The organism is Rhodopseudomonas parapalustris (genome assembly GCF_053772255.1).
This window is the reverse complement of sequence record NZ_JAMKBZ010000022.1, coordinates 1-57,671: the sequence shown is the minus strand read 5'-3', so window position 1 is coordinate 57,671 and position 57,671 is coordinate 1. Positions and strand designations below refer to the sequence as shown.

Annotated in this window: 44 protein-coding genes (1 of these 44 running past the window's edge); 28 read left to right on the top strand and 16 right to left on the bottom strand. The window is 65.0% G+C overall.

The features are described from left to right. The 8 genes from M9H71_RS18175 to M9H71_RS18140 form a co-directional block, all read left to right on the top strand. A protein-coding gene (locus M9H71_RS18175; RefSeq protein WP_455406349.1) for a circularly permuted type 2 ATP-grasp protein crosses the window boundary here: on the top strand, positions 1–1,735 show its 3' portion. Its footprint begins 767 nt before the window's first position; only the last 1,735 of its 2,502 coding nucleotides appear in the window; its start codon lies beyond the left edge, outside the window; it ends in the stop codon at positions 1,733–1,735. Continuing rightward, complete coding sequence (locus M9H71_RS18170) at positions 1,732–2,610, top strand: transglutaminase family protein (RefSeq protein ID WP_455406348.1); 879 nt, start codon at positions 1,732–1,734, stop codon at positions 2,608–2,610. Before M9H71_RS18175 ends, M9H71_RS18170 begins: the two co-directional genes overlap by 4 nt. A gap of 213 nt (positions 2,611–2,823) precedes the next feature. Then, the gene (locus M9H71_RS18165) at positions 2,824–3,279 is read left to right on the top strand and encodes a cache domain-containing protein (RefSeq protein ID WP_455406347.1); all 456 of its coding nucleotides are present in this window, start codon (positions 2,824–2,826) and stop codon (positions 3,277–3,279) included. Positions 3,280–3,332: 53 nt separating this feature from the next. Next, on the top strand, positions 3,333–5,036 hold the full coding sequence (locus M9H71_RS18160; RefSeq protein WP_455406346.1) for a methyl-accepting chemotaxis protein: 1,704 nt from the start codon (positions 3,333–3,335) through the stop codon (positions 5,034–5,036). 62 nt (positions 5,037–5,098) lie between these two features. After that, complete coding sequence (locus tag M9H71_RS18155; protein ID WP_455406345.1) at positions 5,099–6,481, top strand: ethanolamine ammonia-lyase subunit EutB; 1,383 nt, start codon at positions 5,099–5,101, stop codon at positions 6,479–6,481. Positions 6,482–6,710: 229 nt separating this feature from the next. Next, positions 6,711–8,297: a B12-binding domain-containing radical SAM protein gene (locus tag M9H71_RS18150; RefSeq protein ID WP_455406344.1), complete on the top strand. Its 1,587-nt coding sequence runs from the start codon at positions 6,711–6,713 to the stop codon at positions 8,295–8,297. A gap of 7 nt (positions 8,298–8,304) precedes the next feature. Continuing rightward, on the top strand, positions 8,305–9,069 hold the full coding sequence (gene eutC, locus M9H71_RS18145) for an ethanolamine ammonia-lyase subunit EutC (protein WP_455406343.1): 765 nt from the start codon (positions 8,305–8,307) through the stop codon (positions 9,067–9,069). 207 nt (positions 9,070–9,276) lie between these two features. Next, positions 9,277–11,649, top strand: a complete 2,373-nt coding sequence (locus M9H71_RS18140) for an efflux RND transporter permease subunit (RefSeq protein ID WP_455406342.1) — start codon at positions 9,277–9,279, stop codon at positions 11,647–11,649. Positions 11,650–11,726: 77 nt separating this feature from the next. On the opposite strand, the gene M9H71_RS18135 is transcribed toward M9H71_RS18140, so the two are convergent. Further along, positions 11,727–12,230: a hypothetical protein gene (locus M9H71_RS18135; RefSeq protein ID WP_455406341.1), complete on the bottom strand. Its 504-nt coding sequence runs from the start codon at positions 12,228–12,230 to the stop codon at positions 11,727–11,729. Positions 12,231–12,613: 383 nt separating this feature from the next. On the opposite strand from M9H71_RS18135, the gene M9H71_RS18130 reads away from it, so the two are divergent. From M9H71_RS18130 to M9H71_RS18100, 7 genes are all read left to right on the top strand, one after another. Next, positions 12,614–12,853: a hypothetical protein gene (locus M9H71_RS18130; protein WP_455406340.1), complete on the top strand. Its 240-nt coding sequence runs from the start codon at positions 12,614–12,616 to the stop codon at positions 12,851–12,853. Between the two features lie 212 nt (positions 12,854–13,065). Next, positions 13,066–13,944: a squalene synthase HpnC gene (gene hpnC / locus M9H71_RS18125; protein WP_455406339.1), complete on the top strand. Its 879-nt coding sequence runs from the start codon at positions 13,066–13,068 to the stop codon at positions 13,942–13,944. Then, the gene (gene hpnD / locus M9H71_RS18120) at positions 13,941–14,780 is read left to right on the top strand and encodes a presqualene diphosphate synthase HpnD (protein ID WP_455406338.1); all 840 of its coding nucleotides are present in this window, start codon (positions 13,941–13,943) and stop codon (positions 14,778–14,780) included. Before hpnC ends, hpnD begins: the two co-directional genes overlap by 4 nt. Next, positions 14,780–16,036, top strand: coding sequence for a hydroxysqualene dehydroxylase HpnE (gene hpnE / locus M9H71_RS18115; protein ID WP_455406337.1), 1,257 nt, complete (start codon positions 14,780–14,782; stop codon positions 16,034–16,036). The genes hpnD and hpnE overlap by 1 nt, the downstream gene beginning before the upstream one ends. Positions 16,037–16,069: 33 nt before the next feature. Next, positions 16,070–18,031, top strand: coding sequence for a squalene--hopene cyclase (shc, locus tag M9H71_RS18110; protein ID WP_455406336.1), 1,962 nt, complete (start codon positions 16,070–16,072; stop codon positions 18,029–18,031). Continuing rightward, the gene (locus tag M9H71_RS18105) at positions 18,028–18,771 is read left to right on the top strand and encodes a phosphorylase (RefSeq protein ID WP_455406335.1); all 744 of its coding nucleotides are present in this window, start codon (positions 18,028–18,030) and stop codon (positions 18,769–18,771) included. Before shc ends, M9H71_RS18105 begins: the two co-directional genes overlap by 4 nt. Positions 18,772–19,115: 344 nt before the next feature. Next, positions 19,116–20,105: a S41 family peptidase gene (locus tag M9H71_RS18100; protein ID WP_455406334.1), complete on the top strand. Its 990-nt coding sequence runs from the start codon at positions 19,116–19,118 to the stop codon at positions 20,103–20,105. An 83-nt stretch (positions 20,106–20,188) separates the two neighbouring features. Here the strand turns inward: M9H71_RS18100 and M9H71_RS18095 are convergent, their stop codons facing one another. Next, entirely contained in the window at positions 20,189–21,112 is a 924-nt protein-coding gene (locus M9H71_RS18095; RefSeq protein WP_455406333.1) for a LysR substrate-binding domain-containing protein, read from the bottom strand. A gap of 158 nt (positions 21,113–21,270) precedes the next feature. On the opposite strand from M9H71_RS18095, the gene phnA reads away from it, so the two are divergent. Together phnA and pstS are read left to right on the top strand one after the other, a co-directional pair. Beyond that, positions 21,271–22,536, top strand: a complete 1,266-nt coding sequence (gene phnA, locus M9H71_RS18090) for a phosphonoacetate hydrolase (RefSeq protein WP_455406332.1) — start codon at positions 21,271–21,273, stop codon at positions 22,534–22,536. Between the two features lie 32 nt (positions 22,537–22,568). Next, positions 22,569–23,573 carry a phosphate ABC transporter substrate-binding protein PstS gene (gene pstS / locus M9H71_RS18085; RefSeq protein ID WP_455406331.1) on the top strand — a complete coding sequence of 335 codons (1,005 nt, stop codon included), beginning with the start codon at positions 22,569–22,571 and terminating at the stop codon, positions 23,571–23,573. A gap of 87 nt (positions 23,574–23,660) precedes the next feature. On the opposite strand, the gene hpnH is transcribed toward pstS, so the two are convergent. Both hpnH and ispH read right to left on the bottom strand, forming a co-directional pair. Next, positions 23,661–24,815: an adenosyl-hopene transferase HpnH gene (hpnH, locus tag M9H71_RS18080; protein WP_455406330.1), complete on the bottom strand. Its 1,155-nt coding sequence runs from the start codon at positions 24,813–24,815 to the stop codon at positions 23,661–23,663. A gap of 40 nt (positions 24,816–24,855) precedes the next feature. Then, entirely contained in the window at positions 24,856–25,800 is a 945-nt protein-coding gene (ispH, locus tag M9H71_RS18075) for a 4-hydroxy-3-methylbut-2-enyl diphosphate reductase (RefSeq protein WP_455406329.1), read from the bottom strand. Between the two features lie 312 nt (positions 25,801–26,112). Here ispH and hpnN point away from each other — a divergent pair, with 312 nt between their 5' ends. The 3 genes from hpnN to M9H71_RS18060 all read left to right on the top strand — a co-directional run bounded on the left by hpnN (position 26,113) and on the right by M9H71_RS18060 (position 31,455). Next, entirely contained in the window at positions 26,113–28,719 is a 2,607-nt protein-coding gene (hpnN, locus tag M9H71_RS18070) for a hopanoid transporter HpnN (protein WP_455406328.1), read from the top strand. A 289-nt stretch (positions 28,720–29,008) separates the two neighbouring features. After that, positions 29,009–30,400: an aminobacteriohopanetriol synthase HpnO gene (gene hpnO / locus M9H71_RS18065; protein WP_455406327.1), complete on the top strand. Its 1,392-nt coding sequence runs from the start codon at positions 29,009–29,011 to the stop codon at positions 30,398–30,400. Between the two features lie 215 nt (positions 30,401–30,615). Beyond that, positions 30,616–31,455: a universal stress protein gene (locus tag M9H71_RS18060; RefSeq protein ID WP_455406326.1), complete on the top strand. Its 840-nt coding sequence runs from the start codon at positions 30,616–30,618 to the stop codon at positions 31,453–31,455. A gap of 296 nt (positions 31,456–31,751) precedes the next feature. Here the strand turns inward: M9H71_RS18060 and M9H71_RS18055 are convergent, their stop codons facing one another. Together M9H71_RS18055 and M9H71_RS18050 are read right to left on the bottom strand one after the other, a co-directional pair. Further along, positions 31,752–31,985: a hypothetical protein gene (locus M9H71_RS18055; protein ID WP_455406325.1), complete on the bottom strand. Its 234-nt coding sequence runs from the start codon at positions 31,983–31,985 to the stop codon at positions 31,752–31,754. Between the two features lie 162 nt (positions 31,986–32,147). After that, complete coding sequence (locus M9H71_RS18050) at positions 32,148–33,767, bottom strand: GMC family oxidoreductase (protein WP_455406324.1); 1,620 nt, start codon at positions 33,765–33,767, stop codon at positions 32,148–32,150. Positions 33,768–33,891: 124 nt separating this feature from the next. Here M9H71_RS18050 and M9H71_RS18045 point away from each other — a divergent pair, with 124 nt between their 5' ends. Further along, entirely contained in the window at positions 33,892–35,064 is a 1,173-nt protein-coding gene (locus M9H71_RS18045; protein WP_455406323.1) for a M20 aminoacylase family protein, read from the top strand. A 140-nt stretch (positions 35,065–35,204) separates the two neighbouring features. Here M9H71_RS18045 and M9H71_RS18040 read toward each other — a convergent pair whose 3' ends face one another. Both M9H71_RS18040 and M9H71_RS18035 read right to left on the bottom strand, forming a co-directional pair. Continuing rightward, positions 35,205–37,322 (bottom strand): carbohydrate porin, encoded by a 2,118-nt coding sequence (locus M9H71_RS18040; protein WP_455406322.1) that lies wholly within the window; start codon positions 37,320–37,322, stop codon positions 35,205–35,207. A 79-nt stretch (positions 37,323–37,401) separates the two neighbouring features. Next, the gene (locus M9H71_RS18035) at positions 37,402–38,370 is read right to left on the bottom strand and encodes a transporter (protein ID WP_455406374.1); all 969 of its coding nucleotides are present in this window, start codon (positions 38,368–38,370) and stop codon (positions 37,402–37,404) included. Between the two features lie 310 nt (positions 38,371–38,680). Between M9H71_RS18035 and M9H71_RS18030 the strand changes: the two genes are divergently transcribed. Further along, positions 38,681–39,181: a YciE/YciF ferroxidase family protein gene (locus tag M9H71_RS18030; RefSeq protein WP_455406321.1), complete on the top strand. Its 501-nt coding sequence runs from the start codon at positions 38,681–38,683 to the stop codon at positions 39,179–39,181. 99 nt (positions 39,182–39,280) lie between these two features. Here the strand turns inward: M9H71_RS18030 and M9H71_RS18025 are convergent, their stop codons facing one another. The 8 genes from M9H71_RS18025 to M9H71_RS17990 form a co-directional block, all read right to left on the bottom strand. Continuing rightward, positions 39,281–40,510, bottom strand: a complete 1,230-nt coding sequence (locus tag M9H71_RS18025) for an ABC transporter substrate-binding protein (RefSeq protein ID WP_455406320.1) — start codon at positions 40,508–40,510, stop codon at positions 39,281–39,283. A 393-nt stretch (positions 40,511–40,903) separates the two neighbouring features. Beyond that, positions 40,904–42,142: an ABC transporter substrate-binding protein gene (locus M9H71_RS18020; RefSeq protein ID WP_455406319.1), complete on the bottom strand. Its 1,239-nt coding sequence runs from the start codon at positions 42,140–42,142 to the stop codon at positions 40,904–40,906. A 171-nt stretch (positions 42,143–42,313) separates the two neighbouring features. Next, a complete protein-coding gene (locus tag M9H71_RS18015; protein WP_455406318.1) occupies positions 42,314–43,543 on the bottom strand; it encodes an ABC transporter substrate-binding protein in 1,230 nt (409 codons plus the stop codon). A gap of 208 nt (positions 43,544–43,751) precedes the next feature. Further along, positions 43,752–44,771: a branched-chain amino acid ABC transporter permease gene (locus M9H71_RS18010; RefSeq protein WP_455406317.1), complete on the bottom strand. Its 1,020-nt coding sequence runs from the start codon at positions 44,769–44,771 to the stop codon at positions 43,752–43,754. 2 nt (positions 44,772–44,773) lie between these two features. Next, positions 44,774–45,652, bottom strand: coding sequence for a branched-chain amino acid ABC transporter permease (locus M9H71_RS18005; protein WP_011159259.1), 879 nt, complete (start codon positions 45,650–45,652; stop codon positions 44,774–44,776). Between the two features lie 11 nt (positions 45,653–45,663). Continuing rightward, the gene (locus M9H71_RS18000; protein WP_455406316.1) at positions 45,664–46,377 is read right to left on the bottom strand and encodes an ABC transporter ATP-binding protein; all 714 of its coding nucleotides are present in this window, start codon (positions 46,375–46,377) and stop codon (positions 45,664–45,666) included. After that, positions 46,374–47,174 (bottom strand): ABC transporter ATP-binding protein, encoded by an 801-nt coding sequence (locus M9H71_RS17995; protein ID WP_455406315.1) that lies wholly within the window; start codon positions 47,172–47,174, stop codon positions 46,374–46,376. The genes M9H71_RS18000 and M9H71_RS17995 overlap by 4 nt, the downstream gene beginning before the upstream one ends. Positions 47,175–47,204: 30 nt before the next feature. Beyond that, entirely contained in the window at positions 47,205–48,071 is an 867-nt protein-coding gene (locus tag M9H71_RS17990) for an IclR family transcriptional regulator (protein ID WP_455406314.1), read from the bottom strand. 132 nt (positions 48,072–48,203) lie between these two features. Here M9H71_RS17990 and M9H71_RS17985 point away from each other — a divergent pair, with 132 nt between their 5' ends. From M9H71_RS17985 to M9H71_RS17960, 6 genes are all read left to right on the top strand, one after another. Then, on the top strand, positions 48,204–50,303 hold the full coding sequence (locus M9H71_RS17985; RefSeq protein ID WP_455406313.1) for a 3-hydroxyacyl-CoA dehydrogenase NAD-binding domain-containing protein: 2,100 nt from the start codon (positions 48,204–48,206) through the stop codon (positions 50,301–50,303). Between the two features lie 164 nt (positions 50,304–50,467). Further along, positions 50,468–52,117, top strand: coding sequence for a dicarboxylate--CoA ligase PimA (gene pimA / locus M9H71_RS17980; RefSeq protein WP_455406312.1), 1,650 nt, complete (start codon positions 50,468–50,470; stop codon positions 52,115–52,117). Between the two features lie 35 nt (positions 52,118–52,152). Beyond that, the gene (locus M9H71_RS17975; RefSeq protein ID WP_455406311.1) at positions 52,153–53,340 is read left to right on the top strand and encodes an acetyl-CoA C-acyltransferase; all 1,188 of its coding nucleotides are present in this window, start codon (positions 52,153–52,155) and stop codon (positions 53,338–53,340) included. Positions 53,341–53,502: 162 nt separating this feature from the next. Further along, positions 53,503–54,693, top strand: coding sequence for a pimeloyl-CoA dehydrogenase large subunit (gene pimC / locus M9H71_RS17970; RefSeq protein WP_455406310.1), 1,191 nt, complete (start codon positions 53,503–53,505; stop codon positions 54,691–54,693). Positions 54,694–54,825: 132 nt separating this feature from the next. Next, on the top strand, positions 54,826–55,968 hold the full coding sequence (pimD, locus tag M9H71_RS17965) for a pimeloyl-CoA dehydrogenase small subunit (protein WP_264074258.1): 1,143 nt from the start codon (positions 54,826–54,828) through the stop codon (positions 55,966–55,968). Positions 55,969–56,280: 312 nt separating this feature from the next. Next, positions 56,281–57,054 carry an SDR family NAD(P)-dependent oxidoreductase gene (locus M9H71_RS17960; protein ID WP_164608140.1) on the top strand — a complete coding sequence of 258 codons (774 nt, stop codon included), beginning with the start codon at positions 56,281–56,283 and terminating at the stop codon, positions 57,052–57,054. The last annotated feature ends 617 nt before the right edge of the window (positions 57,055–57,671 follow it).

The following is a 57,671-nucleotide window of genomic DNA, read 5'->3' as shown; positions in this document are numbered from 1 at the left end:
GCTGGCGCGCTATCTCGGCTTCCTGCTGGTCGAAGGCGAGGATCTCACGGTATCCGACGACCGGTTGCACATCCGCACCGTCGCCGGATTGAAGCGGATCGATGTACTGCTGAGGCGGATCGACGCCAACTCGCTCGATCCGCTCGAGCTGGACGCGTCGTCGCAGCTCGGCGTCGCCGGACTGATCGACGTGATCCGCAAAGGCGGTGCTGTGGTCGCCAACATGCCGGGATCCGGCGTGCTCGAAGCGCGCGCGCTGCTCGGCTTCCTGCCGCCGCTGGCACGCCGGCTGCTCGGCGAAGACCTGAAGATGCCGCATATCGCGACCTGGTGGTGCGGCCAGTCCGCCGCGCGCGAGGAAGTGCTCGACCGGCTCGATGAATTCGTGATCGAGGGTGCCTACGGTCAGAACGTGCCGGGCTTCTCGCATCACGGTCCGGTGCTGCCCGGTGAACTGCCGCCGGTGGTCCGCGATCACTTGCGCGACGCAATCGCGGCGCGCGGGCTCGATTACGTCGCTCAGGAGCAGGTGAGGCTGTCGACCACGCCGGTGTGGGACGACGGCAAGCTGGCGCCGCGGCCGTTCGTGCTGCGCGTGTTCGCCGCCGCCACGGAGCAGGGCTGGGCGGTGATGCCCGGCGGCTTCTGCCGGATCGCCGACCGCCTGGACTCGCGTGCCGTCTCGATGGGGCAGGGCGCCCGCGCCGCCGACGTCTGGGTGGTGTCCGATCATGCGGTTGCGCCGTCGTCGCTGCTGCCGGCTCTCGACAGCGTCCGTATCCGCCGCATCACCGGCGTGCTGCCGAGTCGCGCCGCCGACAATCTGTTTTGGCTCGGCCGCTATCTCGAACGGGCCGAGGCGACGCTGCGGCTGCTGCGCGCGCTCAGCGCGCCGCAGCGCGATCCCGGCAAGGGGCCGCTGCACCATGCCATCGAGAAGATCCAGCGGCTGCTGATCGCCTGGGGCGCGACCTCGCTGGGGCCGCGTGCGCAGACCGCGAAGATCGCCGCCGACGCGCTGCAGAGCCCAGAGGAGTTCGGCTCGGCGCTGTCGCTGATCCGCGCCGCCCAGCGCAACGCCTCGTCGCTGCGCGAGCGGCTGTCGCCGGACGCCTGGCACGTCATCACCCAGATGGAAGCGCGCCTCGCGGTGCCGGTCGAGGGTGAGGAAGCGGTGATCCAGGCCGCCGACATGGCGCTGCAGGAGCTGGCGGGTTTCTCCGGCCTGTCGCACGAGAACATGAATCGCGCCGCAGGCTGGCGCTTCCTGCGGATCGGCCGCCGCGTCGAGCGCGCCGTCAACACCGCACGCTTCGCTCGGCAGCTCTCCTGCGACGGCGCCACCGCCGAAGACCTCGACGTGCTGCTTACGCTGGTGGACTCGCAGATCACTTACCGGTCCCGCTATCTGCTGGCGCCGCTGCTGGCGCCGGTCCGCGATCTAGCCGTGCTCGATCCCTACAATCCGCGCTCGGTGGCGTTCCAGGTCGAGGAGCTGAACGACCACATCGCCAGCCTACCGTCGCTGCACGAAGGCGGATTGATCGAGCGGCCGCAGCGGCTGGCGGTGTCGGCGATGGCAAAACTGACCGCTGCCGAGGCCGAGGCGATCGACGCGTCCTGGCTGTTCGCGCTGGAGCAGGATCTGCTCGGTCTCGCCGAGGCGGTCGGCGCGCACTACTTCCCGCACGGCGCCAGCGCGATGCGCCCGGAAAAGCTGACGGGGCTGGCGTGATCTACGATATTCGCCACGTCACGACCTACTCGTATGGCAGCCAGGTCAGCTTCGCGCGCTGTTCGCTGCGGCTGAGGCCGATCGCCGATGCCGGCCAGTCGCTGATTTCGCATGCGATCGAGATCAAGCCGCGGCCGGCTGTGCGCACCGCGCGTACCGACTTCTTCGGCATCCTGACCGAGAACATCGTAATCGAAACGCCGCACCGGCTGCTGCGGATCGATAGCCGGTCGCGCGTCGAGGTGACGAGGCAGCCGCCGGCGCGCGACGAAGGTAGCCAGCCATGGGAGCCGGTGCGCGATGCCGCGCTCACCAGTCCGAGCCTCCGTGCCTCGTCGCCGGTCGGCTACGTGTTCTCAAGTCCGCTGGTACCGATCCTGCCGACGGTAACTCGCTACGCGGCGCAGAGCTTTTCGCCGGGGCGCGGCATCCTCGCCGGCGCCGCCGAGCTGATGCGCCGGATCCGCACCGAATTCCGCTACGACCCCAAAGCGACGGTCATCTCGACGCCGCTGGCCGAAGTGTTCGAGAAGCGCCACGGCGTCTGCCAGGACTTCGCTCATGTGATGATCGCCGGCCTGCGCGGGCTCGGACTGCCGGCCGCCTATGTCAGCGGTTACTTGCGGACCTATCCGCCCGAAGGGCAGGAGCGGCTGCAGGGCGCCGACGCCACCCACGCCTGGGTTTCGGTATGGTGCGGCAATGAGCTCGGCTGGATCGGGTTCGACCCGACGAACGACCTGTTGGTTGGTACCGACCATATCGTCCTGGCGGTCGGCCGAGATTTTTCGGACGTCTCGCCGGTCGACGGTGTCATCGTCGGCTCGCGCCGGCAGAAGCTCTCGGTGGCGGTCGACGTCATTCCGGTCGAGTAATCGTTCGGACCGTCGCGGCTCGCTCCAAGCGTCCGTTACCGTACCGCTGCCGTGCAAAAATCAGTAGAATTGCCAGTTAGTTATTAGGTCAGTCCGTCGGCTGACTGGTAACAACCCGAGGTAGTCGCTTAACACTACGTTCGCGTTTGAGCGTCAGTGTGGCCGGGCCTTGAAACCCTGAGCCCCTGAGCCCTTCTTAGGAGGAGATCTCCCATGAACAAGAACATCATCGCCATCGTCGCTGCGACCGCGATGGCTTTCGCCGCCGTTCCCGCGAGCGCCGGTGCGAGCAAGGACGACGCGGTCGCAATGGTCAAGAAGGCCGTTGCCGCGATCAAGGCCGATGGCGTCGAAAAGGCGTACGTCGTCATCAGTGATCGCGCCGGCCCGTTCGTCAAGGACGACCTCTACGTCGTCGTCTATCAGCTCGACGGCAAGGTGCTGGCGCATGGTGCCAACGCCAAGTTCGTCGGCAAGGACATGATCGAGGCGCAGGATGTCGACGGCAAGCTGTACGTCAAGGAGCGCGTCGAGCTCGCCGCCAAGCAGCCGTCGTTCTGGCAGGACTACAAGTTCGTCAATCCGGTCAGCAAGAAGGTCGAGCCGAAGGAGATGTATTGCGAGCGGCTCGAGAACACGGCTGTCTGCGCGGGTATCTACAAGATGTGACGTCTCGCGCCGCCATCTTCGAACGCTGTTGAACGGATACCGGGACATTGTTGATGACAAGCTGGATCAAACACATCGGGTTGTCGTGGAAGGTCCAGCTTGCTCCGGCATTCCTCGTCGTGGTGATGATCGCCATCGGCGCGTTCGCGTTGCAGTCGCTGCGTGCCAATCAGCAGAATGTCGACAAGCTGGTCTCCGGCCCGGTCAGATTGTCGGAGCTCGCGGCCGAGCTCAACAACACGGCCTGGACCGCGCACGCCAAACTGTACCGGATGGCTGCGACCGCGGCGAACGAGACCGACGCGGCCAAGCTCGACAAGGTGATCAAGGAAGCGTCCGCCGGCATCGGCCAGATCCCGACCTCGCTCGGCGAGGTCGAGAAGGCGCTCGGCGCCGACGCCGCCAAGCCGGCCTTCGAAAAATTGAAGGCGGCGGTGGCCGCCTATCAGAAACAGGCCAAGAACGCGATCGAAATGGCCGATGGAGACGCCGGCTCGGCGATGCTGTTCATCAAGAGCGCGGAGAAGAGTTTCGGCGAGATCGATCGGCAGATCAGCGATCTGTTGCTGTCGACCGCCGACACGCGCGACCGCGAAATCGCGCAGACCGGGATTGCACTCGATCGCGAGCAGGTGGTGCTCGGCAGCGTCCTCGCCGTGGCGTCGTTGGTCGGTGTGGCGTTCTCGTTTCTGATCGGTCGCGGCATCGCCCGCCCGGTGGTCGCGATGTCCGGGGCGATGCGTGAATTGGCGTCGGGCAATTTCGACGTGCAGTTACCCGGGCTGGAGCGTGGCGACGAGGTCGGCCAGATGGCCCGTGCGGTTGCAGAGTTCAAAGTTCAGGCGGTGGCCAAGGCCGAGCGCGAGCAGGCCGAACGTCAGCGCCAGGACCACGAAGCTGCCGAAGCGAGGCGCGCCGAGCTGCACCAGCTTGCCGACAGCTTCGAGGCCGCGGTCGGCCAGATCGTCGAACAGGTCGGCATCGCCTCGCAGGCCTTGGAAGCCTCCGCCGGTGCGCTCTCCAGGGGCAGCGCCGAGACTCAGCAGCTCGCCACCACAGTGGCCGCAGCCTCGTCCGAGACCTCGCATAATGTGCAGTCGGTGGCGTCCGCCACCGAGGAGATGACCGCCTCGGTCGAGGAGATCAGCCGCCAGGTCAGCGAGTCCCGCAAGATCGCCGACGAGGCGGTGCAGCAGGCCGAACAGACCGACGCCCGGATCGCCAAGCTGGCGCAGGCCGCCAACCGCATCGGCGACGTGACCCAGCTCATCACCACGATCGCAGGTCAGACCAATCTGCTGGCGCTCAACGCCACCATCGAGTCCGCCCGTGCCGGCGAGGCCGGCCGCGGCTTCGCCGTGGTGGCGCAGGAGGTCAAGGCGCTGGCGGAGCAGACCGCCAAGGCGACCGACGAAATCAGCGCGCAGATCGCCGAGATGCAGGCCGCCACCCGCGAGTCGGTGGTCGCCATCAAGGAGATCGGCGGCACCATCGGCAAGATCGCGAACATCGCGTCGACGATCGCGGCGTCGGTCCACGAGCAGGGCGCTGCCACCCAGGAGATCGCCCGCAGCGTGCAGCAGGCGGCGATCGGCACCAACCAGGTTGCAGCCAATATCGGCGACGTCAACCGCGGCGCCGCCGACACCGGGGCCGCGTCGGACGAGGTCCTGACCTCGGCGCAGATGCTGTCGGGTGAAAACAACCGGCTGCGCGCCGAGGTGGCTAAATTTCTCGCAACCGTGCGGGTCGCTTGACGCGCACGGCTTTGCTAGCCTCCGGCCAGCGCTGCGATTGCAGCACCCGTGCCGGGGACGCCATGATCTATCGCCACAGCATCGGCAACGTCTCGTTCGTGTTCGAGGATCTGCGCGACCTGCTCGCCAAGGCAAGTCCGCCGCGGTCAGGTGATCGTCTCGCCGGCATCGCCGCCGAAAGCGCCGAGCAGATGGTCGCGGCGCGAATGGCGCTGGCCGACCTGCCGCTGCGGCAATTCCTGTCCGAAATGGTGATCCCCTACGAGGCCGACGAAGTGACGCGGCTGATCGCCGATCGTCACGACGCGGCGGCGTTCGCGCCGGTGGCCTCGTTCACCGTCGGCGGCTTTCGCGACTGGCTGCTGTCGGATGCGGCCACGCCGGCGGCGCTGGCCGCGCTGGCGCCGGGCCTGACGCCCGAAATGGTCGCCGCGGTGTCAAAATTGATGCGCAACCAGGATCTGATCCTGGCGGCGAAGAAGTGCAGCGTCGTCACACGGTTTCGTAACACCATCGGTCTGCCGGGTCGGATGAGCGTGCGTCTGCAGCCGAACCATCCGTTCGACGATGCCCGCGGCATCACCGCTTCCATTCTCGATGGCCTGCTGCTCGGCGCCGGCGACGCCTGCATCGGCATCAATCCGGCAAGCGACGATCCGGCGGTGCTCGGCCAGTTGGTGCGGCTGCTCGACGATATCATCGGGCGGCTGGCGATCCCGACGCAGGGCTGTGTGCTTACCCACGTCACCACCACCCTGCGTCTGATCGAGCAGGGGGCGCCGGTCGATCTCACGTTCCAGTCGATCGCCGGCACCGAGGCCGCCAATCGCAGCTTCGGCGTCGATCTGGCGCTGCTGGCGGAGGCGCATCAGGCGACACTGACGCAGAAGCGCGGCACGCTCGGCGACAACGTGATGTATTTCGAGACCGGGCAGGGCTCGGCGCTGTCGGCGAACGCGCATCACGGCGTCGATCAACAGACTTGCGAGGCGCGCGCCTATGCGGTGGCTCGCGCATTCTCGCCCCTTCTGGTCAACAGCGTGGTCGGCTTCATCGGCCCGGAATATCTCTACGACGGCAAGCAGATCGTGCGCGCCGGCCTGGAGGATCATTTCTGCGGCAAGCTGCTCGGCCTGCCGCTCGGCGTCGACATCTGCTACACCAACCACGCCGAAGCCGATCAGGACGACATGGACACGCTGCTCACGCTGCTCGCAGCCGCAGGCGTCAATTTCATCATGGGCGTGCCCGGCGCCGACGACGTGATGCTCAACTATCAATCGACGTCGTTTCACGACGCGCTGTACGTCCGCGACCTGCTCGGTCTGAAGCGGGCGCCGGAGTTCGACGACTGGCTGGTCCGCTCCGGTTTTGCCGGCCCCGACCACCGCCCGCTGACGGACGGTGTCCTGCTGCCGGAAATCGCCGCGCGATTGATCGCTTGACCTCGTCGCGCCTCCGAAAAGCCGACAAAGAATCGCTGGCCGCTCCAGGACGGTCGTGATTAGATTGCGCATCGCGGTCGCTATCGGGTGGGATTTTTTGCAGCCGTGGGGGAACCGGTCGCGAGTCGCGCAGTTGAATTGAACTTGCCGTTTTTGGGGCCGGCGGTCGAACCGTGCCGACGATCGCCGCAACCAACACGGGCAGCGTGACGTTCGCGGGGAAAGTTCGATGAAATCCGAATCCGGGCAGACCAGTCGTCGTATTCTGTGTGTCTTCCCGCGCTACACCAAGTCGTTCGGTACGTTCCAGCACTCCTATCCGCTGATGGACGACGTGGCGGCCTTCATGCCGCCGCAGGGACTGCTGCTGATCGCCGCCTATCTGCCGGAGGAGTGGTCTGTCCGCTTCGTCGACGAGAACATTCGTCCCGCCACCGAGGACGATTTCACCTGGGCGGATGCGGTGTTCGTCAGCGGCATGCACATTCAGCGCCCGCAGATGAACGACATCTGCAGCCGCGCCCATGCGTTCGACCTGCCGGTGGCGCTCGGCGGCCCGTCGGTCAGCGCCTGTCCGGACTACTATCCGAATTTCGACTATCTGCACGTCGGCGAGCTGGGCGACGCCACCGATCAATTGATCGCGAAGCTGGCGCACGACGTGACGCGGCCGAAGCGGCAGATCGCGTTCACCACCGAAGACCGCCTCGACATGGCGCTGTTTCCGATTCCCGCCTACGAGCTGGCGGAATGCAGCAAATATCTGCTCGGCAGCATCCAGTATTCGTCGGGTTGCCCGTATCAGTGCGAATTCTGCGACATCCCGGGGCTGTACGGCCGCAACCCGCGGCTGAAGACGCCGGAGCAGATCATCACCGAGCTCGACCGGATGGTCGAATGCGGCATTCGCGGTTCGGTGTATTTCGTCGACGACAATTTCATCGGCAACCGCAAGGCGGCGCTGGAGCTGCTGCCGCATCTGGTCGAGTGGCAGAAGCGCACCGGTTTCGCGCTGCAGCTCGCCTGCGAGGCGACGCTGAACATCGCCAAGCGGCCGGAAATTCTCGAGCTGATGCGCGAGGCGTATTTCTGCACGATCTTCGTCGGCATCGAGACGCCGGATCCGACGGCGCTGAAGGCGATGCACAAGGACCACAACATGATGGTCCCGATCCTGGAAGGCGTCCGCACCATCGGCAGCTACGGCATCGAGGTGGTGTCGGGCATCATCCTCGGGCTCGACACCGACACGCCGCAGACCGGCAACTTCCTGCTGAAGTTCATCGACCAGTCGCAGATCCCGCTGCTCACCATCAATTTGTTGCAGGCGCTGCCGAAGACGCCGCTGTGGGACCGGCTGGAGCGTGAGGGCCGCCTGATTCACGACGAGGCGAGGGATTCCAACGTCGACTTCCTGATGCCCTACGATCAAGTGGTTGCGATGTGGAAGGACTGCATGTCGCACGCCTACCAGCCCGCCGCGCTGCTGGCGCGCTACGACCATCAGATCCGCAACGCCTATGCGCATCGGATCAGGCCGCCGACGACGCCTCAGCGCGCCTCCAAGGCCAACATCAAGCGCGCCATTGTGATGCTGCGCAACATCGTCTGGCAGATCGGCGTCAAGGGCGACTACAGGGCTGCGTTCTGGAAATTCGCGCTGACCCGTCTGCTCCGCGGCGAGTTCGAATTCTTCCTGTCGGTGATGGTGGTGGCGCATCATCTGATCATCTATGCGCGAGAAGCCTCGCACGGCCACGCCAACGCATCGAACTACTCGCTGCGGCTGCGCGAAGTGGCGGTGCCGGCGGAGTAGGACTGCGATGAATTCTCCCGCTCCGCCGCGCTCGCTTGCCGAGCTGCGCCGTCTCACCCCCGCGCGCGTTGCCCTCGGCCGCGCCGGCGCCAGCCTGCCGACCGAGGCGCTGCTGGACTTCACCCTGGCCCATGCCCGCGCCCGCGACGCCGTCCATGCCGCCTTCGACGCCGGGGCGATCTCCGGCGCGCTCGAGGCGCTCGGCTTGCCGGTGCTGCAGGTGGCGAGCCGCGCGGCGGATCGCCGCGACTATCTCGCCCGGCCCGACCTCGGCCGACAGCTCGATCCGGCCGCGTGCGAGACCTTGTCTGGGGCCTCGAAGGGGGGCGATGTCGTGCTCGTGATCGGAGACGGCCTGTCCCCGATTGCGGTGGCGGCTCAGGCTGTCGATGTGGTGCGGCATCTGCTGCCGCGGCTCGCCGCGGCCCGGATCGGCATCGGGGCCGCGGTGGTGGCGACCGGCGCCCGGGTCGCGCTCGGCGACGAGATCGGCGCCGCACTCGGGGCCCGGCTGGCGGTGGTGCTGATTGGTGAGCGGCCCGGCCTGACGGCGCCGGCCAGTCTCGGCGCCTATCTGACCTTCGGGCCGCGGCCCGGCTTGACCGATGCCGACCGCAATTGCGTCTCCAACATCCATGCCGCCGGCATTTCGGCCGAGGAGGCGGCGCACAAGATCGCATGGCTGGCGCGCGAAGGTCTGGCCCGGCAGGTGACCGGCGTCGCCCTCAAGGACGAGAGCGGTGACCCGGTGCGGGAGCTGCCCACGTCTTGATCCCGAGCTCCCGGAAAACTCGCAAGCGGACCGCGAATCTGGTGGATTCGGGTTCCCAGTCTCGATGCCGAAGGGCGGTCGGTCCGAGCCTGCGCACGTGGTGAATTGCTGCATGTCCAGAGACCAGGATGGCGGGCAGTGCGACTGCTGTCGCATTCGTGCCGGGAAGTCTCGCTAGGACGAGCGATCGACAGGACGGATCAGCGCATGCTGGATAAGAACGTGAGCGACACCGAAGTCGCAGAATTGAAGCGACGGCGGGTCAGCATCGCTTTTGGCCTCGAGCGGCTGGGTCTGATCCCGCTGCGCGCACCGGTGCTATCGTGCATCATCCTGCTGGCGTTGATCGTCGGCGCGGTGTTCGGCATCGAGCGGATCAAGATCGACGACTCCCTCAGTCAGCTTTTCCGCTCCGACACCAAGGAGTTCAAGCAGTACGAGGAGGTCACCAAGCGGTTTCCGTCGACCGAGTTCGATGTGCTGATGGTGGTCGAAGGCAAGGACCTGCTGGCGCGCGACAATCTCGAGAAGCTGCGCGACACCGTTACAGACTTGCAATTGATCGACGGCGTGCGCGGCCTGATCTCGCTGTTCTCGGCGCGGCAGGCGCCGGAGCCCGGCAAGCTGCCGGCGGCGCTGTTCCCGCCGGATCTGCCGGAAGGCGAGGCCTACGACCAGTTCATCCAGACGGTGAAGAGCAACGAGATCATCCGCGGCAAGCTGCTGTCGGAAGACGGCACGCTGGCGCTGGTGGTGCTGTCGCTCGATCCCAAGGTGGTGGCGGACACCACCCGGCTGCGCGCCACCATCGGTGAAATGCGCAAGACGATGGACCAGGACCTCGAAGGCTCCGGGCTGACGCGCGAGTTGTCGGGCGTGCCGGTGATGCAGCTCGAGATCCGCAACGCGGTCGAGCGCGACGGACTGATCTACAACGTCGCCGGCATTCTCGCCGGCTGCGTCATCGCGATCCTGTTCTTCCGCAAGATCTCGTTCATGGTCGTGGCGGCGTTTCCGCCGCTGCTGGCGATCCTGCTGGCGCTCGGCGTACTCGGCTGGGCCGGCTTCAGCCTCAACATGTTCCTCAACGTGATGACGCCGCTGATCATGGTGATCAGCTTCTCGGATTCGATGCAGCTCACCTTTGCGGCGCGGGACCGATTGATCGCGGGTGAGGACAAATACACCGCGTTCAAGAATGCAGTCCTGGTGGTCGGGCCGGCTTGCGTGCTGACCCACGCCACCGCCGGCATTTCCTTCATCGCGCTGCAGTTCTCCAATTCGGACCTGATCCGGGCGTTCGGCGAGGCCGGCCTGCTCGCCACCGTGCTGGCGCTGATCGCGGTGCTGACGCTGGTGCCGGTGTTCGGCGTTCTGCTGGTCAGGCACGAGGAGGCGTTCGCCGCCAAGTTCCAGAGCGCCGATCTCGGCGTCAACGCGCTGCGCCGTTTCTGTGCCTTCATCGCGGTGCGGATGGTCGGCCGGCCCGGCCTGTTCAGCCTGCTGGCGGTGCTGGTGGTCGGCGGATTGTCGGTGGTCTACGCCAATCTCGAACCGCGTTATCGTCTGGCCGATCAGGTGCCCGACAAGGAGCAGGCGGTGCAGGCCAGTAGCCGCCTCGACGCCAAGCTGACCGGCGCCAATCCGATCGACGTGCTGATCGAATTTCCCAAGGGCGAGTCGCTGTATTCGCCGCAGACCCTGCAGATCATCGCTCAGGTCCACGCCACGGTGGAAAAGCAGGCCGGTGTCGGCAACGTCTGGTCGCTGGAGACGCTACGCCGCTGGCTCGCCGAGAAGGCGCACACCACCAGCGTCGACACCTTGAAGGAATATGTCGACCTGCTGCCGCCGAATCTGGTGCGGCGCTTCATTGCCGCCGATCAGACTGCGGTCGTCGTCTCCGGCCGCGTGCCCGATCTCGATTCCAGCCAGATCCTTCCCGTGGTCGAAAAGCTCGACCACGCGCTCGACAAGCTGCGCGCCGAGCATCCCGGTTACGAGATCGCGGTCACCGGCCTGTCGGCGATCGCCGCACGCAACAGCGCCGACATGATCTCCAAGCTGAACCACGGTCTCACCATCGAGTTCGCGCTGGTGGCGGTGTTCATCGGCCTGGCGTTCCGGTCGGTGGTCGTGATGCTGGCCTGCATCCTGCCGGGCATCTTCCCGGTGGTGCTGTCCGGCACGATGCTGTGGGTGATGGGGGAGGGGCTGCAATTCGCCAGCGTGGTGGCGCTGACGGTATCTTTCGGTCTCGGCCTGTCGGCCACAATCCACTTCCTCAACCGCTTGCGGCTGGAGAGCCCGCCGGGCGTCAGCGCCGCGCACGCGGTCGAGCGCGCCACCGTGCTGGTCGGGCCGGCGCTGATCCTCACCACCGTGGTGCTGGCCTGCGGTCTCGGCGTTACAGTGTTCTCAGATCTGCCGTCGCTGCGGCTGTTCGGCTGGCTCAGTGCGTTCGCGATGGTGGCGGCGCTGATCGCCGACCTGTTCATCCTGCGCCCGACCGCGATGTGGCTGATCGCCACCGCGCAGCGCCTGCGCGGCGGCCGCCATCGCGCCGGACCGGTGGTGTAGAGCGGCCTGTTCAAATGAAAGCCCCCGGATCGCAAGATCAGGGGGCTTTGTGATTCAGAGCGTCTCTGTGCTTGTCGTCAGCCGCGGGTCATCGAGATGTTGACGCCGCGGATCTCGCCCTTCGAGCTGATCGTCACCGCCTGCTTGTTGCCGCGGGTGGTCAGCGAGATGCTGGCCGCGAAGCCGGCGGCTTCGACGAACACTTCGATGTGGCCGCCGCCGGCCTTGCCCTGCAGGCTGCCGTTGACGTTGCGGCTGGCTTCGCTCCAGTTGCCGGAGATGCGGTCGCCGTTGCTGACGACGTTGCTGGAGAGGTCGAACTTGTAGCTGTCGCTGGCGCAGCGCAGCGTCTGCGCCAGTTCGTTGCCGCCGCCGCCGACCCGATAGGTCGCCTTGCAGCGGATCCGCTCCTTGGTGCCGTCCGACAGGGCCACCGTGCCGCTGCCCGACCACGATCCTTCGAACCCGGCGAACGGCCTTGAGTCTGCGACCGCAGCCGATGCCGACAGCATCATCGCGGCGCCGAGCCCGGCCGCCTTCAACGCATGGATGGAGGAAGTGGTGGAACGAAGCAGGCTCATTCTGGCCATCCTTGGAGTCGCTTGGTGACGACCTCGCGTCACGTCGCTGGTTAGTGTGTTCGCCTCACGGCAGGTTCAAATCAGATAGTGACGCCGCACCCGCACACCAAGGCGCATGCTCGCAATGTTCCGACGCGCCCAGCGCGGAACTATCGCATTTGCATCAAATCGGCAACGCTTCGGCCAAAAACGACAGGTATTCCGCAGCTTTCCGCAAGCTCGCGGAGATGGCGCGTGCGCCGGCACTAATTTGGCCGTATTTGTCTCCTTGATCGACACATCGTACCGTTGTGCCGGTCGAGCGCTCCGCGATCCTTCCAGGCGGCGCCGATGATATGATCGAGAACGGGATTCGACCCCCCAGCCCATATCGAAGGAAGACAATGCAAAAGACCTTGGTTGCGCTCGCGTTGCTGCTCGTTTCGATGACCGCCGGAGCCAATGCCCAGCAACAGCAGCGCAGCGGCACCGAAGCCGAGCAGAAGGCCTGTTCGCGCGACGTGTCGCGTTACTGCCGCTCCGTGATGGAACAGAGCGATCTGGTGATTCTGTCCTGCCTGCAGCAGAATCGCGCGAAGATCAGCAAAGCCTGCAACCAGGTGTTGGTCAGCCACGGCCAGTGAGGCGGTGAGACGGCGTCCGCCGGGCCGTTTGCGGCCCGGTTCGGAGGCCGCGGCGGCGATCCGGGCAAAGCTGCGGCCCGGATACCCTCCGTCAAGATCGTTGGTTTAGCCGGCGATTTCCCTTATATGGCGTCGCGAACGCTGCGCCCGGCCCGGCCGGGTGCAGCCGTTCGCTTTTTTTCGTCACCAAACCAAGTGTTTAGCCAGTGCCGATGACCACCGCGAGCGAGCTTCGATCGGGCAAGACCCACCGGGACGAGAATTTCCCGGTCGCGTCGTGGATCATCCATCCGCGGCACCGCGACCTGATTCTGGCGTTCTACAATTTCGTCCGGACCGCCGACGACATCGCCGATCACGCGATGCTCGATGCTGCCACCAAGCTGGAATATCTCGACCTCCTGGAAGCCGAACTGCTCGGCCGCGGCGAGACCCAGGCCGAGGCGGTGCATCTGCGCCGGGCGCTGGCGGAGCGCGGCATGCCGCCGCGTCATGCGCTCGATCTGCTGATCGCGTTTCGGATGGACGTCACCAAGCTGCGCTACGAGGACTGGGACGAGGTCATTCATTACTGCCGTTATTCGGCGATGCCGGTCGGTCGCTTCATGCTCGACGTCCATGGCGAAAGCACCGCGACCTGGCCGGCTTCCGACGCGCTGTGCGCGGGACTGCAGATCAACAATCACCTGCAGGATTGCGGCAAGGACTATCGCACCCTCAACCGCGTGTATCTGCCGCGCGACGTGCTCGATTCCGTCGGCGCCAAGGTCGAAGACCTCGGCCTGCCGAAGGCGTCGTCGGCGCTGCTCAAATGCCTGCAGGGGCTCGCGACCCGCACCGCCTCGCTGCTCGGCGACGGCCGGCCGCTCGCCGCCGAGATCAAGGATTTCCGGCTCGGCCTCGAAGTGTCGGTGATTCAGGCCTATGCCGACCGCATCGTGCAGATGCTGCAGACCCGCGATCCGCTCAGCGAGCGCGTCCATCTGAAGCCAATCGAGTTCGCCACCGCCAGCTTCGGTGCGATGGGGTCTGAGATCCTCCGCCGCAGCTTCGGAAAGGGACCGGTGTCGCATCCGGCGCCGCGCGCATGACCGTTCACGCCACCCCAGAGCCGGCCGCGCATCAAGGCGTTGCGCTCGGCAGTTCGTTCTACGCCGCGATGCGCATCCTGCCGCGTCCGCAGCGCGAGGCGATGTTCCAGGTCTACAGTTTCTGCCGCTTCGTCGACGACATCGCCGATTCCGATCGGCCGCGCGAGGTGCGCGTCGCCGAGCTGCAGCAATGGCGCGACGACATTGCAGCGCTGTATCGCGGCGCGCCGCCGCCGCGGCTGGCGGACTATCAGGAGTCGCTGCGCAGCTTCGGGCTGAAGCGCGAGGATTTCGAGGCGATCATCGACGGCATGGAAATGGATGTCGACGCCGACATCCGCGCGCCGGATGAAGCGACGCTCGATCTGTATTGCGATCGCGTCGCCAGCGCGGTGGGGCGGCTGTCGGTGCGGATCTTCGGTCTGCCCGAAGCCGACGGCATCGAGCTGTCGCATCATCTCGGCCGCGCGCTGCAGCTCACCAACATCCTGCGCGACATCGACGAGGACGCCGGTATCGGCCGGCTGTATCTGCCGAGCGAACTGCTCCACAAGGCCGGCATCACCGCCACCGATCCGCGCGTGGTCGCGGCGCATCCGGCGCTGCCGAGCGTCTGTGCGCCGCTGGTCGAGCGGGCGCTCGCGCATTTCGCCGCCGCCGACAAGGTGATGAACCGCAATCCGCGCCGGCTGGTGAAGGCTCCCCGCATCATGGGCAAGTACTACTACTCGATCCTGCAGCTTCTGATCGCGCGCGGTTTCGCAGCGCCGCGCGCCGCGGTGAAGCTCGGCAAGGCGTCGAAGATCGCCATCCTGCTGCAATACGCGATCGTGTGATGTCGAAAACAGTTCACGTCATCGGTGCGGGAATCTCCGGTCTTGCGGCCGCGACCCGGCTCGCCCGCGCCGGCCTTATTGTCCACGTCCACGAAGCGATGCAGCAGGCCGGTGGCCGCTGCCGTTCGTATTTCGATGCCCAGACCGGGCTCGTCATCGACAACGGCAATCACCTGCTGCTGTCGGGCAATCACGCCGCCTGCGAGTACGCGCGGACGATCGGCACCGAGGCCGGTCTGGTCGGCCCGGAACGCGCCGAGTTCGACTTCATCGATCTGCCGACCGATGCCCGCTGGCGGCTGAAGCTGGGCGGGGGCAAGCTGCCGCTGTGGCTGTTCGATGCGGGTAGCCGGGTGCCGGACACGTCGATCGGCGATTATATCGGCCTGATGCCGCTATTGTGGGCGCCGACCACCAGGCTGATCGGCGACACCATCAAATGCTCCGGCCCGCTGTACGACCGGCTGGTGGCGCCGTTGCTGCTCGCCGCGCTCAATGTCGATCCGCCGGAAGGCTCTGCCGGGCTCGCCGGCGCGGTGGTGCGCGAGACGCTGCTGGCCGGCGGCAAAGCGTGCCGGCCGCTGATCGCCCGCGACGGCCTATCCGCCGTGCTGGTCGAGCCGGCGGTGGCGCAGCTCGCTGCCAGCGGTCCCGGCGTGCGGTTTGGTCATGAGCTGCGCTCGCTGACCCCGGCCGGCGACCGCGTCGGTGCGCTGCAGTTCGGTGGCGAGGACATCGTCACCCTCGGCCCGGACGATGCGGTGGTGCTGGCGGTGCCGCCGCGCCCGGCTGCCGCGCTGCTGCCCGGGCTCAAGACGCCGCAGGAATACCGCGCCATCGTCAATGCGCATTTCAACTATGCGCCGCCGCCCGGCATGCCGGCCCTGACCGGGGTAATCGGCGGCGCGGTGGAGTGGCTGTTCGCGTTCCCGAACCGGCTGTCGGTGACCATCAGCAACGGCGATCGGCTGGTCGACGCGCCGCGCGAGCAGCTTGCGGCCGAAATCTGGGGCGAAATCTGCAGGATCGCCGGGATCTCGGCCAATCTGCCGCCGTGGCAAATTGTCCGCGAGCGCCGCGCCACATTCGCCGCTACACCGGCGCAGAACGCCTTGCGCCCCGGGCCGGTCACCCAATGGAGAAACCTATATCTCGCAGGCGATTGGACTGATACGGGGTTACCGGCGACCATCGAAGGATCGGTCCGGTCCGGCAACCGTGCCGCGGACCTGGTGCTGGCCGCCGGCCGCGCCTGATCCGGCCCCCACAACGGAGACACAGCAGATAAAATGGATTCCGGCAGCTACAACACCGGTGTCGGGCGCAGCGCGCTCGAAGCTTCGATCGATGCGGCGCGCAGTGCGCTGCTGAACTTTCGTCGCGACGATGGTCATTGGGTGTTCGAACTCGAGGCCGATTGCACCATTCCTGCCGAATACGTGCTGCTGCGGCATTACCTCGGCGAGCCGGTCAATGCCGAGCTCGAAGCCAAGATCGCGGTGTATCTGCGCCGCATCCAGGGCGCCCACGGCGGCTGGCCGCTGGTGCACGACGGCGATTTCGACATGAGCGCTAGCGTGAAGGCCTACTTCGCGCTGAAGATGATCGGCGACAGCATCGACGCGCCGCACATGGTGCGGGCCCGCGAGGCCATCCGCTCGCGCGGCGGCGCGATCCACTCCAACGTCTTCACCCGGTTCATGCTGACGCTGTACGGCGTGACGACGTGGCGCGCCGTTCCGGTGCTGCCGGTCGAGATCATGCTGCTGCCGAGCTGGTCGCCGTTCACGCTGGACAAGGTGTCGTATTGGGCGCGCACCACGATGGTGCCGCTGCTCGTGCTGTGCGCGCTGAAGCCGCGCGCCAAGAATCCCAAGGGCGTCGGCATCGACGAACTGTTCCTGCAGGATCCGAAGACGATCGGGATGCCGGCCAAGGCGCCGCATCAGAACTGGGCGCTGTTCAAGTTGTTCGGGTCGATCGACGCGGTGCTGCGCGTGATCGAGCCGGTGATGCCGAAGCGGCTGCGCCAGCACGCCATCGACAAGGCGCTCGCCTTCATCGAGGAGCGGCTCAATGGCGAAGACGGCCTGGGCGCGATCTTCCCGCCGATGGCTAACACCGTGATGGTGTACGAGGCGCTCGGCTATCCTGAAGATTATCCGCCGCGGGCCATCCAGCGCCGCGGCATCGATCTGCTGCTGGTGGATCGCGGCGACGAAGCCTACTGCCAGCCCTGCGTTTCGCCGGTGTGGGACACTGCGCTCGCCAGCCATGCGCTGCTCGAAACCGACGGCCACGAGGGCGCCAAGTCGGTGCAATCGGCGCTCGACTGGCTGCTCCCGCGCCAGGTGCTCGACGTCAAGGGCGACTGGGCCGTCAAAGCGCCGAACGTGCGCCCCGGCGGTTGGGCGTTCCAGTACAACAACGCCCATTATCCGGACCTCGACGATACCGCGGTGGTGGTGATGGCGCTCGACCGCGCCCGTAAGGACCAGCCGAATCCCGCCTACGACGCGGCGATCGCCCGCGCTCGCGAGTGGATCGAGGGGATGCAGAGCGACGATGGCGGCTGGGGTGCCTTCGACATCAACAACAATGCGTATTATTTGAACAATATCCCGTTCTCGGATCACGGCGCGATGCTCGACCCGCCGACCGAGGACGTCACCGCGCGCTGCGTCTCGATGCTGGCGCAGCTCGGCGAGACCGTTAACAGCAGCCCGGCGATGGCCCGCGCGGTCGGCTATCTGCGCGACACCCAGCTCTCCGAGGGATCCTGGTACGGCCGCTGGGGCATGAATTACATTTACGGCACCTGGTCGGTGCTGTGCGCCCTCAACGCCGCCGGCGTTCCCCACGCCGATCCGATGATCCGCAAGGCGGTCGCCTGGCTGGAGTCGGTCCAGAACCGCGACGGCGGGTGGGGCGAGGATGCCGTGAGCTACCGGTTGGACTATCGTGGCTACGAAAGTGCACCCTCGACCGCCTCACAGACGGCATGGGCTTTGCTTGCTCTGATGGCTGCGGGTGAGGTCGGTCATCCCGCCGTGGCACGGGGCATCGAGTACCTGAAAAGCACACAGACCGAAAAAGGACTGTGGGACGAGCAGCGTTACACGGCGACGGGCTTCCCGCGGGTGTTTTATCTGCGGTATCATGGCTATTCGAAGTTCTTCCCGCTCTGGGCGCTGGCGCGGTATCGGAACTTGCAGGCCACGAACAGCAAGGTGGTAGGGGTCGGGATGTGATTCTGGGGGCAGTGGACGACCAGGCCGCGGCGCATCGTCAAGATCCGCGGCCGGTACTGATTGTGACGGGCCTGATTCAGGAAGCACGTATCGCGGCGGGGCCGGGCCTCACCGTTATCTGCAGCAGCAGTGACCCCAAGCAATTGCGCGCGATCATGGCCGATTTCGACCCTTCGTCGATTCGCGGCGTGATCAGCTTCGGCGTTGCCGGTGGGCTCGATCCCTCGCTCGAGGCAGGTGACATCGTCATCGCCACCGAGGTTGTGGCGGGAGAACGCCGCTGGACGTCGGAAGTTGCACTGACCGACGAATTATTGAAGAGCGCCGGGCTCGGCCGCCATCGCGTGGTGCGCGGCGGGTTGGTCGGCGCGGAGCAGGTGATCGCGGCGCGCGCCGCCAAGGCGGCGCTGCGCTCGGAGACCGGTGCGGCAGCGGTCGACATGGAAAGCCACATCGCCGCCGATTTCGCCGCCGCAGCCGAGTTGCCGTTCGCGGCGCTGCGGGTGATCAGCGATCCGGCCAGCCGCAGCCTGCCTCAGATCGTGTCGACCGCGATCAAGCCGAACGGCGACATCGACCTGCGTAAGGTGCTGCGCGGCATCGCCCGCCACCCGACCTCGATCCGGTCGCTGGTCTCGACCGGCATCGATTTCAACCGGGCGCTGCGGTCCTTGCGCGGCTGTCGGAACTTCGTGCAGGACGCCGTTCTGGGCGGTAGCGGCATTGTCGCCGAGATCTGAGGATCATCACGCGTCGCGGTAGGGCTGCCGCGTCCATGATGTCCGAGGCTGGGGCGCCGCGGCGGCTTGGTCGCGGCGGATAGATTTCTACTTGATTGGGCCTGGATTGCCGGCTCGGCGGCAGGCGACTCTCGCCGCAGCATTTTCCGCTCTATTGCGCCTCTGCAGATTTGAAGAAGCAGTTTGGCGAAATGCCGTGGGGCCGCGGGCGGCTGATCGTAAGTCATCGATTGCGTGGGATCGCGGAGTGGCTTTCGCTTCGATGCCCGAAATCTGGGTCAGCCATAGATTGGCCCAAGAACGGGCCTCCACTTCGATGGAGCTGCTTGCAACCGGAATTTGAGATGCTGTCCCCTCGGTCGTCATTCCTTGTCGCTTGCTTTGCGACAGTTGCTGCGGTCGTGGCGGCTCCCTCCACGACATTTGCCGAGCTGATTCCCGACAAATCGCAAAGCGCGCCGTTGGACCGAGCAACTGTCAGCAGGCTGATCGGCGGCATCACTACCGAGTTGCGGGAAGGTTATGTCTTTCCCGACACGGGTATGCGGGCGGCGGATGCGCTGGAGAAGGCAATGGGCGACGATGCCTATGCCGGCGTAACCGATCCCGCTCAATTCGCACAGACCCTGACCGAACAGCTTAGGGCGATCACCAAGGACAGCCATATGCGGGTGATCTTTGGCTCTCCGTTCCCCAACCAGCCCCCGCCCACTGCGCCCCAGGGGGCAGGTTTCGAGGTGAAACGATTAGACGGGAATATCGGATACATCCGCTTGGCGCGCTTCGTTCCGCCCGAGATCTTCAATCCAGCGGCCGACGAAGCCATGCGCAATCTGTCTGATACCGCAGCGCTCGTCATCGACATGCGGGACAATGGCGGCGGACATCCGGCATCTGTCGCCTACTTGATCAGTTTCTTGCTCGACCCAGGCAAGCGCGTTCATATCAACGATCTGATCTGGCGGAATCGTGGGACTTTGACTTTCAGGACAGAGTCGTTCTGGAGTGCCGCGACGCCGGTGCACTATCTCGGCAAGCCCGTCTATGTCCTGATTGGGCCGAAGACCTATTCGGCGGGGGAAGAGTTTGCCTACGATCTGCAGGCGCTCGAGCGTGCGACGGTGGTCGGCGAGAAAACGCGCGGAGGAGCGAACCCCGGTGGCCTGAAGGACCTCGGTTCTGACCTTTTCGTCGTCGTGCCGACCGGGAGGGCAGAAAACCCGATCACGCACAGCAACTGGGGTGGCGTCGGTGTGCGTCCCGACGTTCAGGCCTCGCTCGAAGCCACTGAGGAAGTTGCCGTCGCTATGGCGAAGGGGCGGTCGGCGCGATAGCCGATGCGTGGCGGCCGTTCAGACCGCCGCCTTCGGTGGTGTCGGCCTCCGGCGGTTTTCGACAACTCCGCCAGAAGCGGAAATCAAATTCCGAATGGTTGCCGGCCCTCGGACGTCACGTTTTTGATCTCGTCCTTGAGCCAATCAACGAACCGGCCGAGATAGCGCGGATCGGCCCGCGACGTCGGGTGAGCGAAGTACTTTTCGCCCTTCACGACCTGATCGGGAAAAGGGCAGACGAGCCGCCATTCCGGTTTTCCGGGAAAGAACTCCTTTGGCGCGACGATCGAGCCGAATCCCTCGCGCACCGCATGCATCGCGACGAACATGTGATCGAAGCGATGGCCGCCTTCGAACAGATGCTCGCGCATGCCTGCCTTCTTCAGCCAGGCCTCCCAGTGTCCCGGTCGCGTGGCTGAGGTGATCAACGGAAACGCGAGAAGGTCCTCCGGTTTCTCGATGGTCTTTTCCTGAACAAGGTCCAGGCTGCAGACGGGTGTCAGATTCTCTTCGAATAATGTCGTCGATGCTCTCGAATGCCCGCCGATCCTTTCGCTGCTGCCCCGCGTGATCAGGAGATCGTGGGATGAGACATCCGGTGTTTGTCCGGTCATGCGCGTGGAGATCCAGACCGCCAGATCGGGATTGGCTTTCTCGAAGCGTTTCAGCCGCGGCATCAGAAAATACATGGCGAATGTCGACGGTGCCTCGACCGCCAGCACCGCCTTGCTGCGCCGGCGCCGGACATAGTGGCAGGCGGCTTCGATGCCGCGGAACGACTGGCTCAATTGCTCCGCCAGAACTCTGCCGTAGGGCGTCAGCGCGACGCTGCGCCCCTCGCGGGTGAAGACCTGCTGTCCCAGCCAGTCCTCCAGCAAGCGCACCTGCTTGCTGACGGCGCCGTGGGTGACTCCGAGCTCTTCGGCGGCCGAACTCAAGCTGTCGCTGCGCGCCGCGACCGCGAACGCCCGAAGCGCGACCAGAGGCAGTTCTCGTTCTTTCACCATGACCTCCGTGTGACCGGCAGAACCTTTCCGTATCGCATTATGACGACTTCTTCTCACACATTTGTGTGCTTTATTCGATCGATTCTCACATTTTGACCGCGTACCACCCGTGTGCATCAGCCGACAGACCATGCGGCATTCAGCACCGGGATGACACCATGACGACCCTTTTCCAATCCGATAGGCCGCGGACTCTGATCGAGGCCAACGGGCGAAGCTACGCCGTGCCGCAAAAGCCCGTCGTCGTGATCTGTCTCGACGGGTTCGATCCCGACTATTTGGAGCAGGGCATTGCGGATGGCGTGTTGCCGACGATCGGCGCGCTCAGGTCATCGGGCTATGTCGGGACGGCGCTCGCCACGGTGCCGACCACCACCAACACCAACAACACCTCGATCGTCACTGGCGTGCCTCCCGCAATCCACGGCATCAACGGCAATTACTATCTCGACGCTGAAACCGGCGAAGAGATCATGGTGACGGACGCGCGGCGACTGCGCTGCGGCACCATTCTCGGGGCAATGAGCCGAGCGGGCGTGCGGAGCGCGGTGGTCACCGCCAAGGACAAGCTGTTGAAGGTGCTGGCCTTTGAGATGGACGGGATCGCGTTCTCCTCCGAACATCCGAACGTCGCCGATCTGACGGCGCTCGGCTTCAAGAGCGGCGAGGAGATGGTGGGCCGCGGCAAGCCGGATCAGTACTCTACCGACCTCTCGCTGTTCGCGCTGGACGCCGGCATCCGGCTAATGGAGACGGCCAAGCCCGAGCTGATGTATCTGTCGACGTCGGACTATGTGCAGCACAAATACCAGCCGGGCGATGCCGAATCGAATGCCTTCCACGCGGCGGTCGACCAGCGCATCGCGCGCCTGATCCAACTCGGCGCGACCGTCGCGCTGACCGCCGATCATGGCATGGCCGACAAGTCGGATGCGGAAGGACGGCCGAACGTCGTCTATCTCGAGGACGCTCTGAACGCGACGTTCGGTGACGGCGTTGCCCGCGTGATCTGTCCGATCGCCGATCCGTTCGTCCGGCATCACGGTGCGCTCGGCGGCTTCGTGCGCGTCCATGTGTTGAAGAACTGCGATATCGCCGCGATGATGACCTATGCGCGGTCGTTGCCCGGCGTGGAGCTCGTGCTCGATCGCGCGACGGTGTGCGAACGCTACCAATTGCCGCCGGACCGCGAGGGCGACTTCGCGGTGTTCAGCGATCGCGGCACGGCGGTCGGCGCGCGGCGTGAAGATCATGACCTCTCGGCCCTCGGCGATCATCGCTTGCGCTCGCATGGCGGGCTTGGCGAACAGCGTGTGCCGTTTGTGCTGTCGCGCCCGCTCGCGCGGGATTACCGGGAGCGCGCCGAAACCGGCGTGTTGCGCAACTACGACATCTTCGACTTCGCCCTGAACGGCGTCGACTAGTCCCGCACGATTACAGCCATAGAGGAATCAATATGCGCGCGATTCGCTTCGCATTGATGGCGCTCGCCATCAGCTCGGCCGGCGTGTCGGCCGGTCGTGCCGAGACGCCGGTGATGGGAACCGGTTCGGCCTTCGCGGCTCCGATCTACATCAAATGGGCAGAACAACTGAAGGCGGCCAAAGGACCGGCGATCAACTATCAACCTTCGGGATCTTCGGTCGGGCAACTCCAGGTGCTCAAAGGCCTGACGGATTTCGGCGCGTCGGACGTTCCGATGGACGACAGCAAGCTCAAAGAGGGAGACATCATGCAGTTTCCCACCGTGGTCGGCGGCTACGCCGTCGTCGTCAATATTCCCGGCGTCTCGGCCGGCAAACTGCGGCTCACCGCGCCTGTGCTCGCCGACATCTTCATGGGCGGCATCAAATCGTGGGACGACGCACGGATCGTCGAGCTCAATCCTGGTCTTGCCTTACCCAAGCTCGCGGTTTCTCTGCTGTATCACGCGGGAGGGTCGGGCGGCACCTACGCGATCTCCCGCTATTTGTCTAAGGCCAGCGCGGCTTGGCGCGACAGAATGGGGATCGGCATGACGCTGAGTTGGCCGGTCGGCGCCGGCGTCAAGGGCAGCTATGGCGCGGCCTCCACGGTGCCGATGACGCCCGGCGGCATCGGTTATGCCGAGCTCTCCTACGTCACCGCCAACAACCTGGCGACTGTGCAATTGGAGAACAAGGCGGGCCGGTTCGTGCTGCCGAACGGACGCAGTTTCGCAGCCGCCGCCGAGAATGGCGATTGGTCGGTACCGAACTATGCGGTCGATCTCACCGACATGCCGGGCGAACACGCCTGGCCGATCGTGACGGCGACCTTCGCGCTGGTGCCGAGAAGTCCGGACAAGCGCACCACGTCAGCTGCCGCCTTGGAGTTATTCAGATGGGCGTTCGCCCATGGCGACGGCACGGCTCGCTCGATGCAGTTCGTTCCGCTGCCGGGCAAGGTCAAGGCCGATATCGTGAAGAACTTCATGAATTGAATGGCCGGTCGTGAACGAAAAAACTCGCCAAACAAAAAAAGCGCGGCCTGCCGGCCGCGCTGTTGATCTGTGAGCCAGTGGTGCGGATCAGGCCGCGGTGGAAGCCCTCTGGCGCTTCTCGGCCTCAGCGGCCTCGTCCTGGCGGATCTGCGTCAAGGTCTTCTGGACCTGCTCGGAGAACACGTACTGGGCCGGGCGCTGCTTCGACATGTCGATCTCCGGCGCCATCGGGCCTGAGGTCTTGATCCCGCGCAGCGCCACCCAGGCGGCCTTCAGCGGATTGTTCAGCGAGGCCATGGCCGCGGTCGGCTCGTAGCCGCAATGCGCCATGCAGTCGGCGCACTTCTCGTACTTGCCGGTGCCGTAGGAGTCCCAGTCGGTGGTCTCCATCAGCTCCTTGAAGGTCTTGGCGTAGCCTTCGCCGAGCAGGTAGCACGGCTTCTGCCAGCCGAAGATGTTGCGCGCCGGCATGCCCCACGGGGTGCATTCGAATTCCTGGTTGCCCGCCAGGAAGTCGAGGAACAGGCTGGAGTGCATCAAGTTCCACTTCTTGCCCTTGCCGCGGGCGAACACCTGCCGGAACACTTCCTTGGTCTTGGTGCGATTCAGGAAGTGGGCCTGGTCGGGCGCGCGCTCATAGGCGTAGCCCGGCGAGATCGACACGCCGACGCCGAGCTCCTCGGTGAAGTCGAGGAAGTCGGCTAGTTCTTCGGCCGGATAGTTGTCGAAGATCGTCGCGTTGACGTTGACGGTGAAGCCGCGTGCCTTGGCCGCCTTGATCGCCGACACCGCGCGGTCGAACACGCCCTTCTGCGACACCGCGCGGTCGTGGTGTTCCTTTAGGCCGTCGAGATGCACCGAGAAGAACAGATAGGGCGAGGGCTCGAACAGATCGAGCTTCTTCTCGAGCAGCAGCGCGTTGGTGCACAGCGACACGAACTTTTTGCGCGCCACCAGGCCGCGCACGATCTCGCCGATCTCCTTGTGGATCAGCGGCTCGCCGCCCGGGATCGCGACCATCGGCGCGCCGCATTCCTCGGCGGCGTCCCAGCACTCTTGCGCGGTCATCCGGCGGTTGAGGATGGCGTCGGGGTAGTCGATCTTGCCGCAGCCGGCGCAGGCCAGATTGCAGCGGAACAGCGGCTCCAGCATCAGTACCAGCGGATAACGCTTCCGCCCCAGCAGCTTCTGCTTCAGCAGGTAGCCGCCGATCACCAGTTCCTTGTGAAACGGTATAGCCATTACGAAATCTTCTCTTTCACGGCACGTCGGTTGGTGCGGATCAGGTGGTCGCCAGTTCCGCGGGCAGAACGAATTCGATGTTTTCCTCCCGGCCGGGCAGAACCGAGACGGTCACCGGAACGATCCGGCGCAGCGCCTCGATCACGTCGTCGACCAGCACTTCCGGCGCCGAGGCGCCAGCGGTGATCCCGACCGCGCGCCTGCCGTCGAGCCATTCCGGGTTCAGCTCGCTGCCGTCGGCGATCAGATAGCTCGGGATGCCGGCTTCGGTGCCGATTTCCCGCAGCCGGTTGGAATTCGAACTATTGTTGGCACCCACCACCAGGATCAGGTCGACCAGCTTGCTCATCTGCCGCACCGCCGATTGCCGGTTTTGCGTGGCATAGCAGATGTCGCGGGTGTCCGGACCTTCGATATCGTGGAATTTCTCCGAAAGTGCGGCGATGATGTCCTTGGTGTCGTCGACGCTCAGCGTGGTCTGGGTGATGTAGGCCACCGGGGTTTCCGGCGGCAGCGTCAGCGCCGCGACGTCGTCGAGGTTCTGCACCAGCAGCACCGGGCCGGGAACCTGGCCCATCGTGCCTTCGACTTCCGGGTGGCCGGCATGGCCAATCAGAATCAGGGTGCGCCCCTTCGAGGTATAGCGCTTGCCCTGGTTGTGGACCTTGGTGACCAGCGGGCAGGTGGCGTTGAGCACCGGCAGGCCACGGGCGGCGGCCTCTTCCTCGATGCTGCGGGCGACGCCGTGGGCGCTGAATACGGTGACCGCATCGGACGGAACTTCCGACAGCTCCTCGACGAAGATCGCACCCTTCGCCTTCAGGCTCTCGACCACGTATTTGTTGTGCACGATCTCGTGCCGCACATAGACCGGCGGGCCGTACTTTTCGAGGGCGCGCTCGACGATCTCGATCGCGCGCACCACGCCGGCACAAAAGCCTCGGGGTTGGGCAAGGAATACTTCGAGGGGGCGGACTTCAGACAAGGGGCACCACGCTCATGATCTTTCGGTCTCCTGGCAGCACGTCGCATTCCCCTAGCATGATCTAGCTGGTATGAGGACACCCGCAACCCCAAGGAGCGCAAGGGACTTATCGGCGTATTGCAACACGCGTTGCAAAACGCCCTTGGCAATCCAGCCTGGTGAGATTACTTCCGCGAACACATCTCCGCCGGCTTGTTTTCGGCCATTTTGTCCAGTCCTTGGTCGCAGAACCATCAGAAACAGTTCGATCGACTCGGAACCCGGCGGAGCGGCCATATTTTATGCCAGCCGGCAGCAATAGAAAGTGTAAATGTGCTGAAGCGTGCCATCGTCTCCATTGTCAAGGCCAGCACCAGGTTTGCGGCCTTTACTGTGCTGATCGGCGTATTTCTCGCGATCGCGGCCGGTTTCTATACTTACCAACATTTCGGGATCAACACCGACATCAACCATTTGATCTCGTCTGATCTCGACTGGCGCAAACGTGATATCGCGTTCGAGAAAGCGTTCGATCAGGAACGGCTGATCCTGGCTGTGGTCGAGGCGCCGACGCCTGAATTCGCCAATGCCGCCGCGGCCCGGCTGACGGCAGAATTATCGAAGAATCACAAGAACTTCGAGTCGGTGAAGCGGCTCGGCGGCGGTCCGTTTTTCGATCGCAACGGGCTGTTGTTCCTGCCCAAGGACGAGGTCGCCAAGGCGACCGGTCAGTTCCAGCAGGCGGTTCCCCTGATCGAGATCATGGCCGGCGACCCGTCGATCCGCGGCCTGACCGCGGCGCTGGAGACCGGTCTGGTCGGCCTCAAGCGGGGCGAATTGACCCTGGATGCCACCGCAAAACCCTTCAACGCCGTCGCTGCGACGGTGGAGGACGTGCTCGGCAAGCAGCCGGCGTTCTTCTCCTGGCGCGCGTTGGTCAATCCGGAACCGCTGACCGACAGCGACAAGCGCGCCTTCATCGAGGTCAAGCCGATCTTGGACTTCAAGGCGCTGGAGCCCGGCAAGGACGCCACCGACGCGATCCGCAAGGCGGCGGTCGACCTGAAGATCGAGCAGGACTTCGGTGCCAGGGTCCGGCTGACCGGGCCGGTTCCGATCGCCAACGAAGAATTTGCCACCGTCAAGGACGGCGCCGTGGTCAACGGCATCGGCACCGTCTTGGTGGTGCTGCTGATCCTGTGGATGGCGCTGCATTCCTCCAAGATCATCTTCGCGGTGGCGACCAATCTGGTGATTGGCCTGTCGATCACCACGGCGGTCGGCCTGATGCTGGTGGATTCGTTGAATCTGTTGTCGATCGCGTTTGCGGTGCTGTTCGTCGGTCTCGGCGTCGATTTCGGCATCCAGTTCAGCGTCCGCTATCGGTCAGAACGCCACAAAACCGGAGATCTGAACAAGGCGCTGATACAGGCCGCGGAGTATTCCGCGGTGCCGCTGTCGCTGGCGGCGATGTCCACCACCGCCGGCTTCCTGTCGTTCCTGCCGACCTCCTACAAGGGTATTTCCGAACTCGGCGAGATCGCCGGCGCCGGTATGGCGATCGCGTTCTTCACCAGCATCACCGTGCTGCCGGCGCTGATCAAGCTGCTGAACCCGGCCGGCGAGAAGGAGCCGCTCGGCTACGCCTTCCTGGCGCCGGTCGATCATTTCCTGGAGAAGCACCGCATCGGCGTCATTGCCGGGACGCTGGGTGTCGCGGTGGCCGGTCTGCCGCTGCTGTATTTCATGCATTTCGACTTCAACCCGATCAATCTGCGCAACCCGAAGGTGGAGTCGATCGCGACCTTCCTGGATCTGCGTAAGGACCCGAATACCGGAGCCAGCGCCGTCAACGTGCTGGCGCCGTCGGAACAGGCGGCGCGCGCGATCGAAGCCAAGCTGGGCAAGCTTCCGGAAGTGTCGCGCACGATCTCGCTCGACACCTTCGTGCCGCCGGACCAGCCGGAGAAGCTGAAGCTGATCCAGGCCGGCGCCAAGGTGCTGGAGCCGGCGCTCAATCCCGAGCAGGTCGATCCGCCGCCGTCCGATCAGGACAATATCGCTTCGCTGAAGAGCTCGGCTCAGGCGCTGATCCGCGCCGCCGGCGAAGGCGGTGGTCCCGGTGCCGACGCCTCCCGCCGGCTCGCCACCGCGCTGGCGAAGCTCGCCGAGGCCGAGCCGACGACTCGCGAAACGGCGCAGGACGTGTTCGTCCGGCCGCTGTTGGTCGACTTCGAGCTGCTCCGCAACATGCTCAAGGCGCAGCCGGTCACCCTGGACAATCTGCCCCCCGACATCGTGTCGTCGTGGAAGACCAAGGATGGCCAGATCCGCGTCGAAGTGCTGCCGAGCGGCGATCCCAACGACAACGCAACCCTGCGCAAGTTCGCCGCGGCGGTGCTGCAGGCAGAGCCGCTGGCGACCGGCGGCCCGGTGTCGATCCTCAAATCGGGCGACACCATCGTCGGCTCGTTCATCCAGGCCGGATTGTGGGCGCTGCTGTCGATCTCGATCCTGCTGTGGATCACCCTGCGGCGGATTACCGACGTGGCGCTGACCTTGATTCCGCTGCTGGTTGCGGGTGCGGTGACGCTGGAGATCTGCGTGCTGATCGACCTGCCGCTGAACTTCGCCAACATCGTCGCGCTGCCGCTGCTGCTCGGCGTCGGCGTCGCGTTCAAGATCTATTACGTGACCGCCTGGCGCGCCGGACGCACCAATCTGCTGCAGTCGGCGTTGACCCGGGCGATCTTCTTCAGCGCCCTGACCACCGCCACGGCGTTCGGCAGTCTGTGGCTGTCCAGCCATCCGGGAACCGCCAGCATGGGCAAGCTCCTGGCGCTGTCGCTGCTGACCACGCTGGGCGCGGTTCTGTTGTTCCAGCCGGCGCTGATGGGCAAGCCGCGCCACATCGACGAGAGCGGCGACACCGATCTGTGAATAGCGCCTTCCGGGGGAGGCGTTCGTCCTCCCGGAAGGCGGTTTCAGAGCACGACATCGCGCCGAGACCCGAGAGCAAAGCCGGATTGCCGCAGGTGAGGTCACAGGGCTGGCGCCGCGTGGGGCGTTGGGACTATACCGGCCTCGGGGCAGGGGGCTTGCTCCATGGGGGCGGCCGCGAGATCGGCCTGTCTCCCGCGCATCACAATTCTGGAAAGAAAACTCGAGTGCGACGTGCCGCCGCCTTTTAGGTGTTGACGGCGGGTCCAACAAGCGACGTATGTAGCCCATGCACCAGCCGAATTTAGACCTCGCCGAGATGTTCGCGGCGCGCGAAGCGCAGCGCAGCTCGATGCACACGCGGCACCTCAACGAGCAGCTCGTCCGCGTCCTCAAGACCATCGGCTACGACGTCGGCTTTCAGAAGGGCATCGGCCAGTATCTCTACGACCGGGACGGCGCCCGCTATCTCGATCTGCTCAGCGGCTTCGGCGTGTTCGCGCTCGGTCGCAACCACCCGGTGGTGCGCAAGGCGCTGCAAAGCGTGCTCGACGCCGACCTGCCCAATCTGGTGCAGCTCGACGTGTCGACGCTGGCCGGCATCCTGGCCGAACGGCTGCTCGAGCAGATGCCGTATCTCGACAAGGTATTCTTCGCCAATTCCGGCGCCGAGAGCGTCGAGGCCGCGATCAAGTTCGCGCGCGGTGCGACCGGGCGTCACGGCATCGTCAATTGCGATCACAGCTATCACGGCCTGACCTACGGCGCGCTGTCGCTCACCGACGATCAGAATTTCCAGGGCGGTTTCGGTCCGCTGCTGCCCGGCGTCACCACGATTCCGTTCAACGATCTCGAAGCGCTGGAGAAGGTGCTGTCGACCCGCGAGGTCGCCGCCTTCATCGTCGAGCCGATCCAGGGCAAGGGCGTCAACATGCCCACCGACGAGTTCCTGCCGGGCGCGGCGGCGCTGTGCAAACGCTACGGCACGCTGTTCGTCGCCGACGAGATCCAGACCGGCATGGGTCGCACCGGCCGCTTCCTGGCGGTCGAGCATTGGAACGTCGAGCCCGACATGGTGCTGCTGTCGAAGGCGCTGTCCGGCGGTCACGTTCCGGTCGGCGCGGTGCTGACGCGCAAGTCGATCTTCGACAAGATCTTCAACCGAATGGACCGCGCCGTGGTGCACGGCTCGACCTTCGCCAAGAACGATCTGGCGATGGCTGCGGGCATCGCTACGCTCGAAGTCCTCAAGGCCGAGAAGCTGGTCGAGGCCGCCGCCAAGCGCGGCGCCGAGCTGCGGCTGGCGCTGACACGGATGGTTCCGGGCTACGAGCTGCTCAAGGAAGTCCGCGGCAAGGGCCTGATGATCGGCGTCGAGTTCGGTCCGCCGAAGTCGCTGCGGCTGAAGGCGTCGTGGACGATGCTGGAGACCGCCAACAAGGGCCTGTTCGTCCAGCTCATCACCGTGCCGTTGTTCAAGGATCACAAGATCCTGACCCAGGTCGCAGGCCACGGCCTGCACACCATCAAGCTGCTGCCGCCGCTGACCATCACTGAAGACGACTGCGCCTGGATCGAACGCTCGTTCGATCAGGTGATCGCCGACAGCCACAAGGTCCCCGGCGCGATCTGGTCCCTCGGAAAGACCCTGGTCGACAACGCGGTGCGCAAGTCGGCATAGTTCGTCGCTCGCGGTGATCGGCCGGGTGTGGTGACGAGCCGAGCGACGCGTCGCGCGTCGCCAGCACTAACTCATCGATCCGAGTGTACGGCCGCGTTCAGACAGAATCCGGATCGCCTGTCGTCTGCGTTGACGTGACGCAACACCGCATCCCCTCGCCGACCTATCTTCGATAGTCGTGCCGGGAGCAACTGGCCTCGATCAGTGGTGAGCGTATGGCCCTCAAGACAATCGTGGTGTTCGTCGATCAGACTCCAGCCAGCGATGCGCGCGTGCGCTACGCCGCAGCGCTGGCGATGCGTCACCAAGCGCATCTAATCGGTCTCTTCATCGTCCCGAATGCGTGGCAGCACGATCGCTCCGACAGCAACATCCAGGGCGGCGCCGCGATCCGCGACATGTTGGAGCGGCACAATCTCATCGAAAGCAACGCGCTGCAGGCCGCGGGCCGCAGCTTCGAAGTGATGGCCGCGCGCGACGATGCTTCGTTCGAGTACCGCGCTGTTCGCGGCAGCGACGTCGGCGAACTCGTGCGGCTGCATTGTCTCCACGCTGACCTCGTCGTCGTCGGTCATCCTTCGGCGGGGCTGCCTGCAGGATGGTCGCCGGAGCAGATGCTGCTCTCGACCGGCGTTCCGGTGCTGATCATTCCGGCGAGCTGGCCAGAGGGGACGATCGCGCGCAACGTTCTGTTCGCTTGGAACGCAAGCCGCGAAGCGCGGCGCGCGATCACCGACTCTCTTCCGGTGCTGCGCGCGGCTGAAAAGGTCTCGGTGGTCGTCGTCGATCCGAACAGCAATCCGGCGCACGGACAAGAGCCCGGCGCCGACATCGCGCACTATCTCAGTCGCCATGGTGTCGTGGCGCGCGTCGAACAACTGCGGTCCAGGGGCGAGCCGATCGCCGAGGTGATCCGCCGTTACGCCGCCGATGACCAGTCCGATCTGATCGTGCTCGGCGCCTACAGCCACTCGCCGAAGCGCGAATTGCTGTTCGGCGGCGTGACCCGCACCTTGCTGAGCAAGGTGACGGTCCCGACGCTGATCTCGCATTGAGGTTTGCTAACGGAGCGGCGTGCCGGGCAAGCCCCTGGTCGGCACGCGGTGAAGCAGGTCGGCGTAAAGATTCCGTAGCTACTTCCGCGCATGCCGTTGGGCGAGCCGCGGCGATCTGGCGGGGATCGTACAACTCTGCCACCGTCGCATCCGACCGTCTGGATCCTTCGGGCGCGATCCGGGAATGCTGTCATCCGCACTAGCCGGCTTTTTGTCTGCGTGCATGGCGTAGATAGCCAGCAGGATTGCAGCAACGGTCGCCATCGCCGGAGCAGCCAGCAAATATAGCACCGTGCTCATCTCAAGCCCTCCAACAGCCTGCGTCCCATTAAATGTAGTGTCAGTCCAAGGCCGATACAACCGCAGGCGATTGCCAAAAACTGGTTCGATGTTACCGCGGGACTGCCTGACAGTAGCGAGAGTGCGGGGCCGATGACGCCGACGGTGATGAAGCTGACGCTGAGATTGTTCAGGAGTGCTGCTGTTAGCTTCAGGCGCTCATTGCGTGCGATGTCTCCCAGTTCTGCCATGTCGTTGCACTCATCTGCTGTTGTTGCAGACGCGGATCGGCAGTTGGTGTGCAGAAAATGGCCGAGGCGACTACAATTAATACGTGGTCAAATCCCAGCTATGCTGGTTTTCCGAGCAGAGCGTGTCAACGCTACTTTTAGTGTCGTCTGGAAGTCCGCCGCTTACTTCCCATCCGCCAAAATCATCTCTGCGCCCTTTTCGGCGATCATTGCGGTCGGGGTGTTGGTGTTGCCGGAGGTGATCGTCGGCATGATCGAGGCGTCGACGACGCGCAAGGCTTCGAGGCCGTGGAAGCGCAGGCGTTCGTCGACCACCGCGAGCGGGTCGTCGACGCGGCCCATCTTGGCGGTGCCGACCGGGTGGAAGATCGTGGTGCCGATGTCGCCGGCGGCTTTGGCGAGCGAGGCGTCGTCGTCGCCGACCGCGGGGCCGGGCAGATACTCCTCGGGGTGATACTTCGCCAATGCCTCCTGCTTCATCAGCCGTCGAGTCACGCGAATCGCGTCCGCTGCCACCTGGCGGTCGTCGTCCGTCTGCAGATAGTGCGGCGCGATCGACGGCGCGGCGTCGAGCGCGGCGGATTTCAGCTTGATCTCGCCGCGCGAGGTCGGCCGCAAATTGCAGGCGCTGACGGTGATCGCCGGGAAGCGGTGCAGCGGATCGCCGAACTTGTCGAGCGACAGCGGCTGGACGTGAAATTGGATGTTGGCGCGTTCCTGATGCGGATCGGAGCGGGTAAAGATGCCGAGCTGCGACGGCGCCATGGTGAGCGGTCCGCGCCGGCGGAGCGCATAGTCGATCCCCATCCAGGCGCGGCGCGGCAGCGAGTGATAGATCTCGTTGAGGGTGCGGCCGCCGCTGACCTTGTAGATCGCTCGCTGCTGCAGATGGTCCTGCAGGTTGCGCCCGACGCCCGGCCGGTCGAGCACCGGCTCGATGCCGAGCGGCTTCAGCCATTCGGCCGGGCCGATGCCGGAACGATGCAGCACCTGCACCGAGCCGATCGCGCCGGCGCACAGCACCACCTCGCGGCGGGCGCGGGCTTCGATCGGCACGCCGTTCTGCAGGAAGCGCACGCCGACGGCACGGCCGTTCTCGACCAGCACGCGGTCGACCACCACATTAGTTTCGAGCCGCAGATTCGGCCGGGTCAGCGCCGGCTTGAGGAAGCCGCGCGCCGACGACCAGCGCCGGCCGCGCTTCTGATTGACGTGGAAATAGCCGACGCCTTCGTTGTCGCCGGTGTTGAAGTCCGCGCTGCGCGGGATCCCCATCTCGCAGGCAGCGTTCGCCACCGCATCCAGGATCTGCCACGACAGCCGCGCTGCCTCGATCCGCCAGCCGCCGCCGGCGCCGTGATGTTCGTTGTCGCCAAGGAAATGGTCTTCGAGCCGGCGGAACACCGGGCGGACGTCGTCCCAGCCCCAGCCGGCGAGGCCGAGCTGGCGCCAATGGTCGTAGTCGGCGGCTTGGCCGCGCATCGAGATCATCGCATTGATGGCCGAGGAGCCGCCGATCACCTTGCCGCGCGGATAGGCCAGCGACCGGCCGTTCAGGCCGGGTTCCGGCTCGGTCTTGAACATCCAATCGGAGCGCGGATTGCCGATCGCGAACAGATAGCCGACCGGAATGTGAAACCAGATCCAGTTGTCGCGACCGCCGGCTTCGAGCAGCAGCACCCGCCGGCTCGGATCGGCCGACAGCCTGTTGGCGACGATGCAACCTGCGGTGCCTGCGCCCACCACGATGGTGTCGAACTCGCCTTCGATCCGTGTCGTCATCGATTCCGCCCGTGCGTTTTCTGGTTGGCCAGAGGCTTAGCGCCGCGGGCCGGTGCTGTACAGTTGCCGGAGCGGGACGGGGCGGTTAGCCTGCTGGCTTCGATAACTGGAGCCCCACCGCCTCATGCCCGTGATCAACCGTGTCGCCGATCTGCAGCCCGACATCGCCGCTTGGCGCCGCACGCTGCATCAGCAGCCGGAGCTGATGTACGATGTCGACGGCACCGCGGCGTTCGTCGCCGAGCGGTTGCGCGAGTTCGGCTGCGACGAGGTCGTCACCGGGCTCGGCCGCACCGGCGTGGTGGGCGTGATCCGCGGCGCAAAGCCGGCGAATGGCGGCGAGATCCGCAGCATCGGGCTCCGCGCCGACATGGACGCGCTTCCGATCGAAGAGGCCACCGGGCTGCCTTACGCCTCCAAGGTGCCGGGCAAGATGCACGCCTGCGGCCACGACGGCCACACTGCGATGCTGCTCGGCGCCGCGCGCTATCTTGCCGAGACACGCAACTTCGCCGGCGACGCGGTGGTGATCTTCCAGCCGGCAGAAGAGGGCGGTGCCGGTGCTGCGGCGATGATCGACGACGGACTGATGGAGCGGTTCGGCATCGAGCAGGTCTACGGCATGCACAACGGCCCCGGCATTCCGGTCGGCGCGTTCGCGATCAGCCCGGGTCCGGTGATGGCCGCGACCGACGCCATCGACATCCGCATCGAAGGCCATGGCGGTCATGCCGCGCGGCCGCATCTGTGCGTCGATCCGGTGCTGGCGGGCGCGCAACTGATCACCGCGCTGCAGGGCATCGTGTCGCGCAGCGTCGATCCGTTCGATGCCGCGGTGGTGTCGATGTGCGAATTCCACGCCGGCAACGCACGCAACGTGATTCCGCAGACCGCCGAGCTGAAGGGCACGGTGCGGACCATGAAGGCGGCGGTGCGGGATCTCGTCGAGCAGCGCGTGCGCGACGTCATCGCCGGCGTCGCGCAGTCGACCGGCACCAGGATCGATCTTTCTTACGAGCGCGGTTACCCGGTGCTGGTCAATCATCTGGCCGAAACCGATGTGGCGATGCGGGTGGCGCGCGACGTCGCCGGCGACGCTAATGTGGTGCCGCTGCCGCCGCTGATGGGCGCCGAGGATTTCGCCTACATGCTGGAGAAGCGGCCGGGCGCGTTCGTGTTCATCGGCAACGGCGACAGCGCCGGGCTGCATCACCCGGCCTACGACTTTAACGACGAAGCGATTGTCTACGGCACCTCGTATTGGGTGCGGCTGGTGGAGACCCAGCTCGCAGCGTGACGCGGAGCTTCGCCTCGAACCTCGCGCAAAACTGCCGTCATGCGCGGCCTTGTGCCGGGCATCCACCTCTTTGCGGATAACCCACGAAAGACGTGGATCGCCGGGACGAGCCCGGCCATGATGGAATCTCAGCACTGCAGCTAAAACTGCGTGCGCAGCCGCGTGGCGATCAGGTGGACCGGGCCGCGGTCACGGTTGAACGCCGGGTTGGCGATGAACTGATAGTCCGCAGTCAACCGCCAGGAGTACAACGGCAGGCTGTAATAGGCTTCGAACACTTTCTCGTCGCCCGGATTGGGCAGCCGGCCATCGCCGATGATCGCGGTCAGGCCGCCGGCATCGAGATAGGCGATCCGCGACGCCGAGATGTGGTTGAGCAGGCCGCCGATGCCGACGGTGTCGCCCTCGCGGCCCCACAGCCGGCCCGACAGCGACAGGCCCGCCGACACGGTGCGATCGGAATCGGTGAAGGCGTTGACCTCCAGATTCGGATTGTTGAAGCCGGCGCGCGCGAACATCCCGATGTCTGCGGTGAGCTGCTGCTCGAAGCTGGCGGATAGGCCGGTCTTCGAGGTGTAGCGGCGCACGTTGGCGATGCTCGGTGTGCTGCCGGTCGCCTGCGCCAGCCGCACCGCGTCGGTGAAGTTGCCGAGCCGGGCGCGGTTGAGGAATCCGGTGACCAGCAGCTTGCCGGGAAGCCCCCACAATTCGTGGCGGTGTTCGATCTCGCCGACCATCTGGAACTGGCCGAAGGTCGGGTCGAGGTCGCTGTTGTTCGGCGTCACCGGCAGATCGAACACGCCGGCGCGCACCGTCCAGGCGCCGGTGTACCACTCCGCCGCGGCGCCGTAGGTGAACGCCCAGGCATCGGCCGCGTAGTCGAAGGTCAGCGCGTCTGCGAGGCCCCAGTTGAGGAAGTCGACGCGCGGGTCGTGGGCGTATTTGTTGACGTCGAAGATGTCGGCGACCGAGAATTTGCCGGCGGTGATCACGATCCGATCAGCGGTCTGCTTGCCGGCGAACTGGTTGGGCCCGCCCTGCACGGTTTCGATCGGGCCGCCGAGATCGAGCGTCTGACGGATAAAATACCGCGGCACCCGCGCATACGGATAGTCGGCGCCGACCTTGTACGACTCCGCGCTCGGAAACGCCGCGACGCCGAAGGTGCCGCTGAGGCCGAAGCCTTGGTTGATTTCCGGGTTGATCCAGAACTCGGCGCCATCCCACAGCCTGGCGCCGACATAGAGCGTGGCGTCGAAGGTCTGCCGCGCCTGGTTCGGCTTCAGGCTGTTGGTGCCGAGATAGGGCGAGCGGAAACCGGGGGCGTATTGCCAGGTAAAGGTGCTCTGGCCGTGTACCGCGAACCGCTCCAGTTCCAGCGCGTCGATGCCCTTGGTGAACACATCGGACTTGGCGAGGTCCTCGCCGAGCCGGTAGTTGAGGCCGAGCCGAAACGCATGGGTCAGCACGTCGGAGGTGACGCGCTCGCCGGCGATCGGAAAGCTGACGGTGCCGTTGCCGAATCCGGTCGCCAGATATTCGGCGCGTGCGCTCCAGGCCGGCGACAGCGGCACGTCGATGCCGGCGCCGGCGGTCCAGCCCAGCCGCCACAACAGCGCGGTCTCCTGCTGCGCCAGCGCTGGATCGGGCGGCCAGCGCAGTCGGTCGTAGCTCCAGGCGAAGCCGGCGGTGACGTAAGGCAGCCAGCCGTCGAGCGCGTAGCCGAGCCGGCCGCGCATTGTGCCGCCAAGCAGCGCCTGATGATCGTGGCCGCCGACCGTGCCGGAAGGCAGCGTGTTGCCGGTATTGCCGCCGATCGTATTCGGTGAATTGAGGTCGGCCTCGACACCGATCAACCAGCGCGACGGCAGCATCCAGTTGTAGCCGGCCTGCAGTCCGATCACGTAGCTGCCGGTGCCCTTGAAAAGTTGGAACGCGTCGAACAGGTCGATCGACCCGCTGGTGCCGGCTGGCGCCGCGCTCCAGTCTGAACGGCCGGCGACCGCGCTGACATGCGCGCCGATATAGAAGCCGCTCCAGTCGAACACCGCGCGCGGGGCGGCCGGCGCCTTGCGCGGCAGATCGGCCGCGGCGGCGGGGATGGCGCAGGCCAAGGCGGCCGCGAGTATCGGAACGAGCAGAGAGTGGCGCACGCGTTGGTTCGTCCTGGTCGTCAATGCCGGGTCCCGTATCACAGCGATCGGAGGGCCGGCGTCATCGATTGGGCACGCCGGCTGATTTCGCGGCGGCGTAGCCATCGAGCCACAGCCATGCCCCGGGCAGGCCGGCGGAGCGCCGCAAGGCGCGGCGGGGAGTGGGAGGGGAGATACACCGGAACTACCTGATCAGGCCGAAGCGCTTCATCACCACATAGGCGACGAACGACGACAGCAGCATGATCAGGATGGCCCAGCCGAAGCCGCCGCCGTCTTCGGAGAACGGTAGGCCGTGCAGGTTCATCCCGAACATCCCGGTGACCAGGGTCGGCGGCAGCAGCAGCGCGGTCAAAACCGACAGCACCCGCAGGCTGTTGTTGCCCTGTTCTTCGATCTGCAGGTGCAGTTCTTCCTGCAGTAGCCGGCTGCGTTCGCGCATTTCAGTCACGGTGCGGTCGAGCCCATCGAGCCGCTGCGCGAGCTTGCCGGCGTGGGGCCGCAGCGACGGGGGCAGGTCGTCGCCGCGGTCGCGATCGAACCGGTGCAGCACGACGCGCAGGCCGGACAAATGGCGATGCAGCCGCACGCAGGTGCGGCGCAGCCGGCCGAGGCCCTGGCGCAGATCGTCGGTGTCCTCGGACAATAGCTTGTCTTCGATCCGGTCCAGCGTTTCGCCGACATTGTCGGTGATGCTCTCCATCGCATCGGCGACATTGTGAACGATCACCTCGAACAACGCTGCGCAATGATCGACCCGGAGTCCGCGCTCGAGCGCCCGCCGCGCGGTGTCCACCGCGCACAACGCCTGATAGCGGCCGGTGATCAGCAGTCGCTCGGTCATCACGAAACGCAGGAACCCGGCGTCCTCGGTGGCGTCGGCGATGTCGCGCATCAGGTCGGCGATCACGCCGTAGACGCAGCGATCGACGCTATGGAGCTGCTGATACGTGTCCTTCGATTGCAGCAGCGCTCGCGCCGGCGGCGGCAGCGCGAGTTCCGCCAGCCAGAGCTGGGCGCGCGAGTCGGCCAGATTGAAATGCAGCCAGTACCAGCCGTCCTGCTCGAAGTTGAACGGATCTTCGTGCGGCAACGGCTGCGCCACGCCAGCGGCGTCGATCCGGAACGCCCATACCAGGCCGGGCACCGGCATTCGCGCTCCTGACGCGCCGTCGGCCAGCGGTTGGGGCGTGTCGCCGAAGCGGTCGGCGATCGCGCGGTTGCGGGGCAGGGGAACGGACATCGCGTCAGTCCGGATGTCGCCGCACGCTGTGCCCGGCCGCGGCCATGGCGGTCATTGGACCGGACGTTTCGGAAATCATGCGCACCTCGCAGCAGGACGACGACTGTGCCGCAGTGATTTGACAGTTGGATGACAGCGGTACCGTAGGAACGATCGACCGAAGCTCGCGTTGGGCGGGAGAGGAAGCCCCCTCACTCGCGATTTCATGGAGAGTACGCATATGGCTGGGACCAAGGACAAGGACCTCAACGACCTGTTCCTCGATACTTTGAAGGACATCTATTTCGCCGAGAAGCAGATCCTCAAGGCGCTGCCGAAGATGGCGAAGGCCGCCACTTCCGACAAGCTGCGCGCGGCGTTCGAGAAGCATCGCGACGAAACCGAAGGTCAGATCGAGCGGCTGGAGCAGGTGTTCGAACTCCTGGAGAAGCCGGCCCGCGGCAAGACCTGCGACGCGATCCTCGGCATCATCGACGAGGGCAAGGAGATCATGGAGGAATACAAGGGCACCGAGGCGCTCGATGCCGGCCTGCTCGCCGCCGCTCAGGCGGTCGAGCACTACGAGATCTCCCGCTACGGCACGCTGAAGCAATGGGCGATCCAGCTCGGCATGAAGGATGCGGCCAAGCTGATCGACCAGACCCTGCAGCAGGAAAAGACCACCGACCAGAGTCTGACCAAGCTGGCCGAAAGCGCCGTCAATTTGGCCGCGGCGGCGTGATCGCTGGCGCCGGCCATCGGTCGACCACGGGCGGATGAAACGACGAAGCCCCGGGCGTGATCGCCCGGGGCTTCAGCGTGCAGGTCGGTGCGTGACGGCTCAGCCGCCGACGTCGGCGCTGATGACGTCGCCGAACAGCTCCCACTTCTCGCCCTTGAAGCGCTGAAGCTGCAACTGGCTGATCGGTGCGAAGTCGGTCGGCGAGGTGTTGATCTTGATGCCCGGCAGCAGCACTTCGGTGCGGAAGTCCTTCAGGCTGGCGGCCTGCTTCATGACGTTGGCGCGGGTGAGGTTGTCTCCGCACTTTTTCAGCACTTCGACCAGAGTCTGCGCCACGCCGTAGCCGACCACGGTGCCGCCGTCGAGCTTGTTGCCCTCCGGGAACTCCTTATCCATGAAGGCGATGAAGTCCTTCATGCCAGGGTCGTTCTTCCACTGATCGTCTGAGACGTCCTTCAGATAGGCGGCCGAGATGATGCCTTGCGCGTTGTCGTAGCCGGCCGGCCTGATCACGCTGCCGACCGAGGCCGACACATTGTTGAGAAAGTGCGTCGGCTTCCAGCCGATCTCGGCCAGCTTCTTGATCGCCTGGGCGGCGAATTTCGGCGTCGTGATGTTGATGAACACGTCGGCGCCAGTCGACTTCAGCTTGACGATGTGGTTGTCGATGGTCGGCTCAGAGACCTCGTAACTCTCCTTCATCACGATCATCGAAGCGTGCTTGGGACCGAGGCCGTCCTCGAAGCCCTTCAGATAGTCCTTGCCGTAGTCGTCGTTCTGGTACAGCACGGCGATCTTGGCGTTCGGCATGTTCTTGATGATGTACTTGGCGTAGATCTGCGTCTCGCTCTGGTAGTTCGGTTGCCAGCCCATCGTCCAGGGGTAGTTCTTCGGGTCGTTCCACTTGCTGGCGCCGGTGGCGACGAACAGTTGCGGCACCTTCTTGCTGTTCATGTATTTGTGGATCGCCGAGTTCGGCGGGGTGCCGAGCGAATTGAAGATCAGCAGGACGTCGTCGCTCTCGACCAGCTTGCGCGCCTGCTCCACGGTCTTCGGGGGCGAATAGGCGTCGTCGTAGCTGATGAAGTTGATCTTGCGCCCGTTGATGCCCCCCTTGTCGTTGATCATCTTGAAGTAGGCGGCTTCGGTGCGCCCGATCACGCCGTAGGCGGACGCCGGGCCGCTGTAAGGCATGATGTTGCCGATCTTGATCTCGGTATCGCTCACGCCGGGATCGTATTTCTTCTGCGCGAGCGCGCCGTTCGAGGCTGCGAAACTGACGAGAACTGCCGCGGAAAGCGCAGCCGCGTGCGAACGGAGTGAAAGCATTTTTGACTCCCTTTTCTTGGATCTGTGATTGTTGTGTCGATTGCAGGCTCTTGTCGGCCTTTCGACGACATTGAACACCTTCCGGGAGTTTGCAGCAAGCTGCGTTCGGTAATCACAGTCGCTCAATCGTGTTGTTGCAATGCGAAGTAACCATTCGCGAACTAATCATCCTGGTAGAACTACCTGATACGCTGTCGTGTAGGGTCTTGGTGCATTGCACCCGCCAGTCTCGGTTGTGGCGTGCGGGGGGCGTTGGTGCGGTGGCGGCCGGTCGCGGTCGATTGCTGCAGTCGCGGTCAGATCCGGCGATTCGGTTCGCGGCAAAGCAAAGCCCCCCGGCAATGGCTTGCCGGGGGGCTCGGTCGAATGCCAGGTGTAGGTCTTAGTCGGTGATCAGCGCGATGCGGCGCTATCGGCGGAGATGATGTCGCCGAACAGTTCCCAACGCTCGCCCTTGAACCGCATCATCTGCAACTGGCTGATCGGGGCAAAGTCGGTCGGCGAGGTGTTGATCTTGATGCCCGGGAGCAGCGTGTCGGGCTCGAAATCCTTCAGGCTTGCCGCCTGCTTCATCACGTTGGCGCGGGTCAGGTCGTCGCCGCACCGCTTCAGCACCTCGACCAGCGTGGCGGCGGCGCCGTAGCCATACACCATGTTGCTGTCGGACTTGCTGGCGCCCGGCATGTACTTGTCGACGAACGCGTGCCAGTTCTTGAACTTCGGATCGTTGTCCCACTGCGGGTCGGTCGGGTCCTTGGCGTAGGCGGCCGACAGCACGCCCTGCGAGTTGTCGAACCCGGCGGGCTTCATTACGCTGCCGACCGAGGCGGAGACGTTGGTCAGGATCTGCATCGGCTTCCAGCCGAGCTCGGCGGTCTTGCGAATAGTCTGCGCGCCGAATTTCGGTGTGGTGTAGATCAGCAGCACGTCGGGATTGAGGGCCTTTAGCTTGACGATGTGCCCGTCGATGGACGGCTCGGAGATCTCGTAGGCCTCCTCGGCGATCACCATCGACTTGGCCTTGTCGCCGAAGCCGTCGAGCGTGCCCTTGAGGTAGTCCTTCCCGAAGTCGTCGTTCTGATAGAGGATCGCCACCTTGGCGTTCGGCTTCTCCTTCAGGATGTACTTGACGTAGATCTGAGATTCGCTCTGGTACGACGGCTGCCAGCCGATCGTCCACGGGAAGTGCTTCGGATCGTTCCACTTGCTGGCGCCGGTGGCGACGAACAGTTGCGGTACCTTCTTGGCGTTGAGATACTTCTGGATCGCGGTGTTGGACGGCGTGCCGAGCGGATTGAACACCGCCAGCACTTCGTCGCTCTCGACCAGCTTGCGCGCCTGTTCGACGGCCTTCGGCGGCGAGTAGGCGTCGTCGTAGCTGATGAAGTTGATCTTGCGGCCGTTGATGCCGCCTTGGTCGTTGATCATCCGGAAATAGGCTTCCTCGGTCTTGCCGATGGTGCCGTAGGCGGAGGCCGGGCCCGAATAGGGCATGATGTTGCCGATCTTGATCTCGGTGTCGGACGCACCGGTGTCGTATTTCTTTTGGGCGAAGGCGGTGCCGGTGAAAGCGGCGAAACTGACGGCGACGGCTGCCGAAACGGCAAACGCGCCCGAACGGAAGGCGGGCATCAATAGGCTCCTTGGGATTTTCGATTCTTTTTGTGGACTTCGAGGTCCGGAGCCAATTGAACACGGTTCTCGCGGTTGCAGCAACTAAAAGCCGCGACAAGGGAAATCGGCGCGACGGCGGCGATATTATCCCGCCCGGCGGAGTTTTGCCGGGGCTCTGAATGCGCGGAGTTAGTCGCGCAGCCTGCCGTCGATCACCGGGCCGAACAGTTCCCAATGGTCGCCGGAGAACCGCATCATTCGCAATTGCTCGATCGGATGGAAATCGTCGGGTGCGGTGGCCACGATGATGCCTGGGAGCAGCGTGTCGGGAGCAAAGCCCTGAAGGCTGGCGGCCTGCTTCATGATGTTGGCGCGGCTGAGATCGTCGCCGGCGCGGCGCAGCACTTCGACCAGGCATTGTGCGGCCCCATAGCCGTAAACCACCGAATTGTCGCCGCGGTCGACATCCGGCGCGTAGGCGTCGAGGAAGGCGTGGAACCGTTTCATGCCGGCGTCGTCACGCCACTGCGGATCGGCCGCGTCCTTGTTGTAAGCCGCCGATACCAGCCCCTGGGAAGCATCGAGTCCTGCGGGCCGCAGCACCGCGGCGATCGAGGCCGACACCAGCGTCTGCACGTAGAGCGGATGCCAGTCGAGCGCGGCGGCGGCCTTGATGCTCTGGGCGGCGAATTTCGGCGTGGTGATCGAGACGAATACGTCGGCGCCCGACGCCTTCATTCGCGCGATGTGATTGTCGGCCGAAGGCTCGGCGACTTCGTAGCTCTCCTCCAGGACGATCATCGCGGCCTTGTCGCCGAGCCCGTCCTTGAGGCCTTTCAGCAGGTCGCGGCCGAGATCGTCGTTCTGGTAGAGCACCGCGATCCGGCCCTGCGGACGGGTGGCGAGGATATATTTGGCGTAGACCCGTCCCTCGCTCTGGTAGGGCGGCTGCCAGCCCATGGTCCACGGGAACGCCTGCGGATCGCCGAACCGGGTGGCGCCGCTGGCGGCGAACAATTGCGGCACCTGCTTGAGATTGAGATATTTCTGGATAGCAGCGTTGGTCGGCGTGCCCATCGCGCTGAACACCAGCAGCACCTGGTCGCGTTCGACCAGCTTGCGCACCTGCTCGACGGCCTTGGCCGGATTGTAGGCGTCGTCGTAGGAGATGAATTCGATCCGGCGGCCGTTGATGCCCCCCTGGTCGTTGATCATCTTGAAATAGGCCTGCTCGATCCGGCCGACGATCGAATAGGCCGAGGCTGGCCCGGAATACGGCATCAGATTGCCGACCCGGGTGACGCGGTCGTCGCTCCCGGCGGGAGTTTCGCCGCGTGCCGGCGAGGCGAGGGTGAGAACCGCGGCGGACAGCGCCAGCAACGCATGTCGGCGCGACCGGCGAAACACAACAGAGGACATGGCGCGATCGGATGGTTGAGCGGCGCGCGCTGGCCGCGCGCCTCGTTGGCCTCCTGCATACGCCCGCGCCGGCTGACGCGACACCCTCCGATCGGGCAAGGGCCCCGCCGGCAGCGCAGAGGCGGGCTGGCGAGGGACGACCGGCGGCCAAAGAAAAAGCCCCTCGCGAGCGGGTCGCGAGGGGCCGGGAGTGGGCGGTGCGGGCGGTTTATCCCCGCCGGCCGAGTTTGTGCACCCAGTTCTGCACCGTGTAGGCGATCTGCCGCGAGCCGTGCGGCAGCAGGAAGATGATCAGCACCAGGATCACCCCGAACACCGCGCCGGAGAGCCCCTTGGAGAACTCTTCGGCGATGTTCGGCACGAACACGATGAACGCCGCACCGACGATCGAGCCCGGCAGCCAGCCGACGCCGCCGACCACCATGCCCAGGAACAGCGCGATCGCGAGCTGGATCGTGTAGCTGTCCGGCGCCACGAACTGCACCGCGATAGCGCCGAGACCACCGGCGACGCCGGTGATTCCAGCGCTGACGCCGAACGCCAGCGTCTTGTAGCGAGCCACGTCGACGCCCATCGCCGAAGCGGCGATTTCGTTGTCGCGGATCGCCATCATCGCCCGGCCCGAGCGCGACTTCAGCAGGTTGACCGAGGCGACGTAGATCACCATCGAGACCGCCAGCACGAAGTAGTACAGCCACATGTCCTGCGACATCGGCAGGTCGAACGGAGCGTCCGGCTTGGTGATGACCAGACCCTGAACGCCGCCGGTCCAATGCTCGAAGTAGTGCAGCTTGAGCAGTTGCGGCATCGCGGTGGCGAGCGCGAAGGTCGCGAGCGCCAGATAAATGCCGGACAACCGCAGCGCCGGCAGGCCGAACAGATAGCCGCAGAGGAAGCAGATCGCGCCGGAGATCGGCAGCGTCAACGCGTAGTTGACGCCGAAGTTCTCCATCAGGATGGCCGAGGTGTAGGCGCCGACCGCATAGAACGCGCTCTGGCCGAGCGAGAACTGGCCGGAGCCGCCGGTGAGGATGTTCAACGCCAGCACGGCGATGGCGTAGATCAGAACCATCGTCAACTGGAAGATGACGAAGTTCTTGGCGAGCAGCGGGGCGAGACAGAGCAACAGCACGACCACGACAGAGGCTGTGGTGCTCAGCGCCATGTACTTCTTCGGCGTGGTCTCGACCGGCTGGGTGTCGTTGACGACTTCCTGGAGTGCACTCATGTTCAGACTCGCTTGACGATGGTGCGGCCGAACAGGCCAGTGGGTTTCACGACGAGAACGGTGACGATCAGCGCCAGCGCGATCGGCAGTTTGAGCTCGTTACCGACACCCGGGATGTAGGTGCCGGCGAGATTCTCGAACACGCCGACCAGGAAGCCGCCGACAACCGCACCGAACGGGCTGGACAGACCGCCGAGCACCGCCGCGGCGAAGCCGTAGATCAGCACGCCGCCCATCATGTTGGGCTCGAGGAACACCACCGGCGCGATCAGCATGCCTGCGATCGAGCCGATCGCGGCCGCCATGCCCCAGCCGAGGGCGATCATCCACGAGGTATTGATGCCGACGAGCCGCGCCGATTCAGGCTGCGACGCCGCAGCACGCATCGCCAGACCGATCCTGGTGTACTGGAAGAACAGAAACAGCAGGATCAGCAGCACGATGGTGACGCCGATCATTCCGGCCTGATGGGTCGAGATCAACTGGCTGCCGAGGAACGGCGAGGAGCCGAACGGCGACGGGAACTGCTTGATGGTGAAGTCCCAGGTCAGTCCCGCGACCGAATTGATGATCGCGAACAGGGCGATGAAGCCCGCGACGTGGGTCAGCACCGGCGCATTGCCGAGCGGTTTGAACAACGCCCGCTCGATGATGACGCCGCCGGCGAACGAGAATGCCAGCGTCAGCACGAACGCGCCCCAATACGGCACGCCCCATTGCATCAACTGCCAGGCGACGAAGGTCGAAAACATCGCCATTTCGCCTTGCGCGAAGTTCAGATGGTCGATCGCCTGGTAGATCATCACCACGGCGAGCGCCATGCAGGCATAGATCGCTCCGGTGGCGATGCCAGCCAGGATTTGGTTCAGAAACAGATCCACGGCCGGTCTCCTCAATAACCCAGGTACGATTTGCGAACGTCTTCGTTGCTGGCGATCTCCGCCGCGCTACCAGACATCACGATCCGCCCGGTCTCGATCACATACGCCTTGTCGGCGAGTTCGAGCGCGAGCTGGGCGTTCTGTTCGACCACCAGGATGGTGACCTTGTCCTCGCGGTTGATCTTGCCGAGGATCTTGAACAGATCCCGCACGATCAGCGGGGCGAGGCCGAACGAGGGTTCGTCGAGTAGCATCAGCCGCGGCCGAAGCATCAGCGCGCGGGCGACCGCGAGCATCTGCTGCTCACCGCCGGACAGCGTGCCGGCCTGCTGGGTGTGGCGCTGCTTGAGCACCGGGAAGTGTGCGTACATCCGCTCGATGTCCGAGGCGATCGCCTTGGTGTCCTTGCGGGTCATCGCACCGAGCTGCAGGTTCTCCTCCACGGTCATCGTGGTGAAGGTGCCGCGGCCCTGCGGAACGTGGGCGATACCGAGCTTGACGATGGATTCCGTCGAGCTCTTGTTGATGGTCTTGCCCTCGAACTGGATGGAGCCGGTCGAGCGCACCATGTTGCAGATCGCCCGCAGCGTGGTGGTCTTGCCGGCACCGTTGGCGCCGAGCAGGGTGGTGAGGCTGCCTTCGTGCAGTTCGAATTCGAGCCCGTGCAGCGCTTGGACCTGGCCGTAATAGGCGCGCAGGTCGCGAACGTTGAGCATCGCGGTCATTGTTCGTCCTTGCTCCCCAGATAGGCTTTGATCACATCCGGGTCGTTCTGCACCTGCGTGGGTGTTCCCTCTGCGAGCTTGCGGCCGAAATTGAGCGCGACAACGTAGTCGGCGGTGGACATCACCATGCCCATGTGGTGTTCGACCAGCAGCACGGTGATGCCGCGATCGTCGCGGATGCGACGAACCAGGTCGCCGAGGATGTAGACTTCCTCGTGGTTGAGGCCGCCGGCGGGCTCGTCCAGCAGCAGGATCTTCGGCTCGGCCGCGAGCGCCCGCGCCAGCTCGACGCGCTTCTGCGTTCCGAACGGCAAACCCGACACCGTGGTGTGGGCGACGTTGCGCAGCTCGAGATATCCGAGGATGTCGTCGACCTTCTTGTTCAGCGCCTTCTCGCTGCTGCGGATCCACGGCATCCGCAGCGAATCCGAGACGATGTCGCTGTTGGTGCGGCAATGCGCACCGACGCGCACGTTGTCGATCACCGACATGTTGGGAAACAGCGCGACGTTCTGGAACGTGCGACCGATGCCGATCTCCGCGATGCGATGCGGCGGCCGGGTCAGAATGCTCTCGCCTTCGAGCAGGATGTCACCCTTGCTCGGCTGATACAGCCGCGACAGGCAATTGAACAGCGTGGTCTTGCCGGCGCCGTTCGGGCCGATCAAGCCGAGGATCTGTCCCTTCTGCATGTTGAAAGAAATGCCGTTCAGGGCGACGATGCCACCGAACACGACGCTGACGTCGCGCACCGCAAGAAGCGGTGACGCGGAAGACGAAACCTGAGCCTGCGTCATTTGCAGCAGCCCGGTCGAGGCAGCGACTTGCTACCTGATCCCCTCGACGACACGCGCAACTTTCCCTCCTTTTGTTCTTTTGTTATCGGATTTTCTTGGTTGCGGCGCAGCTACTCCCCCGAGCGCCGCTTCGATTTTCCTTACCATCGCCACGAGACGAGGTCCAATGTCGTTGATCAGCCGGTCTTCCGTGAAACGGAAAGCCGGCGCGCCGCAGTTGAATGCGTAGGTCCCGGTGCCGTCGTTCAGAGTCATTGCGACGCCAGCCGCGTGCACGTCGTCCTGCCACTCGCCGATCGAAATCGCGAAGCCGCGCTTTTCCACCATTTCTTCGGATCGCTCGATCCCGTCTTTGATGCGCGGCCAGCGGCTGCCGTAATACTCGCGCATTTCCCTCATCAAAACCGCGCGTTCTTCATGCGGCAGCGCACACAGATAGGCGCGGCCCATCGCGGTGGTGGCGATCGGAATGCGCGAACCGACGTCGAGTTGCACGCCGACGGTGAGACTCGATCGCGCCTGTCCGACATAGATCATGCTGAGACGATCGCGCGCGCCGACCGCGACAGCGCCGCCGGTCTGCTGCATCAATTCGTCGCGGAAGGGCTGTGACAAATGACGCAGCCCGAGATTGGCCACCGCCGCGTAACCGAGCGACATCGCCGCCGGAGCGAGTTGATACTTCTCGAACCGCGGGACCTGCGTCAGATAGCCGAGCTTGGTGAGGGTGTAGGTCAGCCTCGAGATCGTCGGCTTGGGAAGCTTGGTGCGTGCCGCCAACTCCTGATTGCCGAGCAATCCGTCGTTGGGGCCGAACGCACGCAACACCTCCAGTCCGCGCGCCAGAGCGACGACGAAACTGCGGTCGGTGGCGGTTTTCTTGAGCGGACGCTTCATCCCTGCACGCGTTTCGTTTTATGGACGTCGTTGACAATCGACGCTCTTCAAAATAACCCTCGATGTCAAGATGTGGAATTAATTTTCGCAGTGCGAAACGAACCAAGAAACGGAAACCCAAGGAGTAACGGCATGAGCGAAGTAGTCACACGCGCAACGCAGGATCAGGTCGCGATCGTCACTGTGGACAGTCCGCCGGTCAATGCGCTGAGTGCGGCTGTTCGCCGCGGCATTCTGGAAAACGTCAACGCCGCCGTCGCGGATTCGGACGTGCAGGCGATCGTGCTGGTGTGCGCGGGCCGCACCTTCATTGCAGGTGCCGACATCACCGAGTTCGGTAAGCCGGCGCAGCCGCCGGCGCTCACCGACGTCATCGCTGCCCTCGAGAATTCATCGAAGCCGACCATCGCAGCTATTCACGGCACAGCGCTCGGTGGAGGTCTCGAAGTCGCGCTCGGCTGTCATTTCCGGGTCGCGGTGAAGGAAGCTAAGTTGGGTCTCCCCGAGGTCAAGCTCGGACTGTTGCCGGGTGCCGGCGGCACGCAGCGGCTGCCGCGCGCGGTCGGTCCCGAGCTGGCGGTGCAGATGATCGTCGGCGGCAACCCGATCGGTGCGGCCGAAGCGCTGAAGCACGGTCTGGTCGAAGAGATCGTCGATGACCTGGTCGCGGGCGCAGTTGCGTTCGCCAAGAAGGTGCTGGCCGACAAGCGCCCGCTGCGCCGGCTGCGCGACGACGACTCCAAGCTCGCCGCCGCGAAGGCCGATCGTTCGATCTTCACCAATGCGGTCGCGGCGATCACCAAGAAGGCGCGCGGCCTCGAAGCGCCGTTCGCCTGTGCCGATGCGATCGGCGCCGCGATCGATCTGCCGTTCGACGAGGGCATGAAGAAGGAGCGCGAGGGCTTCATGAAGCTGCTCGTCTCCGACCAGTCGAAGGCGCAGCGCTACGCGTTCTTCGCCGAGCGTGAAGCCGCCAAGGTCGACGGCGTACCGGCCGGCACCAAGCCGCGCGCGGTGTCGCGCGTCGCGATCATCGGAGCCGGCACCATGGGTGGCGGCATCGCGATGTCGTTCGCCAATGCCGGCATTCCGGTGACACTGATCGAGACCGGCGAGGAGCAGCTCAAGCGCGGCCTCGGCATCATGCAGAAGAACTGGGAAGCCACCGCGGCGCGCGGCGGCATTCCGGCGGACGCGCCGGCCAAGCGGATGGCGCTGATCACCGGTGTGGTCGGCCTCGAGAACGTCAAGGACGCCGATCTGGTGATCGAGGCGGTGTTCGAAACCATGGCGGTGAAGAAGGAAGTGTTCACCGCGATCGACGCCCACGCCAAGCCGGGCGCGGTGCTCGCGTCCAACACGTCCTATCTCAACATCGACGACATCGCCGCCGTCACCAAGCGTCCGCAGGACGTGCTCGGCATGCACTTCTTCTCGCCGGCCAACGTCATGAAGCTGTGCGAGATCGTGCGCGGCGCCAAGACCGCGCCGGACGCGCTGCTCACGGCGGTGTCGATCTCCAAGAAGATCGCCAAGGTGCCGGTCGTGGTCGGCGTCTGCGATGGCTTCGTCGGCAACCGTATGCTCGCGGCCCGTTCCAAGCAGTCCGAGAAGCTGTTGTTCGAAGGCGCGCTGCCGCAGCAGGTCGACGCCGTGGTCACCAAGTTCGGCATGCCGATGGGCCCGTTCGCGATGGGCGATCTCGCCGGTCTCGATATCGGCTGGCGTTCGCGCAAGGACCGCGGCATCAAGTCGGAGATCGCGGATGCGCTGTGCGAAGCCGGCCGCTTCGGTCAGAAGACCGGCAAGGGCTACTACAAGTACGAAGCCGGCTCGCGCGCGCCGATGCCCGATCCGGAAGTCGAGACGCTGATCAACGACACCCTTGCCAAGCTCGGTCTCAAGCGCCGCGATATCACCGACGAGGAGATCCTCGAGCGGATGGTGTACCCGATGATCAACGAGGGCGCCCGCATCCTCGAGGAGAAGATCGCGGCGCGGCCGAGCGACATCGATGTCGTCTGGCTTTACGGCTACGGCTGGCCGATCTATCGCGGCGGCCCGATGCACTATGCGGACAGCGTCGGCCTCAAGCACATCGCCGACCGGCTCAGCGCGTATGCCAAGGCCACCAACGATCCGTCGCTGGAGCCGGCGCCGCTGCTGAAGAAGCTCGCCGACGAAGGCAAGACCTTCGCTTCGATCGGCCAGCCGAGCAAGGCGGCTGCGTGATCGTTCTCCCTCTCCCGCTTGCGGGAGAGGGCCGGGGTGAGGGCGCCACGAGGGATAGGTTGTCGTCGTGGACCCACATCCCCGACCCCTCCCCGCAAGGGGAGGGGAGGTACGCTCGCCTCGCTTCGGAACAATCCTTAGTTCACTCAGCAATGGTTGGTGGCATGTCCAAACCCGGCGAACAGTTCTATCCCCCTGGAATCCGCTGGGACGTGCCGATTCCGCGCGGCACGCTGGTCGATCTGCTGGCGCAGGCGGCGAAGGACTACGGCGCGCGACCCGCGCTCGAATTCCGCGACCGACAGATCACCTACACCAAGCTCGAGGCGATGGCCGAGACCGCCGCCGCCGCGCTGCTCGCTGCGGGGTACGGCCGCGACTGCTCGGTCGCGCTGTTCCTCGGCAACACCCCGGACCATCCGATCAACTTCTTCGGCGCGCTGAAAGCCGGCGCTCGCGTGGTGCATCTGTCGCCGCTCGACGGCGAGCGGGCGCTGTCGCACAAGCTGACCGATTCCGGCGCGAGGGTGCTGATCACCACCAACTCCGCGGCGCTGCTGCCGATGGCCACGAAGTTCCTGGAGAAGGGACTGCTCGACCGGCTGATCGTTTGCGCCGACGACGATTGGGGTGCCGCCGGCACGCCGCAAGTGCCGCTGCCGAACGATCCGCGGGTGATTACTTACGCCGACTTCGTCAAGGACACCTTGAAACCGATGTCGTGGCCGAGCGTGTCGCCCGACGATATCGCGCTGCTGCAATACACCGGCGGCACCACCGGCATGCCCAAGGGCGCGATGCTGACCCACGGCAATCTCACCGCCGCTGAAGCGATCTTCAGCATCTGGTGGGCGCCGAGCCGCCGCGAGGGCGTGATCGAGCGCGTGATCTGCGTGCTGCCGCTGTTCCACATCTACGCGCTCACCGTGATCCTGTTTCGCTGCCTGCGTCAGGGCGACCTGATCTCGCTGCATCAGCGCTTCGACGTCGCCTCGATCTTCCGCGACATCGAGGAGAAGCGCGCCACCTCGTTCCCAGGCGTGCCGACGATGTGGATCGCGCTCGCCAACGATCCGTCGCTTGAGAAGCGCGATCTGTCGTCGCTGGTCACCGCCGGCTCCGGCGGCGCGCCGCTGCCGGTCGAGGTCGCGCGGCTGTTCCAGCGCAAGACCGGGCTTTCGCTCAAGAGCGGCTGGGGCATGACCGAGACCTGCTCGCCTGGCACCGGCCATCCGCCGGAGGGGCCGGACAAGCCGGGCTCGATCGGCCTGATGCTGCCGGGCATCGAACTCGACGTCGTCGCGCTCGACGATACCTCGAAGGTTCTCAAGCCCGGCGAGGTCGGCGAGATCCGGGTCCGCGGCCCGAACGTCACCAAAGGCTATTGGAATAGGCCGGAGGAAGCCGCCCACAGCTTCGTCGGCGACCGCTTTCTCACCGGCGACATCGGCTACATGGACGCCGACGGTTACTTTTTCCTGGTCGACCGCAAGAAGGACATGATCATCTCCGGCGGCTTCAACGTCTATCCGCAGATGATCGAGCAGGCGATCTACGAGCACCCGGCGGTGCAGGAAGTGATCGTGATCGGCATTCCGGACGATTACCGCGGCGAGGCCGCGAAAGCGTTCGTCAAGCTGCGCGACGGCGCCAAGCCGTTCAGCATCGACGAGCTGCGCGACTTCCTCACCGGGAAGCTCGGCAAGCACGAATTGCCCGCCGCGGTCGAATTCCGCGACGAACTTCCGCGCACCACGGTGGGCAAACTGTCCCGCCATGAACTGCGCAGCCAGCAGACCACAGCCAAGACCTAACAGTAATTGAAAACAGCAACCGCAGGAGCCTGCCCATGACCGACGCCGTCATCGTTTCCACCGCGCGCACGCCGATCGGCAAGGCGTATCGCGGCGCCCTCAACGCCACCGAGGGCGCCACGCTGCTCGGCCACGCCATCGAGCACGCGGTGAAGCGTGCCGGCATCGACCCGAAGGAGGTCGAGGACGTGGTGATGGGCGCGGCGATGCAGCAGGGCGCCACCGGCGGCAACATCGCGCGCAAGGCGCTGCTGCGCGCCGGGCTGCCGGTCACCACCGCCGGCACCACCATCGATCGGCAGTGTGCCTCCGGCCTGCAGGCGATCGCGCTCGCCGCCCGCTCGGTGCTGTTCGACGGCGTCGAGATCGCGGTTGGCGGCGGCGGCGAGTCGATCTCGCTGGTGCAGAACGACAAGATGAACGGCTTCCATGCTGTCGATCCGGCGCTGCAGGCGATCAAGGGCGATGTTTACATGGCGATGCTCGACACCGCCGAAACCGTGGCGAAGCGCTACGGCATCTCGCGCGAGCGCCAGGACGAATATTCGCTGGAAAGCCAGCGCCGCACCGCGGCCGCGCAGCAGGGCGGCAAGTTCAACGACGAGATCGCGCCGATCTCGACCAAGATGGGCGTCGTCGACAAAGCGACCGGCGAGGTGTCGTTCAAGGACATCACGCTGTCGCAGGACGAAGGCCCGCGGCCGGAAACCACCGCTGAAGGTCTGGCGGGATTGAAGGCCGTGCGCGGCGAGGGCTTCACCATCACCGCCGGCAACGCCAGCCAGCTCTCCGACGGCGCCTCCGCCACGGTGATCATGAGCGACAAGACCGCGGCGGCGAAGGGCCTCAAGCCGCTCGGCATCTTCCGCGGCATGGTCTCGCATGGCTGCGAGCCGGACGAGATGGGCATCGGACCGGTGTTCGCGGTGCCGCGCCTGCTCAAGCGCCACGGCCTGACCGTCGACGACATCGGCGTCTGGGAGTTGAACGAGGCGTTCGCCGTACAGGTGCTGTACTGCCGCGACAAGCTCGGCATCGATCCGGAGAAGCTCAACGTCAACGGCGGCGCGATCTCGGTCGGCCATCCCTACGGCATGTCGGGCGCGCGCCTCGCCGGCCACGCGCTGATCGAAGGCCGCCGCCGCAAGGCGAAGTACGCGGTGGTGACGATGTGCGTTGGCGGCGGCATGGGCTCCGCCGGCCTGTTCGAGATTGTGCAGTAAGCTTCACGGGAGTCATTCCGGGGCGCGAGCGTAGCTCGCGAACTCGGAATCCCGATGTGGCTGCGGCACCACTCAACAGCTCGAGATTCCGGGTTCGCGCTTCGCGCGCCCCGGAATGACAGTTGATAGTTTCGTAGACGAATTCGACCCAAGGAGGATCCGATGGATCTGAATTTCAGCAAGGAAGAGATCGCGTTCCGCGACGAGGTGCGGCAGTTCTTCAAGGACCATGTGCCGGCCAAGACGCGGCAGAAGCTGGTCGAGGGCCGCCACAACACCAAAGAAGAGATGGTGGAGTGGTATCGCATCCTCAACAAGAAGGGCTGGGCGGTGACGCACTGGCCGAAGGAATATGGCGGCACCGGCTGGAGCAGCGTGCAGCACTACATCTTCAACGAGGAGCTGCAGGCCGCGCCCGCGCCGCAGCCGCTCGCCTTCGGCGTCTCGATGGTCGGCCCGGTGATCTACACCTTCGGCAGCGAGGAGCAGAAGAAGCGCTTCCTGCCGCGCATCGCCAATGTCGACGACTGGTGGTGCCAGGGCTTCTCCGAGCCGGGCTCGGGCTCCGACCTCGCGTCGCTCAAGACCAAGGCGGAGAAGAAGGGCGACAAGTGGGTCATCAACGGCCAGAAGACCTGGACCACGCTGGCGCAGCACGCCGACTGGATCTTCTGCCTGTGCCGCACCGATCCGGCCGCCAAGAAGCAGGAAGGCATCTCCTTCATCCTGGTCGACATGAAGACCAAGGGCATCACCGTCCGTCCGATCCAGACCATCGACGGCGGCCATGAAGTCAACGAAGTGTTCTTCGATGACGTCGAAGTGCCGCTGGAGAACCTGGTCGGCCAGGAGAACAAGGGCTGGGACTACGCCAAGTTCCTGCTTGGCAACGAGCGCACCGGCATCGCTCGCGTCGGCATGTCGAAGGAGCGCATCCGCCGCATCAAGCAGCTCGCCGCCCAGGTCGAGTCCGGCGGCAAGCCGGTGATCGAGGATCCCAAGTTCCGCGACAAGCTGGCGGCGGTCGAGATCGAGCTGAAGGCGCTCGAGCTCACCCAGCTCCGCGTCGTCGCCGATGAAGGCAAGCACGGCAAGGGCAAACCGAACCCGGCGTCTTCGGTGCTGAAGATCAAGGGCTCCGAGATCCAGCAGGCGACCACCGAGCTGCTGATGGAAGTGATCGGCCCGTTCGCGGCTCCTTACGACGTCCACGGCGACGACGACAGCAACGAGACGATGGATTGGACCGCCCAGATCGCCCCCGGTTACTTCAACAACCGCAAGGTCTCGATCTACGGCGGCTCCAACGAGATCCAGCGCAACATCATCTGCAAGGCGGTGCTCGGGCTGTAAGGCGCGACGTCCTCTCCGTCATTGCGAGCGAAGCGAAGCAATCCAGAGCCACGCGCTCGAAGCTGGATTGCTTCGTCGCTTCGCTCCTCGCAATGACGCCCGGTCGATTTTGCTATTCAAGGAAGCATCACGATGGATTTTGATTTGTCGGAGGAGCAGCGCCTCCTCAAGGAAAGCGTCGAAGGCCTGCTGAAGGGCTCTTACGATTTCGACAGCCGCAAGAAGTACGCCAAGGAGAAGGGCGGCTGGAGCCGCGCGGTGTGGGGCAAGTTCGCCGAGCAGGGTCTGCTCGGCCTGCCGTTCTCGGAAGAAGACGGCGGCTTCGGCGCCGGCGCGGTCGAGACCATGATCGTCATGGAAGCGCTCGGCCACGCTTTGGTGCTCGAACCCTATCTGCCGACCGTGGTGATCGGCGGCGGCTTCCTGCGCCGCGCCGGCTCGGCCGCGCAGAAGGCCGCGCATCTGCCCGGCATCATCGACGGCTCCAAGACCTTCGCGTTTGCCCAGCTCGAAAAGAACTCGCGCTGGGATCTCGGCGACGTCTCCACCACCGCCAAGAAGAACGGCGACGGCTGGGTGATCGACGGCGAGAAGTTCGTGGTGCTGAACGGCGAGGCTGCTGACACCCTGATCGTCACCGCCCGCACCAAGGGCGGTCAGCGTGACCGCGCCGGCGTCGGCGTGTTCCTGGTGCCGGCCGATGCCAAGGGCATCACCCGCAAGGGCTATCCGACCCAGGACGGGCTGCACGCCGCCGACATCACCTTCACCGGCGTCCAGGTCGGCGCCGATGCGGCGATCGGAGATCCGGAAAATGCGCTCGAGCTGATCGAGGCGGTGGTCGACGACGCCCGCACCGCGTTGTGCGCCGAAGCGGTCGGCCTGATGGATGAATCGCTCACCACCACGGTCGAGTACATCAAGACCCGCAAGCAGTTCGGCGTGCCGATCGGCAGCTTCCAGGTGCTGCAGCATCGCGCCGCCGACATGTTCGTCGCCACCGAACAGGCTCGCTCGATGGCGATGTTCGCCACCATGGCGGCGGAGTTCGACGACGCCAAGGAACGCGCCGGCGCGATCGCCGCCGCGAAGGTGCAGATCGGCAAGTCCGGCAAGTTCGTCGGTCAGCAGTCGATCCAGCTCCACGGCGGCATCGGCATGACGATGGAAGCCAAGATCGGTCACTACTTCAAGCGGCTCACCATGATCGAGCAGACGTTTGGCGACACCGATCACCACTTGGCTCGCGTCAGCGCGGGCGGTGGACTGATCTGAGTCAGGTCGCTCAACGAGTCATTCCGGGGCGCTCACGAAAGTGAGCGAACCCGGAATCTTGGCCGCGCAAACAACCTCGGGATTCCGGGTTCGCGAGCTTCCGCTCGCGCCCGGAATGACGGCAACACAGTTGTCATCGCCGGGCTCGACCCTCCTGCTTGGCCGAAGCCCCTTCGGCGCGGCGAAGGCCCGGCAATCCATCCCGAACAGATGGATGCGCGGGTCAAGCCCGCGCATGACGTGGTCACGCGGGGCTGCCGCGTTCCGCCATAAGTAACAATCAACAACAAACAAACCCCAGGGAGTAGCGCCATGACCACGAATCCGTTCGATCTGTCCGGCAAGGTCGCCGTCGTCACTGGCTCGTCGCGCGGCATCGGTCGCGCGTCGGCGGAGCTGCTGGCCAAGCTCGGCGCCAAGGTGGTGATCTCGAGCCGCAAGGCCGACGCCTGCGAAGAAGTCGCCGAGGGCATCCGGAAACAGGGCGGCGACGCCCACGTCATCGCCTGCAACATCTCGCGGAAAGCGGAAGTCGACGGGCTGATCGACGGCGCGACCGCCAAATACGGCAAGGTCGACATCCTGGTCTGCAACGCCGCGGTGAACCCGTATTACGGCCCGCTGCTCGATATCGCCGACGAGGCGTTCGACAAGATCATGTCGTCGAACGTCAAGAGCAACATCTGGCTGTGCGCTCGCGCGATTCCGCAGATGGCCGAACGTGGCTCGGGCTCGGTCGTCATCATCTCGTCGATTGGGGGCCTGCGCGGCTCCACCGTGATCGGCGCCTACGGCATCTCCAAGGCGGCCGATTTCGCGCTGTGCCGAAGCCTAGCCGGCGAATGGGGCCCGAAGGGCGTCCGCGTCAACGCGATCGCGCCGGGGTTGGTCAAGACCGACTTCGCCCGCGCACTTTGGGAAGACGAGGCCAATCTGAAGCGCCGCACCGCCGGCACGCCGCTGCGCCGCATTGGTGAGCCGCACGAAATCGCCGGCGCGGTGGCCTATCTCGGCTCCGATGCTTCGACGTTCATGACCGGCCAGACCATCGTGATCGACGGCGGCGTCACCACGGCGTCGGTTTAGGACGCTTTCGAGCCGCCTCGTCGGCGGTTCGCACCATGCGTACGCGAGCCAAAAAAGCAGGTGCCCGGTTCTGATTTCTTCGGAACCGGAGCCGGCGATGAAAGTTATCCACAGTCGCTACCGACAGTGTGGGCAGGAGCGGCGAGGGCGTCACCTCGCGAATAAGCCCATATTTGCGGGATATCCGGCGGGTCGATGCGGGGTGCAGCTGCGGTGCCCCAGGGGCGGCTTGTGGTGGCCCTTGCTCCCGGAACCGGGTTTTTCGCGAAACCTTCATTTTCCGCTTGCGGACCCAGAAGGGGGCGACTATACACACATCTACGCGCTGCCCGCCGGTCGGGCGCTCCCACGGTCCCTGGATCGCGGGAGTAATTGGCGCCTTCACTGCTCCTCACTTCGTTGAGTGACGCAACAGCCGATAGTTGTCGGTTGATGCTCTTCTTCGCCGTTGAAGGGTAGGTTCTCTCTTTAAGTAGAGAGTGAGATCTTTGGATCTCGGGCTGTTTGACAAGTGAAGAAGAAGAAAGAGAAACGTGGACGGCGAAGTCCTTGCGGGTCTCGGTTTTCGGAAGGCTTCGGCTTTCTGGGATTGAGGCCGGACGAAAGACTTCGGCGGT

Coding starts and splice junctions, on each gene's coding strand:
- hpnD (WP_455406338.1), top strand. CDS start 13,941: ATGACCGTTCACGCCACCCCAGAGCCGGCCGCGCATCAAGGCGTTGCG.
- M9H71_RS18095 (WP_455406333.1), bottom strand. CDS start 21,112: ATGGTGAAAGAACGAGAACTGCCTCTGGTCGCGCTTCGGGCGTTCGCG.
- hpnE (WP_455406337.1), top strand. CDS start 14,780: ATGTCGAAAACAGTTCACGTCATCGGTGCGGGAATCTCCGGTCTTGCG.
- M9H71_RS18000 (WP_455406316.1), bottom strand. CDS start 46,377: ATGACCGCGATGCTCAACGTTCGCGACCTGCGCGCCTATTACGGCCAG.
- M9H71_RS17990 (WP_455406314.1), bottom strand. CDS start 48,071: ATGAAGCGTCCGCTCAAGAAAACCGCCACCGACCGCAGTTTCGTCGTC.
- M9H71_RS18140 (WP_455406342.1), top strand. CDS start 9,277: ATGCTGGATAAGAACGTGAGCGACACCGAAGTCGCAGAATTGAAGCGA.
- M9H71_RS18100 (WP_455406334.1), top strand. CDS start 19,116: ATGCTGTCCCCTCGGTCGTCATTCCTTGTCGCTTGCTTTGCGACAGTT.
- M9H71_RS18060 (WP_455406326.1), top strand. CDS start 30,616: ATGGCCCTCAAGACAATCGTGGTGTTCGTCGATCAGACTCCAGCCAGC.
- M9H71_RS18160 (WP_455406346.1), top strand. CDS start 3,333: ATGACAAGCTGGATCAAACACATCGGGTTGTCGTGGAAGGTCCAGCTT.
- hpnH (WP_455406330.1), bottom strand. CDS start 24,815: ATGGCTATACCGTTTCACAAGGAACTGGTGATCGGCGGCTACCTGCTG.
- M9H71_RS18045 (WP_455406323.1), top strand. CDS start 33,892: ATGCCCGTGATCAACCGTGTCGCCGATCTGCAGCCCGACATCGCCGCT.
- M9H71_RS18020 (WP_455406319.1), bottom strand. CDS start 42,142: ATGCCCGCCTTCCGTTCGGGCGCGTTTGCCGTTTCGGCAGCCGTCGCC.
- hpnC (WP_455406339.1), top strand. CDS start 13,066: ATGACCACCGCGAGCGAGCTTCGATCGGGCAAGACCCACCGGGACGAG.
- M9H71_RS17985 (WP_455406313.1), top strand. CDS start 48,204: ATGAGCGAAGTAGTCACACGCGCAACGCAGGATCAGGTCGCGATCGTC.
- M9H71_RS18135 (WP_455406341.1), bottom strand. CDS start 12,230: ATGAGCCTGCTTCGTTCCACCACTTCCTCCATCCATGCGTTGAAGGCG.
- M9H71_RS18055 (WP_455406325.1), bottom strand. CDS start 31,985: ATGGCAGAACTGGGAGACATCGCACGCAATGAGCGCCTGAAGCTAACA.
- M9H71_RS18155 (WP_455406345.1), top strand. CDS start 5,099: ATGATCTATCGCCACAGCATCGGCAACGTCTCGTTCGTGTTCGAGGAT.
- M9H71_RS18150 (WP_455406344.1), top strand. CDS start 6,711: ATGAAATCCGAATCCGGGCAGACCAGTCGTCGTATTCTGTGTGTCTTC.
- pimC (WP_455406310.1), top strand. CDS start 53,503: ATGGATCTGAATTTCAGCAAGGAAGAGATCGCGTTCCGCGACGAGGTG.
- M9H71_RS18050 (WP_455406324.1), bottom strand. CDS start 33,767: ATGACGACACGGATCGAAGGCGAGTTCGACACCATCGTGGTGGGCGCA.
- M9H71_RS18035 (WP_455406374.1), bottom strand. CDS start 38,370: ATGCCGGTGCCCGGCCTGGTATGGGCGTTCCGGATCGACGCCGCTGGC.
- pimA (WP_455406312.1), top strand. CDS start 50,468: ATGTCCAAACCCGGCGAACAGTTCTATCCCCCTGGAATCCGCTGGGAC.
- M9H71_RS17975 (WP_455406311.1), top strand. CDS start 52,153: ATGACCGACGCCGTCATCGTTTCCACCGCGCGCACGCCGATCGGCAAG.
- eutC (WP_455406343.1), top strand. CDS start 8,305: ATGAATTCTCCCGCTCCGCCGCGCTCGCTTGCCGAGCTGCGCCGTCTC.
- shc (WP_455406336.1), top strand. CDS start 16,070: ATGGATTCCGGCAGCTACAACACCGGTGTCGGGCGCAGCGCGCTCGAA.
- M9H71_RS18015 (WP_455406318.1), bottom strand. CDS start 43,543: ATGTCCTCTGTTGTGTTTCGCCGGTCGCGCCGACATGCGTTGCTGGCG.
- pstS (WP_455406331.1), top strand. CDS start 22,569: ATGCGCGCGATTCGCTTCGCATTGATGGCGCTCGCCATCAGCTCGGCC.
- M9H71_RS18130 (WP_455406340.1), top strand. CDS start 12,614: ATGCAAAAGACCTTGGTTGCGCTCGCGTTGCTGCTCGTTTCGATGACC.
- hpnO (WP_455406327.1), top strand. CDS start 29,009: ATGCACCAGCCGAATTTAGACCTCGCCGAGATGTTCGCGGCGCGCGAA.
- M9H71_RS18165 (WP_455406347.1), top strand. CDS start 2,824: ATGAACAAGAACATCATCGCCATCGTCGCTGCGACCGCGATGGCTTTC.
- M9H71_RS17960 (WP_164608140.1), top strand. CDS start 56,281: ATGACCACGAATCCGTTCGATCTGTCCGGCAAGGTCGCCGTCGTCACT.
- M9H71_RS18010 (WP_455406317.1), bottom strand. CDS start 44,771: ATGAGTGCACTCCAGGAAGTCGTCAACGACACCCAGCCGGTCGAGACC.
- M9H71_RS18040 (WP_455406322.1), bottom strand. CDS start 37,322: ATGGCTACGCCGCCGCGAAATCAGCCGGCGTGCCCAATCGATGACGCC.
- phnA (WP_455406332.1), top strand. CDS start 21,271: ATGACGACCCTTTTCCAATCCGATAGGCCGCGGACTCTGATCGAGGCC.
- M9H71_RS18025 (WP_455406320.1), bottom strand. CDS start 40,510: ATGCTTTCACTCCGTTCGCACGCGGCTGCGCTTTCCGCGGCAGTTCTC.
- M9H71_RS17995 (WP_455406315.1), bottom strand. CDS start 47,174: ATGACGCAGGCTCAGGTTTCGTCTTCCGCGTCACCGCTTCTTGCGGTG.
- pimD (WP_264074258.1), top strand. CDS start 54,826: ATGGATTTTGATTTGTCGGAGGAGCAGCGCCTCCTCAAGGAAAGCGTC.
- M9H71_RS18030 (WP_455406321.1), top strand. CDS start 38,681: ATGGCTGGGACCAAGGACAAGGACCTCAACGACCTGTTCCTCGATACT.